This window comes from Streptomyces sp. NPDC000878 (genome assembly GCF_053599695.1).
In genome coordinates this window covers 1-56,731 of the sequence record NZ_JBSFMT010000014.1, presented here as the reverse complement: position 1 = coordinate 56,731, position 56,731 = coordinate 1, and the positions used below count along the sequence as shown (strand labels likewise).

The following is a 56,731-nucleotide window of genomic DNA, read 5'->3' as shown; positions in this document are numbered from 1 at the left end:
GATCCGTACGCTGCCACCGGAGTTGGTGACGGCCCGGCTGCGGAAGAGGCCGTACGGGTCGGCGACGTCGACGCTCTCCCGGCCGTTCAGGCCGAGGACGCTGCTGTGGAAGAGGGCCGCCTCGTCGAAGTGGTGCCAGGGCTGGGTGAGGGCGAGGTGGTCGATGCGTGTGACGCCGTCGGCGGCATCGATCGCTGCGACGGTCTCGAAGTCGGTGCGCCAGTTGGGGAGTTCGGGGCGGTCCGTGGCGCAGAAGAAGAGTTCCGTGCCGTCGGGGGCGGCCACCGCGTCGAGCGGGGCGTCCTGCGGGGCGCGGCGACGGGGCAGGACCGGGGCGAGCAGGGCCTCGGCGCGGCGGGCGGCACCTGCCGGGTCCGGGGACTCCAGGCCGACGGCGGCGAGTCCGGTGCCGTCGCGTCGGGCGGACGGCCCGGTGTTGACGAGGATGCGGGCCTCGCCGCGCTCCCAGAGGTCGACGGGCTTGCTGCGGTGGCGTGCCGTACGGGTGAGGCCGAGCGCGCCGAGGACCGCCGAGACCGGTTCCGCGTCCGGGGTGACGAGTTCGGCGAAGGCGATGCCGGAGGGGACGACGGGCTCGGGCAGCGGGGCGAGGCCGATGCTCTCCTGGAGGACGAGGAGGGAGCGCCGGGCGTCCACGGCGGTCGGTCCGGCCTCGGCCTGCCGGAAGACGTCGTTGAAGACTTCGAGGGAGAGCGGACCGTCGTATCCGGCCTTGATGACGTGCTGGAGGAGGCCCGCGATGTCGAAGCCGCCCTGCCCCGGGAAGCAACGGTAGTGGCGGCTCCACTGCAGGACGTCCATGGCGAGCAGCGGGGCGTCGGCCAGCTGGAGGAAGAAGATCTTCTCGCCGGGGATGTCCTCGATGCCCTTGGGGTCCGACCCCCGGGAGAGGATGTGGAAGCTGTCGAGACAGGTACCGAGCGCGGGGTGGCCGGCCGTCTCGACGATGCTCCAGGCGTGGTCGTACGTACTGACGTGCCGTCCCCACGCGAGCGCCTCGTAGGCGACGCAGACGCCGAACTCCTGGGCCAGGTCGGCCAGTCGGCTCAGCTGGGCGGCGGCGAGGGCGTCGTCGTCGAGGGCGAGCGGGGAGACGCTGGAGCAGACAAGGACGGTGTCCGTACCGAGCCGCCGCATCAACTCGAACTTGTGCCGGGCACGGCGCAGATTACGGGCGAACTCGCCCTCGGGCACGGCCTCGATGTCCCGCATCGGCTGGTAGAGGTCGATGGTGAGCCCGAGATCGGCGCAACGGGCGCGGATCTCCTCGGGGGTGAGGGGACTGGCAAGCAGATCGTTCTCAAAGACCTCGACCCCGTCAAACCCGGCCCGGGAGGCGGCGGTGAGCTTCTCGGTCAGGGAACCACTGAGAGACACGGTGGCGATGGATGTACGCATGGGCCAACTCCTTGAAGATGCCTGTACTGCAGCGCCCCTCCAGGGGCGCGGGGAACTGCGCGACAAGCCACAACCAACCCGCAGCCGCCACACCACCTAGCCCACCGAGCTCTCCGCAGCCCCAGCCAACTCCGCAATATCCACCAACATCCGCCCACAATCAGGCTCACGCCCAGTAAAGAGACGGAACGCATCCGCAGCCTGAAACACAGCCATCCCACCCCCGTCGAGAGTGGCGCAGCCAAGTCCACGCGCCGTGCGCAACAGCTCGGTCTCCAACGGCCGATAGACCACCTCGGCAACCCAGAGGCCGGCATGCAGCAGCTCTGCGGGGAGCGGCAGGCCGGGGTGGGCGGCCATACCGGTGGGCGTCGCGTGCACCAAACCGTCGACACCGCCCTTGGCGATCAGCGCCGCCAGCCGGTCGGGCGTCGCGGCGGTCGCCCGGCCAGGGCCGAAGTGCCGGTTCAGTGAAGCCGCAAGATCAGCCGCCCGGTCGGGCAACGCGTCCACGACGGTCACCTCCCCCGCGCCGAGGGTGAGCGTGGCGTGCGCGACGGCCGCACCCGCTCCACCGGCGCCGAGCTGCACGACCCGTTCCAGCGGAGCGTCGGGCAGCCCGCGCGCGAAGGACGCGGCGAACCCGGTCACGTCCGTGTTGTGGCCGACCGCACGGCCGTCCTCGAAGACCACGGTGTTGACGGCACCGAGCGCCTCGGCCTGCGCGTCGAGGCCGTCCAGGTGCTCGATGACGAGTTGCTTGCACGGATGCGTGATGTTCAGCCCGTCGAACCCGAGGTCGCGGGCGGCCCGTACGAGATCACCGACCGCCTGCGCCGGAACGCCCAGCGTGTCGATGTCGATCAGCCGGTACAGATAGCGCAGCCCCTGCCGATCGGCCTCCCGCTCGTGCAGCGCGGGGCTCAGCGACGGGCCGATGCCGGAGCCGATGAGCCCGACGAGAAACGAGTCCTTGGCCACGACCGACCTCCACTAATGTACGAACTAGTACGTTAGCTATATCAGCATGACCCGGCCACGGGGAAGCCCCCGGGGAAGCCCCTCGGTGTGCTTCTAGAATTCACGGCACTGGCCCCTCACCCGAAGGAACCCGATGACCAGCGTCGAAGAACCGGCACGCAACGGCGGGCGCATCCGCGACGCCGCCCGCACCAAGGCCGAGATTCTCGACGTGGCCACCAAGGAGTTCGCCCGGGCCGGTCTGGCGGGGGCCCGGGTGGACGAGATCGCCGCCCTCACCCGCACCACCAAGCGGATGATCTACTACTACTTCGGCGGCAAGGAGCAGCTGTTCACGGCGGTCCTGGAACGCGCGTACACCGTGATCCGGCAGGCCGAGCAGGACCTCGACGTCGAGCATCTGGACCCGGTCGCGGCCATCCGGCGGCTGGCGGAGCTGACCTTCGACCACCATGAGGCGCACCCCGACTTCATCCGTCTGGTGAGCATCGAGAACATCCACGAGGCCGAGCACATCGCCGCCTCCGAGCAGCTCGGGCGGATCGGCTCGCCGGCGCTGGAGGTGATCCACCGGATCCTGGAGTCGGGCCGTAAGTCGGGCCTGTTCACGGCCGAGGTGGACGCCGTGGACCTGCACGCCATGATCAGCTCCTTCTGCTTCTTCCGGGTGGCCAACCGGCACACCTTCGGCGCGCTGTTCGGCCGCGATCTGACGGCCCCGGACCAGCGGGAGCACTACCGGGCGATGCTCGGCGACATGGTCATCGCCTATCTGACGGCGGACCGTACGACCTGAGGACCGGCGGAAAGATCCTTCGGCACGACCTCTTGACACCCGGGAAACGTGAGCGCAACATCCGTAGCCAACCGCTACTAACTATCCAGTGTGTTAATTATCCGGGCAGCGGCAGCTCCCGGCACGGCCGTCCCATCACCCCCGGGATCCGGCACTTCTCCCCTCCGCTCACTCCGCCTACGTCGGAGTTCCCTCGAAGGAGCACGCCGTGTCTGACTCCGTCGCACCCCGCGACCCTGCAGCACCCCTGGACGCCCCACCCGGGGGCCAGCCGAAGAAGGCCGCCACTGCCGCCTGGATCGGCAGCGCGCTGGAGTACTACGACTTCTTCATCTACGGCAGCGCGGCTGCCCTGATCTTCCCGAAGATCTTCTTCGACGACTCGGACCCGGCCACCGCTACGCTGCTCTCGCTCGGCACCTTCGGTGTCGCGTATGCCGCCCGGCCGGTCGGCGCGCTCTTCCTCGGCCACTTCGGCGACCGGCTCGGCCGCAAGAAGATCATGGTCTTCACGCTGATCCTGATGGGCGTCTCGACGTTCCTCATCGGCTGCCTCCCCACCCGCGACCAGGTCGGCACCCTCGCCCCGGTCCTCCTCGTGCTCTGCCGTGTCCTCCAGGGCATCTCGGCCGCCGGTGAGCAGGCGAGCGCGAACTCCATGACGCTCGAACACGCCCCACCGGACCGGCGCGGCTTCTTCACCAGCTTCACCCTGAGCGGCACCCAGGGCGGTCAGCTCCTCGCCACGCTGGTCTTCATCCCGATCGCCGCCATGCCCGAGGACCAGCTGCTGTCCTGGGGCTGGCGGGTGCCGTTCTGGCTGAGCATCGCGGTCGCCGTCGTCGGCTACGTCATCCGCCGCAAGCTGGAGGAGACGCCGGCCTTCGCCCAGCAGGCCGCCTCCGAGGGGGTCGTGAAGCTGCCGCTGCTGATCCTGCTGCGCGAGCACTGGGCGGACGTCCTGCGGGTGATCGCGGGTGCGCTGGTCGCCTCGGTCTCGACGATCTTCACGGTCTGGGCGCTGGCGTACGCGACCAGCGACGCGGTGGGCATGGACCGCTCGTCCATGCTGTGGGTGGCCGCGCTCGCCAACCTGGTCGCGCTGGCCGCGATCCCGCTCTGGGCCACGCTGTCCGACCGCATCGGCCGCCGCCCGGTGTTCCTGGCCGGCGCCGCGGGCAGCGGGGTCATGATGTTCGTCTACCTGTGGGCGATCTCCACGGGCTCCTACCCGCTGATCCTGGTGCTCGGCATCATCACCTTCGGTGTGGTCTACAGCGCCGCGAACGGCATCTGGCCCTCCTTCTACGGCGAGATGTTCTCGACCCGGGTGCGTCTGTCGGGCATGGCGATCGGCACGCAGATCGGCTTCGCCGTCGCCGGTTTCGCGGTCACCTTCGCCGCGGAGATCGCCGGTCCTGACGGGGACGACTGGTTCTCCGTCGCCCTGTTCACGGCTGCCCTGTGCATCCCGCCGGTGCTGGCCGCGATCACGGCACGCGAGACGCACCGGGTGCCGACGGAGCGGCTCGGTGAGCGTGGCGCCGAGAACGTCACGGAGCGCGCGACGGTCTCCGCCTGAGCACTTCGCCCTTGGGCGGTCGCCCCGCTCCCTCCAAGTCCCCGACAGCTCAAGACTGTCGGGGACTTGGGCATTTCCGGTCGGATTGCCCCACTTGATACCTGTCGCATGGTTGACAGCTGACATTTCACGCAAGAGCATCGGCCAAAACGAGCAGAAAAGAACAGTGCTCCCGCGCGTACCGGCCGATTTCAGGGGCGGCCGGTGCGCGCGGTTCCGCCGTTGACTATCGTTTCCCGATCACAGGCACGAGAGGCGGGCGGGCGAGGGCGTGGCGGGGGCCGGGTGGATACGGGTGCCGGTCGGCGACGACTCGGCACGCTGGGCCACGCGGAGCCGAAGCCACAAGGTACTGCTCGTCGTCCACAACGTGACCTCGGCGACCCGACTCCTCGACATACTGCCGCTCTTCGACGACGACTTCAGGGTGCAGTTGCTCGTGACCTGCACGGAGTCGTCGGTTTTCCGGTCGGGTGTCGAGGAGTTGCTGGCGGGGACGGGGGTGCCGGTGCTGCCGTGGGAGCAGGCTGTCGAGACGCCGGTCTCGTTGGCCGTATCGGCGAGCTTCGGCGGTCAACTCCCGGATATTATCGGACACTTGGCCATATTGTCCCATGGCGTCGGATATACCAAGAAGCTGCCGATGGCGGGCGGTGGAAATTCGGGAGGCGGCGGGCCGGTCTTCGGGATGTCGCCCGAGTGGCTGCTCGACGAGGACGGCGTTCCCGTCGCGGACGCGCTCGTCCTCTCACATCCGGAGCAGTACGAGCGACTGCGCAACGCCTGCCCCGAGGCCGCACCCACCGCTGTACTCGCCGGGGACCCTTGCTGGGACCGCGTCCTCGCGGCGCGCCCGTACCGCGATCGCTTCCGCCGGGCCCTCGGTGTCCGCGACGGCCAACGGCTCGTCCTCCTCAACTCCACCTGGAACCCCGAGTCGCTGTTCGGCGACGGCGGCGGCGATGACGTGCTTCCGTCACTCCTCCCCCGGCTGGCCTCGGAGTTCCCGGCCGACGAGTACCGGTTCGCGGCCGTTCTGCACCCCAACATCTGGCACGGGCACGGTCCCGGTCAGATCCGTGCCTGGCTCGACCGCGCACGGCGCGCCGGGCTCGCGCTGATCGATCCCCTGCACGGCTGGCGGCAAGCGCTGATCGCGGCCGACGTGGTGATCGGCGACCACGGTTCGGTCACCTACTACGCGGCGGCGCTCGGCACCCCCGTTCTGCTGGGCGCCGCTCCCCTCGCCGGCCTCGCGCCCGACGCCCCCGTCCACGACTTCGTGCGCGACGCCCCGCGTCTCGACCCGGCGCTCCCGTTGCGCCCCCAGGTGGAGGCGGTCGTCAGCCAACACCAACCCCGCCCCGAACCCGCAGAGTTCATCAGCTCCGTACCCGGCGAGTCGGCCACCCGGCTGCGCCGCCTCTTCTACGACGCCCTCGGCATCCCCGAACCGGACGAACCCGCCCTGCTCGAACCCCTCCCCCTGCCGCCGTACGAACCCCCGTCGCACACCGTGCCGTTGGTCGTACTCACCCGGCTGCTGGGCGTCGGCGAGGTCGAGGTCACCCGGTACGCCGGACCGCACCCGCCCGCCGACAGCGCCGGCGAGCTGCACACGGCCGTGCACGAGGACACCCGCGAGACTCACCAACTCGCCCTCGCCGACGTGGTGTTCCGGTACGGCGAACCGGACGACGTGCGCTTCGGCTCACCGGAGCAGTGGACGACGGAGGCACTGGCCCTGCATCCCCAGTGCACACTGGCCGCCTATGTCAGCGGCCCCGGTGACTGCACAGTCCGTACCCGCGTCGGCGAACTCCTGTCCCTGCACACCGAATCGGGGGCGGACGCCGACCCTGCCGCATACGCCTCCGCCCTGTACGCATGGCTGGCCGCGGGCAAGTCGCTGGACGAGCTGGTTGCCCAGGGCCTGACGGTACGGACGGGTGGGGTCGCCCATCGGACCAGGGTCACGCGGCGCTGACGCACCGCCCCAGCAGCACTCAGACTGGAGTGCTGGGCGTGGCCTCCACCCCAGGGACTACACACCGCCGCCCCCCTACCGCAGCCCCCGAACGACCTGTCCACGCCGAGCCGACGGTACGGACAGACACGAGCGCCCACCAGGCCAAGCTCACCCGCCGCTGACGCACCGCTCCCGCAACCTCCGCAGGTGGGTCAGGTGGTAGCCGGCGTTCTCCTCACCGAGCACCGCGATCGCCTCGTCGACCAGGGGCAGTGCGGCCGTGAACTCCGCGCCGTCGAGATGGGTTTCGGCGAGGTCGGTGAGGGTGCGGGCGGTGTTGTACGCCTCGCCGCTGTCCCGGAAGAAGCGCAGCGCCTGTTCCAGGCGCTCGTAGGCGTCGCCTCGGCGGCCGAGGCCCCGCAGTGCGCGACCCCGGTGGCGCTCCAACAGGGCACGGGCGCGCGGGAGATCGGCGGCGCCCTCGTCAGCGGGGCCGATGCCGTCGAGGACCCGGTACGCCTCGTCGAAGCAGTCGTACGCCTCGGTGAAGCGCCATTGGCGCAGTCTGAGCAGGCCGAGGAACTCCACGGCGGAGGCATGGCCGCGGGTGTGTCCGGCGGCCCGCTCGTCCCGGGCCGCCGCGAGGGCCTCCGGCTCCGCCTCGTCCCAGCGGCGCAACTCGGTGTAGGTGTGGGCGAGTTGGGCGTGGAGAGAACCTGCGGTGCTACTGGCGGCGAAGTGGGCGTCGGCGGTCCGTGCGCCTGCCTGGAGCGCGGGGAGGAGGATGTCGTGGTGACCGGCCTTCAGCTGGAGCGGCCACAGCGCCTGGCACAGCCGTACGACGGTGTCCCAGTCGCTGAACTCCTCGGCCGCGCGCACCGCTTGGACCAGGTTCTGCGCCTCGGCGGCGAGGGCGGCGACGGCTGTGCCCCGGTCGCCGTACGAGATCGGCGAGGTTCCGGCGGGGACGCGCCAGCTCTCCGGGAGGGCGGCCTGCGCGGCGCCCACCGCCAGGTGGAGATAGTGCTCGACGGTGCGGGTGACGGCCGCCGAGCACGCGGCGATGCCGTCGACGGCGGTGCGCTCGGCATGAGCGCGCACGGCCGGGCGGTAGCGGTAGCGGCCGACGTCCGTGGGGTCCAGGAGCAGCGCGGCGGCCAGTTCTTCGAGGAGGCGAGTCGCGTCCGCCTCGTCCAGGTCGGCGGCTCGCGCTGCGGCGGCGGCGTCCAGGGTGGGCCACGCGTACAGCCCGGCCAAGCGGTAGAGGCGGGCGGCGTCGGGGGTCAGCAGGCGGTAGGAGTCCTCGGCGGCGGCGCCCACCGCGTCCAGGGCGGGGTCGCTGGTGGTGCTCTCCGTGGACGTCGGCGCGGCGGGGGCGGCAGCGGTCAGGCGGGGTGCCGCTGCCCGTAGGGCGTACGGCGAGCCGGCGCAGCGGTCGAGTACGCCGGGCAGGGTGGCGCGGGCCGCGCCGATCGCGGGTTTGCCGACCAGCTCGGTGAGCAGCCGCTTGGCGTCCTTGCGGGCCAGGGGGCCGACCGGGACGCGCAGCGCGTCGAGACCGGCGAGCGGCTGCCGGGCGACGACCACGGTGACGACCCCCGGTGACGAGGTGAGCAACGCCCTTACCTGGCCCGCCGATTGGGCGTGGTCGAGCACGAGGAGGAGCCGCCGGTCGGCGAGGCAGCGCTGGAAGAGGTCGGCGCGGTCGGTGGCAGCGGGCGGTATCTCCTCGTCGGGCAGGCCGAGTTGACGCAGGAGGGTGCCGAGGGTGGCCTCCGGGCTGAGGGTGCGCAGATCGGCGTAGAGCTGTCCGTCGGGGAAGCGGGACTGTTGCCGCCAGCCCCAGTGGATGGCGAGGGTGCTGGTACCGATGCCTTCGGGGCCGTGCAGCAGGGCCAGCCGGGGGCGGCCGTCGAAGACGCGGGTGGCCTCCTTGTCCAGGGACTTCAGGGCTTCCTGACGATCCGTGAAGAAACGCGGGGAGGCCGGCAGTCCGGCCCGGCGCGCGAAGGTGCCGGTAGGGGCGCCCTGTGCGGGCACCCCCTGGGCGAACAGGGTCCAGGCGTAGGCGAGTTGGGGCTCGTTCCGTACTCGTTCGTGGACGAGGTGGGCGACCTCGGTCAGCTGTCCGGGGGTCGTGGGCGCGGCGACCTCGCGCCCCGCGATACGGCGGACCACGCCTCCGGCGGACTCCCAGGCCCACCGTCCGGCCTCGTTGGCCATGCCCGATCCGACGGCTCCGAGTACCGCACCGATGGCGCCCATCGACATCGGATCCATGATCCCGCACCCTCCCCGTCTCCCGTGCCCCGCACGGCCGTTGCGCCGTCTTGTGGATCAACCCTAGCGGCAGTGCGGGCACGCTGACGGAGAGTCACCCACTCTCGCTCGCTCAGCGGCGCGGCAGTCCGTACACCCGCTCCACCCTGATCCGCAGCACCAGCCGCCGGTCCCGGACCATCGCCGCGCGGTAGTCGTCCCAGTCGGGGTGCTCGCCGCGTACCGCCCGGTAGAGGCGGATCAGTTCCTCGACCGTCTCGTCGTGCGGGTCCTGCGCCACCGGTGTCAGGTCGGCCGTGCCCTCGACCACGGTGTACGCCCAGCGGTCGGCGCTGGTCACGTGGTAGGAGACGCGTGGGTCCCGGCGCATGTTGCGGGTCTTGGCGCGGGGGTCCGTGACGGAGACGCGGAGGGTGCGTTCGTCGGGGTCGTAGGCGTGGTTGACGTTCGAGAGCTGGGGGCGGCCGTCCGCCTTGAGAGTCGTCAGTACTCCGCCGTCGTACTCGGAGAGCAGCTTGAGGAGCGCGTCCTGTGTGTCGTCCTGAGTCATGCCTACATCAACTGTGCACCCGTGCGACTCCATTCCGCGCCAGACCACCACGCGTACGGTAGACACTGTCTACTGCACCCTGGTAGACAGTGTCTATGAGTGACTCCCTGCGTACCCGCCTGATCGATGTCGGCGTCGACCTGGTGACCTCGGAAGGCATCCACGCGCTCACCCTCCGGGAGATCGCCCGCCGTGCCGGCGTCTCCCACGGCGCCCCCCGCCGTTACTTCCCGACCCACCGGGAGCTGCTGTCGGCCATCGCCCGCCGTGGTTTCACCGAGCTGGCGGCCAGGGGAGCCCGGGCGATCGAGGAGAGCGGGCCCGGTGGTGGCGGTGCGGCGGGGGCCCGGGAGCAGATCGCCGTGCTGGGGCGCGTGTATCTCGACTTCGCGCTCGCCAACCGGGGCATGCACGAGCTGATGTTCCGTCACGATCTGCTGGAGAGCAACACGTTGGGGCTGCGCGAGGCCAGTCTGCCCGTCTTCGCGCTGCTGGTGGATCTCGTCGGGCAGGTCCGGCCGGACGCCGACGCCCGGGTCGTCGCCGGGGCGTTGCTGGCGAACCTGTACGGCATCGCCCAGCTGTGGGCCTGGGGCAGCCTCCAACTCACCACCGGGGCCGACGACTTCACGCCCCTGCTGCGTGCGGCTCTCGACGCGCACCTCGGGCCGGAGGAGCGGTGAGCGCGCATCGGCGGGTCACCGTCGCGAGCAGTGTGATCGGGGCGGTGGTCGTCGCTCTCGACGGCACCGTGCTGACCATCGCGCAGCCCACCCTGCAACAGGATCTGCACGCCTCCTTCGCCGAGGTCCAGTGGACGAGCACCGGGTATCTCATCGCGGTGGCGAGTCTGCTCGTGTTCGCCGGGCGGCTCGGGGACCGGTACGGGCATCAACGGCTGTTCGCGATAGGGGTGTTGGGATTCGGGGCGGCGTCGGCGGGTATCGGGGTCGCGTCCGGGGTGGGCTGGGTGATCGGACTGCGGGTCGTCCAGGGGGTGTTCGGCGCGCTGCTGCAACCCGCCACGCTCGGCATGCTGCGCGCCGCGTTCCCGCCCGACCGGCTGGGGATGCCGATCGCGTGGCGGACCAGTGCGATCGGGGTGGCCGCCGCGGCCGGTCCGCTGGTGGGCGGGGTGCTGGTGACCCACCTGGGCTGGCGGTCGGTGTTCTTCCTCAATGTCGTACCGGCGCTGGTGCTGGGCGTCCTGGCTTTGGCCGTACGTCCTCCGGGCCCGCCTCGCTCTCCCGGGGCCGGGCGCGCGCGGCTCGACCTCCCCGGCGCCGCCCTGCTCGCGCTGGCCCTCGCCTGCCTCGTGCACACGCTCGTCGGTGTGCCGGAGCACGGCTGGAGTGCGTCAACCGTCCTCGGGCTGCTCACGGCGGCCTGCGCGGGCCTGCTCCTCGTACGCCATGAGCGGCGCGCCGCCGACCCCCTGTTGCCGCCCGACGTGCTCGGATCGGCGGTCGTGGGCGCCGCGCTGGGGATTCTCGTGGCCGCGTCGGCTGCGATGTTCGGCACACTCTTCGTGGCCAGTTATGTGCTCCAGGGTGAGCTGGGCATGGACCCGCTGCGGACCGGTCTGGCCGCACTGCCGGGTGGCGTGGCGATGGTTCTGGGGGCGCCGGTGGCCGCCGTACTCCTGCGTCGGTACGGGGCCCGGCGTACGACCGTGGTCGCACTGACTCTGCTCGCGCTCGGGGTGCTCGTGCTGTTCCGATCGTCCGGGGCGGGGGCGGTCGGCGGTGGATTCCTGCTGCTCGGAGCGGGTTTCGGCACCGTGATGGTGACCGCGACGGCCGTCGTCGTACGGCATGCGGCGGCCGAGTCTGCGGGGGTGGCGGGCGGGTTGCAGCAGACCGCGATGAACGTCGGACCGGTGCTCGGGGTGGCCATGGCGGCCACGCTCGCCGCCGTCACCGACGGGCTGCGGACGGCGTTGCCCGTGCTCGCGGGTACAGCGGTCGTAGGGCTTCTGGGTGCCCTGAAACTGCCGGATCTTGGTGATCGTAGGGCGACGGGCACCCGCTCTCTGCGTCACCATGGGGGTTCTGAGGCCTGAGGTGGTCCTGTCGGGGTATGACAGGACGGCACTTCAAGCGACCGGAGGGGAACGATGGCACAGCTGCGACAAGAGGTCGATCCGAGCGAGGTCGGACTGGATGTGAAGGCGCTCGACCGCCTCGACCAGCACTTCGCCCACTATGTCGACGAAGGGCGGCTGCCCGGCTTCCTCGTGTCCGTGGCCCGCGCCGGTCGCGTCGCGCACCTCACCACGCACGGCCGGCGCGACGTCGCGGCCGGACTTCCGGTCGAGGCCGACACGATGTGGCGGATCTACTCCATGAGCAAGCCGGTCACCTCGGTGGCCGCGCTGATCCTGGTGGAGGAGGGCCGGCTCGCGCTCACGGACCCCGTGTCCCGCTTCCTGCCGGAGTTCGCCGACCCGCAGGTGTACGTGACCGGTTCCGGGGACGACCTCACGACCCGGCCCGCCCAAACCCTCCTGATCCAGCACCTGTTGACCCACACGGCGGGCCTGACCTTCGCGTTCTACCACTCGCACCCCGTCGACGCCCTCTACCGCGAGGCCAACCTGGAGTCGTCGGTGGTGCCGGGCTCGACCCTGGCCGAGACGTGTTCGGTGTACGCGGGCCTGCCACTCCAGTTCGAGCCGGGCACCCAGTGGAACTACTCGGTCGCCACGAACGTCCTCGGCCGGGTCATCGAGGTGGCGTCCGGCCAGCCGCTCGACGAGTTCGTCGCCGACCGTGTCTTCCGCCCGCTCGGTATGACGGACGCCGGTTTCTGTGTGAGCGGCGAACAGGCGGACCGGCTGGCCGAGTTGTACGGGGAGACCGAGGACGGCGGTATCGAGCCGACCCTCGGTCTGCCCCTGAAGGGCCGGCCCCGGTTCCTGTCCGGCAGCGGCGGCATGGTCGTCACCGCCCACGACTACCACCGGTTCATGGAGATGCTGCGCCGGGGCGGCGAACTCGACGGCGTCCGCCTCCTGTTGCCCGAGACGGTGGCCCTGATGACCTCCAACCACCTTGCGGGCGGCGCCGATCTGCGCACCTTCGGCGCCCGTCCGCACGACGAACCCGGCAACGCGGGCGTCGGTTTCGGTCTCGGGGTCTCGGTGGTGATCGACCCGGACCGCACCCTGGCCCCGAGCGGCCTCGGCACGTATGGCTGGAGCGGGGTGGCGACGACGACGTTCTGGGTCGACCCGAGCCGTGATCTGACCGTGCAGTTCATGACCCAGGTGCGACACAGGACGAGCCAGCCGTACTGGCAGGATCTCCGACGGCTGGTGCACGAGGCCGTCGTCGCCGAGTAGTTCCCAGGAGGCAGGAGCAGGAGGCAAGAGGCAGTACGCAGTTGGCGGGGAGCGCGCCGCCGTCAGCCGACGGTGAGCCTGAACTCCAGTCCCTCCCCGCCGAGTTCGCTCAGCCATTCCTCCGAACGCCCTGCCGTCTCGGCGGCGCGGCTCAGGCCCGGCGGCAGCGAACCGTCGAGGATGTGCCCGACGCCCAGGGCCAGTGTGCGGGAGACACAGCGGGCCATCGCGCTCTCGGCCGCGTCGCCCTCCAGGTCGAGGAGATAACGGCCGGACCAGGCCCGCTTCCCGGAGCCGGTGTCATCGTCCGCGTCCACCTCGAGGGAGACGGCCAGGACCACGCGGTCGCGGTCGGCGTCGGTCGTCGGGTAGCGCGCCGCCAACTCCCTTGCCAGCGCACCGATCCGCTCGTCGTCACCGCCCTTCAGCTCCTCGAAGACGGAGTCCCAGGCGCTCAGCCAGCCGTCCAGGCGCAGGGTGCCGCGGACGAAGGTCTCCGCCTTCCACGCCGTCGGCAGTTCGTACTGGCCGACGAACGGCAGGCTGTCCCGGTTCGGGTACACCTCGAAGGTCTCCCCGTCGATCGCGTGCGGACGCGTGACCTCCCAGGGCCGGTCGGCGACCGTCTCGGCGCCGTCCTCGATGTAACGGGCGGGCGAGCGAAGGGCGTTGAGGACTCCGGCGGGCGCCCAGCTGAACCGGTACCTGAAGTCGTTGGGCACCGCGGGGATGCCTCCGCAGTACGACGTGAGGCGGTACGAGGCCGGCGTGCCGGCGCCGATCGCGTGCTCGGCGCGGGTGACCAGGCTGTGGGCGAAGAGGTGGTCGATGCCCGGGTCGAGCCCGCACTCGGTGAGGACGACCAGACCGGCCGCCTCGGCTGCGGGAACCTGCTCAAGGACCGCCTCCGACACATAACTTGAGCACGCGAAGTGCGCCCCGCTCTGTACGCAGGTGGCCAGCAGCGGGGCGTGCTCGGGCGCCGGGAGCATGGAGACGACCACGTCTCCCGGGGCGAGTTCGGCCGCGAGCGCGGGGAGGGTGTAGGCGCGGGGTTCGGCGCGCCCGGTGAGGCCCAGGTGGGCGAGGGCCTCGGCGGCGCGGCCCTCGGTGCGGTGCCACACGCGTACCCGCCCAGCCGTCTCGCACAGCGCGGCCAGGCCGCCACCCGTGGACAGGCCCGCGCCGATCCAGTGGACGGTTCCGCTCCCGGGGACCGGCTGCTCACTCATGGCCCAACTCCTCCTTGACGATGCCGAGTTCACGGCACACCTGATGGAACCGGTCCAGACAGCGCCCCCACGCCCCGGCGACCCCGAAGTCGAGCAGCTGGGGCAGCAGCGCTGCTGAGAAGTCCGCGCTCGCCTCGCGGGGCAGCAGGGACGGCAGGTTGTCGATGGCGATCAGATCGAGCGGGGGCTCCTCGCGCAGCCTGCGGACCGGGTCGTCCCAGGTGGTGGCCGTGTCGTAGACCGGGAGGAGGTTCATGGGCGAGCCGACGTCGACGGTGACGTCCGAGAGGGTGCGCAGGCGGCGGCCGGGTGTGTCCAGGTCCTCGTCCGTCAGGAAGGGCGGGACCGGGCGGGTGGTGAGCACGGTGTTGACCAGCAACTCGTGGGCCAGCAGGGCCGGTCGGTCCAGGTCGCGGGTCTCGGCCAGGTCCCAGCAGGTGGGGTCGACCCCGGCCTCGTCGAGCGCGACCCGCGCACCCCGGCCGCTGCGGCCCAGGGCGCCGATCACCAGCGCGCTCATCCGGATCCCGGGTGCCCGGAGTTCGGCCTCCAGCGCCTCCTTGGTGGTCGGCTCCAACGGAGTTGTCAGCTTTCCCCGGTGCTGGAGCACGGCGAGAGCGGCGCCGAGATATCCGGCCCAGTAGCCGAAGGCGGCCAGCCGCCTCCCCTGGTCGTCCGCCAGGTACTCCAGGTCCAGCAGCGCCCCGCCCCCGGCGACAAAGCGGTTCAGCAGCTCTTCAGCGCCCTGCTGGCCCTTGTAGGCGTGCCCGAAGAAGATGTGCCGGTGGCGCAACTCGCCCGGCTCGTCGGGGAGTTCCTTGAGGCCGACGATGACCGCGTCCTCGGGTGCGGAGACCCAGGACCCGGCGTCGGCGACACCGCAGCCGACCGCCTCGTACTCCTCGATCGGGAAGATCCGCTGCGGGGACTCCTCCACGGTCAGGCGCACTCCCTCCTCGACGAGCCGCCGGGCGTCGGACGGGACGACGGCTGTACGGCGTTCGGTCGTGCGGGTCTCGTGGCGCAGCCACAAGTGGAGCTGGGTCATACGAGGTTGACCTCCGGGCGCAGGGCATCGGCCGCGAAACGGCCGGCGTTCAAGGGGCTGATGTCGACGAAGGGTACGCGGCCGAGGTAGAGGTCGCGGATCACCTCGCCGACCGCCGGTCCCTGGAGGAAACCGTGGCCGGAGAAGCCGGTCGCGTAGAGGAAGCGGGAGACCGAACTGGCCTCGCCGATCAGGGCGTTGTGGTCCGGGGTGATCTCGTACAGGCCCGCCCAGCCGCCGGTGCGGCGCAGGTCGAGCAGGGTGGGCGCCCGGTGTTCCATCGCCTCGTACAGGCGCGGGATCCAGCGGTCGTGGGTCTCGGTGGCGAAGCCGGTGGTCTCGTCGGGGTCGGACATGCCGAGGAGCAGGCCGGGTCCCTCGGTGTGGAAGTAGAGGCTGCTGCTGAAGTCGATCGTCATGGGAAGCGTCGGTGGCAGTCCGGGGACCGGTTCGGTGACCGCGATCTGGCGGCGGAGCGGGTCCACGGGCAGGTCCACGCCCGCCATCGCGCCGACCGCCCGTGACCAGGCACCGGCCGCGCAGATCACGGTGTCGGTGGCGATCCGTCCTTTGTCCGTGACGACGGCCGTGATGGTGTCGCCCTCACCGTCGCCGTCGCGTTCGATGCCGGTGACCTCGGTGTGCCGCAGGACGGTCGCGCCGTGGCGACGGGCCGCGGCGGCGTAGCCGTGGACCACCGCTTCCGGGGTGCAGTGGCCGTCGTCGGGCGAGTAGGCCGCCGCCAGCAGGCCGTCGGTGGTGATCAGCGGGGACAGGCGGCGGGCCTCGGTCGGGGTGAGCATCCGGCTGGGCACGCCCAGGTTGTTCTGGAGCGCGACCCCCGCCTCGAAGGACGCGACGTCCTCGGGCGTGGAGAGGAGGAAGAGATAGCCGACCCGGTGCAGTCCGATGTCGTGCCCGATCTCCTCCCCGAACCGCCCGAACGCCTCCAGGCTCCGCGCGCCGAGCTGGATGTTCAGCTCGTCGGAGAACTGCGCCCGGACCCCGCCGGCGGCCCGCGAGGTCGACCCGGACGCCAGTTCGTCCCGCTCGACGAGCACCACGTCCCGCACACCCGCACTGGCCAGCTGGTAGGCGATGCTCGTGCCCATCACCCCACCGCCGATCACGACGACGTCCGCCCGCGTGATGGTCATCGGCCCTCTCCCCATGCCGCGTGGACAACGGCCCAGGCCGCTGCCAAGTCCTGTACACCGAGCCCGATGCCGTCCGCGCCGGTACGGGCGGTCCACGCGCCCGCGCCCATCCCTCCACCGCCGGTTTCGACGACGTCCGCCCGCCGCAGGGCGCTCATCGGCCCGCTCCCCGCGCCGCGTGGACGACAGCCCAGGCCGCCGCCGCGTCCTGCACTCCGAGTCCGACGCTGTTGTAGAAGACGATGTCGTCGGGGCCGGTGCGGGCGGTTCGCGTGCGCGTGAGGACGTCGCCGAGGCCGATCAGGTCCTCGTGGGCCAGCAGACGGTCCCGTAGGGCGTCGACCACCGGGCCGGCGTGCTCCGCCGCGGTCTCCGGGTCGTCGACGACGACGGCCGCTGCCCGCCGTAGGACCTCGGCATCGACCTCGCTGCGGGTCGGCTCGAACGAGCCCACGCTGACCACCGTGCAGCCGGGTGCGAGCCAGGCGCCGCGCACGACGGGGGTGGTGCTGAGCGTGCAGGCCGCGACCAGGGACGCCCCGGTCACCGCCTCCCGGGGTGTGCCGGTGGCCTCGGCGGCGATGCCGAGTTCGGCCGCGAGCTGTTCCGCCGCTCGCGCGCGGCGCTCCGGGGACGGGCTCCACACCCGTACGGACTTCAGGTCCCGTACCCGGGCGAGCGCCCGTGCGTGCGCGAGAGCCTGGGTGCCCGAGCCGATGAGGGCCAGCTCGGCGCTGTCGGCGGTGGACAGCGCGTCAAAGGCCACCGCGCTGGCGGCGGCCGTACGCAGGGTCGTGACCGCCGTGCCGTCCATGACCGCGGCGAGTTCGCCCGTCACCGGGTCGAGGGCGGTGATGACGGCGTGCACGGTCGGCAGGCCGGCCGCCGCGTTGCCCGGGTTGACACTGCCGAACTTCGCCACCGCGCCGGTGTCCTTGGACAGCCGGGAGACGTACGCGAAGACCACACTGTCGTCGAAGCGGCTGGGATGCATGATCTTCCCGGGCAGATCAGGCTTGCCGGCACCGCCCGCACCCAGCGCGCCGAACGCCGCGCGCTGCGAGGCGATCGCCGTGTCGGGGTCGAGGAGGGCCGTCACCTGGTCCCGGGAGAGGAAGAGGACGTCGTCGGTCATTCCCTCTTCCTTTCCGGAATCGGGGCTTCTGGCACCCCCAGCGCGCGTCCGAGTGACGCACGCCCCCAGATCGGGACTCCCGGCCCGGTCTCCCGGTCAGGTCAGGACCAGTGGGCCACCGCGTCCAGGTGCGGCAGGACGTGGTCGAGACGCTCGCGCTTGGTCCGCAGGTAGGTGATGTTGTTCTCGCACGGCGGGATCAGCAGTGGCACGTCCTCGGCGATCTTGATGCCGTGGCGGAGCAACGCCTCGCGCTTGCGCGGGTTGTTGGACATCAGCCGGACCGAGCGGACGCCGAGGTCGTGGAGGATCTCCGCGGCGACGCCGTAGTCGCGGGAGTCCACCGGCAGGCCCTGCGCGAGGTTCGCCTCGACGGTGTCCAGGCCCTCCGACTGGAGCTGCATCGCGCGCAGCTTGGCGAGCAGACCGATGCCCCGGCCCTCATGCCCTCTGAGGTAGACGAGAATGCCGCGTCCCTCGGCGACTATCGCGCGCAGCGCGGAGTCGAGCTGGTCGCCGCATTCGCAGTGCTGGGAGCCGAACGCGTCACCGGTCAGGCACTCGGAATGCAGCCGGGTGAGTACGTCGTCCTCGGTGATCTCGCCGTAGACCAGCGCCACTTGCTCGTCACCGCGATCGTGGTCCATGTAACCGACCGCCTGGAAATCGCCGTACACGGTGGGCAACGGCGCATTAACGACGCGTTCGACTCCCGACGGCTGGGAGGCTTTGCCGAGTACGCCAATTTTTTCTGTCATGATCTGGTTCCTAAGCAGAGACGAAAGGCCGTGAGAACATGGATGATTCGGGAATACGGTTGCCGGTGGACACTACGGAAGACGTACGGACGCGAGCCGCCGGCGTCTCAACGCAGGTCGCCGTTCTTCCGGTCGGGAGCTTCGAACAGCACGGTCCCTTCCTTCCGTTGACGACGGACACCCTGGTCGCCTGTGCCATAGCCCGGGAGATCGCAGCCGCGTACCCGGTGCACCTCCTTCCGCCGGTGACGATCGCGTGCTCCCACGAGCACGCCGCCTGGCCGGGAACCGTCAGCATCTCCTCCGTGACCCTTCACGCGGTAGTACGGGACATCGCCGATTCGCTGCGCCGCTCGGGCGTCGACGCGCTGGTCGTCGTCAACGGACACGGCGGAAACTACGTACTGGGCAACGTCGTTCAGGAATCCTCCGCGCGCGGTGAGCGGATGGCGCTGTTCCCGGCCGCAGAGGACTGGGAGACGGCGCGCGAGCGGGCCGGAGTGGTGACCTCGCTGCTCACCGACATGCACGCGGGGGAAATCGAGACCTCCATCCTTCTGCACGCTCATCCCGAATTGCTCCGTCCCGGTTATGAGACCTCTGATTTCGTCGCCGACGACCGTCGGCATCTCCTCACCCTCGGCATGGCCGGTTACACCGATTCCGGTGTCATCGGCCGGCCTTCACTGGGTTCCGCCGAAAAGGGGAAGGCGTTGCTGGCGAGCTTCGCCGACTCCTTCGGGGCGTATTTCTCGATGCTCACCGAGTCCGGGGACGACGATTCGGTGAGCACCGAGGGTTCCGTGGAGTCCGTTGACTCCGTGGGCGACCAGAAGTAGCGGACGACCAGGACGACCGCGCCGGGCAGGGCGGCGACGAAGCTCAGTACGCCGTACACGACGGCGACGCTCAGCCCCATGCTCGCGCCCAGTCCCGCCGCGCCGAACGCCCAGGCGGTGACGCCCTCGCGGGGGCCCCAGCCGCCGACGTTCAGCGGCAGCCCCATCGCCAGCAGCGCCAGTACGGCCAGCGGCAGCAACTCGGCGACGGTGGCCGAGGATCCGGCGACCCGGGCGGCGACCACGAACATCCCGAGGTGGCCGGAGAGGACGATCACGGAGGAGAGTGCCACGCCCGGCAGGTTCTCGCGGGAGAGCAGTGCGCCACGGGCCTCGGTGAGCACGGCGCGCAGTGCCCGGGCCCGGCGGGCCGTGACGCTCGGGGCCCGGTTCATCCGCACCGCTGCGACGACCGCGATTGCGCCGACCGCCGCGAAGGCCGCCAGCAGGGCGACGCGACGGGCCTCGGCCATCACGGGCGACGGCTGGGTCAGCAGCACGCCCGCGCCGACGGCGATCAGCGCGATCTGTCCGGCGGCGCGTTCGAGGACGACCGCGCGGACTCCGCGCCCGACATCACCGGCGCTCTGTCCGTGCCGTACCGCGCGGTGCACGTCGCCGAGGACGCCGCCGGGGAGGGCCGCGTTCAGGAACAGCGAGCGGTAGTAGTCGGCGATGGCGGGAACGAGGGGCAGCCTGATCCGCAGGCTGCGGGCGACCAGGGCCCAGCGCCAGGCGCTGAACACGGTGGTGAGCAGTCCGATGCCGAGGGCGACGAACAGGATCGGTACGTCGATGCGGCGCAGGCCGTCCAGGAAGACGCCGGTGCCGAGGCGCCAGAGGAGCACGCCGAGGATCGTTACTCCGGCGAGGGTTCCCAGGTGGGGCTTCAGGGCTCGGGCGGCTCGGCGGAGTCGGCCAGGGGGTGTTGCCTGGGGGGTGACCCTGTCCCCGACGAAGCCGATGACTCCTGCCCGTCCGGCCGAGGAGCGCGCCGCGGGATGGGAGGTTCGTCGGCTGCGGGTCGGTGGGGGCTGGTCGCGCAGTTCCCCGCGCCCCTTTCGGGGCGCTGGCGCGCGCCCGCCAATGACGACCTCGGGCGCGTCCACCGTCTGGATGCTCATGACGTCGTCCCGCCCTTCGGCCTCGCCAAGGCCAGCAGGTCGCTGTGGTGGACCTCCACCCGCAACTCACCGGCGGCGCACGCCTCCAGGCGGTCGGCCAGGTACTTGTCGGCCTTCGGCTTCAGGGCCGGGCGTTCCTCCACCGCCGCCGCGACCCAGCCGCGCAGCCACTCCGCGGTGAGCGGAGCCTCGACGGGGCCGAGGCGCCAGGCGCTCGGGTGGACGTGGACCGTGGCGCCCCGCTGGTCGAAGGCCTCGCAGGCCGCCGTGACCGCGTCGGGGCCGAGCAGTCCCGCCCGTCGCTGGTGGGTGTTGAACGCGTCGGCGATGTCCCCGTCCAGCGGGTCGGGGGCGCCGAACTCGACGCGGCCGGCCACGGACAGGGTCAGCAGGGCCGGGCAGCCGACGCCCGCGCAGGCCGTGGCGAGGGCGTCGACCTCCTCACGGGTGAGGACGTCCAGCAGGGCGGACGCGGTGACCAGCGAGGCGCCGACCAGGGCGTCGGAGGTCAGCCGGGCGACATCGCCCCGCCGGGTCTCGACCGTCACGCGGCTGCCGTCGGCGGCGGCGCGCGGGGAGGCCACGGCGGCGAAGTGGAGGAGGTAGGGGTCGCGGTCGTGCAGGACCCAGTGCTGGGCGCCGTCGAGCCGGGGCGCGAGCCAGCGGCCCATGGAGCCGGTGCCGCAGCCCAGGTCGTGGACGACGAGCCCGCCCGCCTTTCCGGGCAGGTTGGCCAGCCGGATCCGGAGCGGATCGAGCAGTTCGACGGCGCGCGCGGCGGCGTCGGCGCCCTCGCGCAGCTCCAGCCAGTCGGGCGCGTACCGGGGCGGGTCGTCGGGCCCGGCCTCGCGCAGCCGGATCGTGCCCCGCTCCCCCGGGCCCACCGGTCCGGCCCCGGCCTTGACGTCCCTGTGCGTGGGCTGGGCCGGAATCCCGGCGGCGGGCTTGGCGTTCGTGTCCACCGGAGTCACCGGTCCCCGTCGCTGGATCTCGGACGCCGCCGAAGTCGTGATCGTCGTCGCCTTCTTCATGCCGCGCTCCTTGCTTCTGGGGGAGTCCGCTCCGGCGTCCTCATGAGACCCCGCAGCGCGGCCACCCGGCGTCCCCGAGCGGCGACCAGCTCCACGTCGGCGTCCACGGACGCCACCGAACCCGCCCGCCCCGCCTCCGACCCGCCCGAAACCGCCACCGTCATCGCCCTCTTCATGCCGCGCTCCTCACTCGCCCGGGAGCCCACACCGACGCCCCCACGAGACCCCGCAGCGCGGCCACCCGGCGTGCCCGGACGGCGACCAGTTCGACGTCGGCGGCCACGGACGCCACCGAACCCCGCGAGGTTTCCGAGGGAATCCGCCCCCGCACTCCGACGGCACTGCGCAGGGCAGCAACCCGGCGTGCCCGGGCGGCGACCGACTCGGTGTCGTCGCCCCTGAGCGCCTCCGACCCGGCCGAGGCCGTCGTCGTCGCGTTCCTCACGTCGGCCTCCTCACCCGGAGCGAAAACGGCCCGTCGTAGCAGTGCCACTTCCCGGCGGCCCTGAACGGCCGCCGCTTCGGCATCGGTGGCCACGAGCACCACCAGGCCCCGCTGCCCGGCCGCCGGCATCGTCATCGTCCTCTTCATGCCGCCCTCCGGGGTTCCCAGGGGATCCGGCCCAGTACTCCGGCCAGGCTTCGGGCGGTCGCCGCCCAGCCGTCCAGGGCTGCCCGGCGGCCCCTCGCCGCTGCCTTCAGACGGCGGCGGACGTCCGCCTCGCCGAACCAGCCGCGCAGTTCCGCCGCGAGCGCCGCCGGGTTCTCCGGCGGTACGAGGATGCCGGGGACGCCTCCGTCAGGGGCGCGGCCGACCGCCTCGGGCAGGCCGCCGACGTCCGTCGCGAGGACCGGGATGCCGCGTGCGAGGGCCTCCGTGACCGCCATGCCGTACGTCTCCGCGTAGGAGGTCAGGACCATCAGGTCCGCTGCGGCGTAGGAGGCGTCGAGCTGGGCGCCCGCCTGGGGGCCGGCCAGGTGCAGACGGTCCTCCAGGCCGTGCCTCGCGATCAGGGCGCGCAGGTCGGCGACGTACTCGGGGTCCTGTTCGAGGCCGCCGACACAGACGCAGCTCCACGGCAGGTCGGTCACCGCGGCCAGCGCCTCGACCAGCCGGTGCTGGCCCTTGCGCGGGGTCACGGCGGCCACGCACAGGAGGCGGGAGACGCCGTCCGTACCGGAGGCGAGGGGGGCGATGTCCGCGCCGGGGGCCGCCATGTGCACGCGGTCCGGGGCGAGTCCGTGGTGGGAGACGAGGCGGCGGACCGCCCAGTCGCTGGTCGCGATCACCGACGGCACCGCCCGCAGGGTGGCCCGCTCCAGCGCGTCCAGCTCGGCCGCGACGGCCGGGTCGAGGCCCGTCTCGTCACCCAGCGGAAGGTGCACCAGCACGGCGAGGCGCAGGCGTTCGGCCTCCGGGACGATGATCTCGGGGACCCCGCAGGCCACCAGCCCGTCGAGCAGGACGACCGTGCCGTCCGGCAGCTCGCGCAGCGTCCGCGCCAGTTCCGCGCGGGCCTCCGCGCCGGGCCGGGGCCACTCACCGGCGACGGCGTGCTTGTGCACCTGCCAGCCGAAGCCGGGCAGATCGAGGCTGATCCGCCGGTCGTAGGCGTTGCCCCCGCTCGGTGTGGCCGGGTCGTCGACGCCACCCGGCATCACGAAGTGCACGGAGCGCAGGGACATGGGGATGATCGCCGCGTTCTTGAGGGCCGTGTTCTGCACCGGCACGTAGTTGAGCGTCGTCTGCACGTGAGCCTGTACCTGTACCTGTACCTGAGCCGGGGCGGCCGAAGGGGCCGCCGGGGAAAGGGAAACCGCGCGGTCGAGGGTCGTGTCGGTCACAGGGCACGCTCGTAGCTCGCCCAGGCGACGTGGGATTCGTGCAGCGTGACGGTCAGGCCTGCCAGCCCTCGCGCACCCTCGCCCAGCGCACCCTTCTCGATGCGCGCGGCGAGCCGGTCGGCGATCACCTTGGCCAGGAACTCCGTGGAGGTGTTGACGCCGGCGAAGTCGGGCTCGTTGTCGAGATTGCGGTAGTTCAACTCGCTCACCACGGCACCGAGTTCCTGGGTGGCCAGACCGATGTCGACGACGATGTTGTCGTCGTCCAGCTGTTCGCGGCGGAACGTGGCGTCCACGAGGAACGTCGCTCCGTGCAGGCGCTGCGCGGGCCCGAAGACCTCTCCGCTGAAGCTGTGGGCGATCATGATGTGATCGCGAACGGTGATGCTGAACAACGGACGACCCTCCAGGTGCGGCGCGTCTTGCCCCGAGCTGATCGCTGCCGGGGCATGCCGTGTAGTACGGCTGCTCAGGGCAGCTTGTTCAACGGCTTGTTCATGTGGCCCTGCCTCTTTTTCCTTCTTCTTTTACTGAGGTCAGGTTTCACTCGGCTCGGGCCTTACTCAGGTCAGGCGATTCTCTCAGCCGGCGTCCGGGTAGCGGACGCGGTGGCAGAGCGCCGGGATCTCGCCGGAGGCCAGCTTCGGCAGCACGTCCGGGAGTTCCTCGAAGTCGCTCTCCCCGGTGATCAGGGCGTCGAGCGCCGGCTCGGCCAGCAGGTCGAGGGCGAGGGCGAGCCGGTCGGCGTACGTACGGCCGGGGCGCGCGGACGGGGAAACCGTCCCCACCTGGCTGCTGCGGACGGTGAGCCGCCGGGAGTGGAACGCCTCGCCCAGCGGCAGGCTGACGCGCCGGTCGCCGTACCAGCTCAGCTCGATCACCGTGCCCTCGGCGGTGAGGAGTTCGAGCGAGCGGGCGAGTCCCGCCTCCGTGGCGCTCGCGTGGACGACCAGGTCGCACTCCCCCAACGCGTCCTGCGGCAGCGCGAAGTCGACCCCGAGCGCCTCCGCGGTCTTCGCCCGCCCGGGATCGGCGTCCACCAACTGCACGCGCACGCCGGGGAAGCGCGCGATCAGGGCAGCCACGGAGCAACCGATCATCCCGCCGCCGACCACGGCGATCCGGTCACCGGCGAGCGGCGCCGCGTCCCAAAGGGCGTTCACGGCGGTCTCGACGGTCCCGGCGAGCACCGCCCGTTCGGCGGGCACCGAGTCCGGCACCGGGGTCACCGCGCCCACCGGGACGACGTACCGCGTCTGATGCGGGTAGAGGCAGAAGACCGTACGGCCGACGAGCGCGTCCGGGCCCTCCTCCACGACACCGACGTTGAGGTAGCCGTATTTCACAGGCCCGGGGAAGTCGCCCTCCTGGAACGGCGCCCGCATGGCCGCGTACTGGCTGACCGGGACCCCGCCCCGGAAGACGAGCGTCTCCGTGCCACGGCTCACGCCCGACCACAGGGTGCGGACGAGCACCTCGCCCTCACCGGGCGCCGGCAGTTCGACGTCACGGATCTCTCCGTGGTCCAGCGAACGGAGCCAGAACGCACGTGCGGCGCGCTTCATCGGAGTCCTCCTGAACGCTTGGGAAGTTGTTCACGTACCGAGATGTGCACAGTCCGCGCACAGTACGCGGCATGATCCACTCTGTACATACGGCGGAGGACGAGCGGTGGCCCTGAACTACACGTACGACGTAAGGCCGGCACAGCAGGAGACCGCTCTGGGAGCGGGCATTCAGATCCTGTTGCTGGTTTTGCTGGGCTCCGCGATCGGTCTGGGTCCGGCGGGCTGGCTGACCGGACTGACGTTCGCGTTCGCCACCTGGGCCGTCCTGTCCCGTGCGCTGCACCGGTCCGGGTCGAAGTCCTTCGGTCCGGCCAACCGTGTGACCCTCGGCCGGGCGACCCTGGTCGGCGGGGTGACGGCCCTGGTCGCGGACTCCTTCGAAAGCTCGCCGCCGGTCACGCTGTTCGTCGGTCTGACGGCCGTGGCCCTGATCCTCGACGGCGTGGACGGAAAGGTCGCCCGCCGCACCGGCACCTGCTCGACACTGGGCGCGCGCTTCGACATGGAGGTCGACGCGTTCCTGATCCTCGTCCTCAGCGTGTACGTGTCGATGTCGATGGGCCCGTGGGTGCTGCTCATCGGCGGTATGCGCTACGCCTTCGTCGCCGCCGCCCGCGTCCTGCCCTGGCTCAACGCCCCGCTCCCCCCGAGCACCGCCCGCAAGACGGTGGCCGCCCTCCAGGGCATCCTGCTGCTGGTCGGCGCCTCCGGCTACCTGCCCCTCGCGGCCACGCAGGCGGTCGTCGCACTGGCCCTGGGCACCCTGGTCTGGTCGTTCGGCCGGGACATCCTGTGGCTGTACCGCACGTCCCACCCGCGTACGACGCCGATCGCGTCGTACGCGGACGTGGAACAGCAACTGCGCGCACTGGTGCCGGCCGAGTCCGTGTCCCGGTGATGGCCCGCGCCCCAAAGGGGCGCGGGGAACTGCGCGACCAGCCCCCACCGCCCCGCGGCCGAAGAACCGCCCAACCCTTAACTCGACGAACGTGACCCTCGGGCCCTGACCAGCACGAACGCCGCCGCACCCAGCCCCAGCACTCCCACGACCAACCCGGCGATCCCCAACCCACGAGCCGTCGAGTCACTGGCCGAGGCCGAAACAGCCTGACCGGCGCCGCTCTTCGCCGAAGTCGGCGCCGGCGCCGCCACAAGCTTCAGCGTGGGCGCCGGATTCTCCGGCTCCTCCTGTCCGGCCTGAGGCGTCTCGATCCAGCGGACGACATTCCCGTCGGAGTACGTCTGGAGGGTCTTGAAGGCCAGCTGACCCGTGTCGTCGGGCAGTTGACCGAACGCGACGTCGAAGTCCTCGTACTCCCCCGACCGGATCCGGCCGCCGGACCAGGTGATCTCGGAGACCGCGTCGGTGATCGTCCCGTCGTCCGTCTTGATCGGCGTCTTGAGCTTGGTGGTCGTGACCTTCGCGGTCCAGCCCTCCTCCGGAGTGACCAGCACGCCGAGGACGGGGTGGTCGGTGGGCAGGAAGACCTGGACCTTCGTGGTGCTCGCGGTGTCCTCCTCGTTGGGGACCCGGAAGGTCAGGACGCCGTCCGTGGCGCCCTTGGCGTAGCTCTCGGGGTGCACGGTGACGTGCGCGAAGGCGGAACCGGCCGCCGCGAGGACACCGGCGGCGGTGAGCCCGGTGACGACGCCGGCGCGGCGCAGAGTGCTGCGTGTGGGAAACATGGGGCGGAACTCCGTACTGGTGACTGGTGACTGGTGTCGAGGGCCTTCAGGGCGTGTACGGAATCCCTGTCGGCGGTCCTCGACCGCTCACCGCGTATCGGAGGAGAAGCCGGCGCGGCCGGACGACCGACGACGACATGCGCCCCGGGGCCGGGCGGGACGGCACGGCGGGCGCGTCCCGCCACCAGGCGGCGAGGCCCGGCACGAAGGCGACCGCCCAGCGCAGCAGCGACCACAGCGCGGCCTCGCCCCGCCGCAGGCACCAGGAGGCGGCCAGGGCGGCGAGGACGTGGGCGCTCATGACGTGGGAGTGCGCGTGGGCCATCGACATCCCGGGGTGGTGCATGGGCGCCATGGTCCGGCCGCGCACCGCCCCGAACGCGAGGTGCAGCCCCGCCTGGGCGGCCAGCGTCACGGCGCCGATCCCCGGCAGCGACCGCTCCCGGCCGCCGAGCAGCCACCCGGCGGCGAACACGGCCGCGAACCCGGCGCCGTCGGCCGCGAGGGCCGGTGGTTCGCCGGTCGCGAGGCCGTGCGCGGCGGCGGCCAGCAGAACGCACACCGCGGCCAGCACCGCGGCGCGCAGACTCCGTACCGCCGGGGACGCGTCGCTCATCGTGCCGGGATCCTCCCACAAGCGGATCCCAGCAGACCTGGGGGCTCCGCCCCCCAGACCCCCGTATCGCGCTGAACGCGCTCGTCCTCGAACGCCGGACGGGCTGAAGAGCCCGAGCACGGCGGGTCACTCCGCCGCGGCGGTCTCCTCGTCCTCCAGTTCCTTCGCCAGGCGGCGCAGATGGGGCCCGTACTCCGGGTCGTTGAGCGCTGCCGCGAACTGGGCGGTGAGGTAGGCGAGCGGGTTGCCGGTGTCGTACCAGCGGCCGTGGATCACCTGGCCGTAGACGGCGCGGTTCGCGGCGTAGGCGTTGATGGCATCCGTGAGGTACACCTCGCCGGTGCGGTGCTCGTACCAGCGCTTGGTCTGTACGCGCAGTTCGTCGATGATGCCGGGCGTGATGACGTAGCCGCCGATGGCCGCGTACGACGAGGGCGCGTCCTGCGGGCGGGGCTTCTCGACCAGGCCGGTGATGCGCAGCAGACCGTCGTCGAGGTCCTCCTTGACGACGGGGACGCCGTAGCGCTGCGAGTCGCCCGGGTCCATCGGCATCAGCGCGAGGACCGGGGAGTTGGTCGCCTCGTACGCCTGGATGAGCTGCTGGGCGCGCGGGACCTCGGCGACGAACACGTCGTCGGGCCACAGCACCAGCATCGGCTCGTCGCCGAAGTTGCGGGCCGCGTTGAGGACGGGGGTGCCGTTGCCGTACGGGCCGTGCTGGTCGAGGTAGGTGATGTGGCCTTGCCGGGACAGCTCGCCGACCTCCTCGACGGCGTCGGCGTAGGCGGCCTTGCCGTCGGCGCGGAGCTGGTCGACGAGGCCGGGGTTGGGCCGGAAGTGGTCCTGGATCAGGCCCTTGCCGCCGGACACGACAATGGTGATGTCGGTGATGCCGGAGGCCACGAGCTCCCGGACCGTGTGCTCGATGACGGGCTTGTCACCGACGGGCAGCATCTCCTTCGGTGTCGCCTTGGTGAGCGGCAGCAGCCGGGACCCCAGTCCGGCTGCGGGAATGACTGCCCTGCGAATCGTGGCCATGGGCCCCCCTGTACGAAAACGCGTACGTTTCATCGGTCGGTAGTACTTAGTCGTGCTCGGTCGTGCTCGGTTGTCGGTCGTCGTGCTCAGCAGTGCCCGGCGCCGCTCACCCGCGCGTGTCGGCGCGGGTGGTGTGACGCTACCAATCGGCATGCCCCACCGCCGCACCCCCCAGACCCCGCAGGTGCTCCCCCGGCCACCGGTTCAGGCCCTGCGCGGTAGTACGGCGATCGCCGCGAGGGGTACGGCGGCCAGCACCAGCCAGGGCACGGCGGCGGGCAGTCCGGTGTCGAGGAGGGTGCCGGTCAGTGAGCTGCCGACCAGCACGATCAGGCCGGAAACCGACGACAGGGCGCCGGTGTAGAGGCCGAGCCGGCCCTCGTCGGCGAGGTCGGGCACCCAGGCGCGGGCGACCGGCGCGACCAGCATCTGGCCGAACGTGAGCAGGACGACGAAGCCGGCGGCGGGCAGCAGCCCCACGGTTCCGGTCCAGGCCGCGGGCCTGGCCAGGGCCACGACGGCGAATCCGGCGGAGATCAGCAGCATCCCGACGATCATCGATCGGCGCAGGGCGAGGCGGTCGCCGACCCAGCGGGTGACCGGCAGTTGGGCGGTCACGACGAGCAGCGAGGAGAGGGCGAACAGCCAGGCCAGGGCGGTCTGCGAGCCGGTCGCGCGCTCGACCTCGTCGGGGAGCGCGAGGTACAGCTGGTTGTAGGCGAGGAGGTAGGCGCCGTACGCGGAGCAGAGTGCGAGAAACCGACGGTTGCGCAGCAGTGTGCGCACGCCCCCTTTCGCGCGGATGCGCTCCCGGCCGGGTATGCGCTGCGGGAGCAGCAAGGCGTGCCCGGCGAGGACGAGGACGAAGATTCCGGCGCCCACGAGGCAGACGACCCGGAAGTCGACGGACAGCAGCAGTCCGCCGAGGAGCGGCCCGACGAAGGCGCCCGCCTGTCCGGCGACGGTGAACAGGGCGAGGACGCGGGTGCGTGAGCCGTTGCCCTGCTCCTCCCAGACCACGGCCTGCCGGGCGACCTCGGACTCGACGGCGGGCGAGAAGAGCGCGGCGGCGAAGCCGATGAGGAGGACGGCGCCGATGACGGTCGCGGTCGAGTCGGCATAGCCGAGCCAGGCGAAGCCGGCGATGCGCAGGGCGCAGCCCGCGAGCACCACCGGCCGGATGCCGTACCGGTCGGCGAGCGCGCCACCGACCACGAACAGCCCCTGCTGACTGAAGGTACGCAGCCCGAGCACGAACCCGACGAGCCAGCCGGCCATGCCGATCGTCTGCCCGAGGTGCTCGGAGAGGAAGGGCAGAACGGCGAAGAACCCGACGTTGAAGGCGAGTTGAGTGAGGATCAGCAGCCGCAGCAGCGGCGACAGTCGCATCCGGGCGGTCACCCCGTCCCGAAGGCCGGCGGTTACGGGGGTGGTCACTGAAAGGCCAACTCTCGTGATTCCGGGCGGGGTTGGTTCACACGCACCGCCTTCCGAGGCCTCCGCACCCTGAGTCCCGCAGCCGTCACGGCCAACGCGCCCAGCAGGGCGAGTACGGCGGCCGGGGCGAGGACCGCCCAAGGGGCGCGTTCCGCGTACGGCTGGTTCTCCGCGAGGAGCAATCCCCATTCCGGGGACGGTGGTTGGGCGCCGAGGCCGAGGAAGCCGAGGGCGGCCAGGGCGAGCGCTACGGCGGGCAGGCGCAGCAGGGCGTGTCGGGTGACCGGAGGGAGCGCGGCGGGCAGGAGTTCATGGCGCAGGACGTACCAGCGGTCGGCGCCCAGGCCGCGGGTGGCCGTGACATGCAGGGTGGCGCGTTCCTGGCGCAGCAGGGCGGCGGTGTGTGCGGCCAGCGGTGCCCAGGCGACGGCGGTCACGGCGAGCGCGGGGGTGGCCCCGCCGCTGCCCACGACCGCCGTGACGAGCAGCGCGGCGAGTACGGGCGGTATCGCGTTGACGGTGTCGACGAGCGGTCCGGACAGTCGCGGCACCAGCCCCAGCACCAGCCCGATCAGCAGGGCGGCGGCGCTGATCGCGGAGGCGAGCAGGAGCGTGTCAAGGGCGCCGTGTCCGACGCGGGCGAGGACGTCACGGCCGAGGGCGTCCGTGCCGAACGGGTGGGCCCAGGAGGGAGGTTGGAGCCGGGCCCGGGTGTCCAGCGCGAGGGGGTCGCGCGGCAGCCCGAGGGCGACTACGCCGAGCAGCACACCGGCGTACAGGAGGGGTGGGGTGCGGCGGGCGGGCGGCAGTGGCCGGTGCAGGGAGGAGAGGCCGCCGTCGCGCAGGGCGGGGCCGATCAGCAGCCGGGCCGCCAATCGCGTTCCGCCCGCCGCGAGCGCCGCCAGCAGGACCAGGGCGAGGGTGCTGGCCTGGAGGACGGGCAGGTCCTGGGCGATGGCGGCCTGGAGGGCGGTGCGGCCGAGGCCGGGGATGTCGAAGATCTGCTCGACGGCGACCGAGCCCCCGGTCAGCCCGACGACGAACAGCCCGGCGTTGGGCAGCAGTCCGGGCAGACAGCGGCGTACCGCCTGGCTCGCGATCCGCCGGGCCGGGATGCCGCGTGCGGCGGCGGCCAGTGCCCAGGGCTCGGCGAAGGCGCCGGGCAGCAGATCGTCGAGGAGCCGTCCGAGCAGCGCGCCGGCGGGCAGGCCGAGGGCGAACCCGGGCAGGATCGTCCACTGAAAGCCGTACCAGCCGAGCGCGGGCAGCCAGCCGAGCTGGACGCCGACGACGGTGGCCAGCACGGACGCGGTGAGGAACTCGGGGAGCGCGGCGACCATCGCCGAACCGCTGCCGCCGGTGCCCCGCCGCCCGGCGCTCCACAGCGTCGGGGCGCACACCAGCGCGGCGACGAGGACGGCGGTGGTCAGCGCCACGGCCATCAGCAGCAGCGAGGCGCCGAGGGCCTCAAGGACCCCGGGCATGACCTCCGTCCCGGAGATCCAGGACCGCCCGGCATCGCCGCGCGGCAGCCCGCCGAGCCAGTCCCCGAGCAGCCGCAACGGCCCGGCGTCCAGGCCGAGTTGCTCCCGGATGTCGGCCAGCACGGCCGGGGTGGCCTCGCGCTCCGCCGAGCGGGCCTTGAGCACGGTGAACGCCGGGTCGGTGCGGGTCAGCCAGGGCAGCAGACCGATCCCGCACACGAGCAGCGCGGCGAGCAGGGCACGCCACAGGAGCGTGCCCACACGACCCCGCACGGGTCAGCGCCGGGTTCCGGTGCCGACCAGCGCGCGCTCGTACGGATCGAGGAGCACGCCCTGTACGCCGGCGTCGACGCCGGTGATGATCCGCTGGTGGACCAGCGGGACGACGGCGTCGGCGCCGAGGACCAGGGCCTCCGCCGCCATCGCCGCGTCCTGCCGCTTCGCGGTGTCCTCGATGCCCTCGGCCTCGGCGACGGCCTGGTCGACCTTCTTGTCGCAGAGCAGGGAGAGGTTGTAGCCGCCGTCGCAGGTGTAGTCGCTGGCGAGGACGGAGACGGGGTCGCCGGAGTCGAGCATGGTGTTGCGGGCGGCGACGACGGCGTCGAACTTGCCTGCCAGCGCGTCGCTTTCGAGGCGCGAGTACTCCCGTACCTCCAGCGTCACCTTGAACCCGGCCTTCTCCAGCTGCTGCTTCAACACCTGGGCGGCTTCCGGGAGTTCGGGCCGGTTGTCGTACGTGGCGAGGGTGACGGCCGTGCCGTCGGGCGCCGCCGCCTTCGCGCGTCCGGTGGGCTGGACGCGCTTGCCCTCGGCCCAGGTGAGCGCCGGGCCGTAGATGCCCTGGCCGGCGTCGGCGTGGCCTTCGTAGACGCCGTCGGCGATCGCAGAGGTGTCCACGGCGGCGCGGGCCGCGGCGCGCAGCTTGGCGTCCTCGAAGGCGCCGGACTTGGTGTTGAGGTGGAGGTAGGTGGTGCGGGCCGTGGCGGTCTCGCGGCGGGTCGCCTTGTCGAGGGAGGCGGCCTGGGCGACGGGGATCGCCTCGGCGATGTCGACCTGGCCGGTGCGCAGGGCGTTGGCGCGGGCGGTGCCGTCGGCGATGAACCGGGCGTCGATCCCGGCGGCCTGGGCGCGTCCGCCCCAGTAGTCGTCGAAGCGGTCGAGGGTGGCGGCGGTGGAACCGGTGGTCTTCGTCAGCTCGAAGGGGCCGGTGGCGGTGCCGACCGGGTCGACGGCGCCCTTCTTCGCGAACGCCTTGGGGGCGAGCACGGCGAGGCCGGGGCTGGAGAGGCGCAGCGGGAGCACGGGGTCGGGCTCGGCGGTGGTGACGCTTATTCGTCCGTCGGCCGCGGCCTTCGCGGTGAGGGTGACGCCGGTGAGGGCGGCGGGCTCGGGCTCGGCCTGGGTCGCGCGGGTGAGGGCGGCGGCGACGGTGGCCGCGGTGACGGCCGTGCCGTCCTGGAAAGTGGCCTCGCGCAGGGTGAACTGCCAGGTGCGGTCGTCCTGGCGGGTCCAGGACTCGGCGAGCGCGGGGGCGGCGGAGCCGTTGGCGTCCAGGGAGGTCAGGCCCTCCGTGACACCGAGGCGGCTGAGGAGGGTGGCGTCGGCGCCGTACGGGGAGAGGTTCTCGGCGGGCGGGAAGGCGAGCGCGACCTTCAGCCGGGAGCCGGACCCGGCGTCCGACGACGCGTCGCCGTCGTCGCCGCCGGAGGCGAAGCAGCCGGTGAGCAGCGGGGCGAGCAGGACTCCGACGAGCAGTCGGCGGCGGCGGGGGGTGCGCATGATCCTCGGGTTCTGTGAAGAGGGCGGGCGGGCAAACAGGGCGTGCGAAGAGGGCGGAGTGGCACGTACGGGAACCGCACGAATACCGGGGACACTATCTGATTATCATTTCCAATAGCCAGCCCGGGGCAGGTCAGCGGCGGTCACCACTCCGGCCGTGACGGTCACCGTGCGAGCGGAACCTCGAAATGGACGACGCCCTGCCCGCCGCCCGCGTCCTCGCGCTCGTCGTGCACGACCTTGCCGAGCGACCGCCAGAAGCCCTCGGCGCCGGCGACCGAGGGATCCGTGTGCAGATACACGGCGCGATAGCCGCCGTCGGCCGCCGCGAAGGCCAGCAGTTCGGCCACGAGCCGCCGGGCCAGTCCGCACCTGCGGTGCTCGGGACGGACGTACACCCGGCGCAGTTGCGCGGTGGCGCCCGACGGATAGCGCTCGGCGACATGGCGCGGGTTCGGCGGATGGAGGGGGCCGCGCGAGTCGAGGGCGGCGGTGGCCACGATGCTCGCGTCGCGCCCGTCGACCGCGACCAGGAGGGTGTGACGGGCGGGCACGAGGTAGGAGGACTCGGGGTCGACTATGTCGCCGTGCCAGCGGGGCACGTAGCCCGTCCCGAAGTCGCGGTAGACGGTGTCGAGCATGACGGCCCGCGCGCCGTCGAGGTCGTCGAGGGTCGCCACCCTGATCCGATAGTCACTGATGCCATATTCACGCACTTGCACATCATATGCATTTAGGACCCTCGAACAAACGGCCGCCAACTCGACACCGCCGCACCCCAGTTAAGGGTGAGGCGATTTGACAGCACCCCGGACGCCGCATAAATACTTGCCACATGACATTCATTTTCAAAACGGCTGGCAAAGAGGCCGCCGCCGGCCGAGGAGCTGCCCGGTAATGCGCGTCGCGTTCGTCGGCAAGGGCGGCAGCGGCAAGACCACGCTGTCCGCCCTGTTCTCCCGCCATCTCGCACGCTCCGGCGCGCCCCTGGTCGCCATCGACGGCGACATCAACCAGCATCTGGCCGAGGCGCTCGACCCGGTCGGCGGCGAGGCGTTCGCCGCACCGCCGCTCAGCGCACACCTCGGTGACATCAAGGACTTCCTGCGCGGCACCAACCCGCGTATCGAGTCGCGCGAGGCCATGGTCAAGACGACCCCGGCCGGCCGGGGCTCCCGGCTGCTGCGCCCGCTCGGCGACGACGAGATCCACCAGCGGCACGTCGAGCGTGTGGGCGGCGTACCGCTGATGGCGACAGGCGCCTTCGAGGAGAGCGACCTGGGCGTCGCCTGCTACCACTCCAAGCTGGGCGCGGTGGAGCTGTATCTCAACCATCTCGTCGACGGGCCCGGCGAGTACGTCGTCGTCGACATGACCGCCGGTGCGGACGCCTTCGCCTCCGGGCTGTTCACCCGGTTCGACATGACTTTCCTGGTCGCCGAGCCGACCCGCAAGGGCGTCTCCGTCTACCGCCAATACCGCGACCACGCCCGCGAGTTCGGGATTCCGCTCGCGGTGATCGGCAACAAGGTCACCGGCGAGGACGACCTGCTCTTCCTCAAGGAGGAGACCGGCGACGACCTCCTCACCCACTTCGTCCAGTCCTCCTGGGTGCGCGCCGCCGAACAGGGCCGCGACCAGGGCGAGTTGGAGCCGCACAACCTGCACGCGCTGAACCAGCTCAAGGACGCGCTCGACGCCCGCCCCAAGGACTGGGCCACCTTCCAGCGGCACGCCGTCGAGTTCCATCTGCGCAACGCCCAGGCGTGGGCGGACAAGGCGACGGGCCTGGATCTGGCCGGTCAGGTGGACCCGGAGTTCGTGCACGGGCCCGCAGCTCTCGCCTGACCGCACTTTCACCGCACCACCCGTGAGACCGCAAGAAGCCGCAAGAAACCGAAGAACAAGAAACCGAAAGAACAGGACACCCCTTCATGTCGCTCGACGTCTCCCCCCAGCTCCTCGCCGAAGCCGAGCAGGGTGACATCCGTGAGGACGACTTCGTCGAAACCGTCCGCACCTCGCTCCCCTACGCCTACGACCTCATCGCGGACCTCGCGTCCGAACTCCAGGGCGGCACCGCCGAGTTCGCCGACAACCAGACCCCGCCGCCCTCCGAGCAGGAGCGCGGTCAGCTGCTGCGGGCGCTGGCCAGCGACGCGATCCGGGGCAGCCTGGAGCGGCACTTCGGTGTCGCGCTCGCCTTCCAGAACTGCCACCGGGTCGCGGCCTTCCACCCCGGCGCGCAGACCGGCGAGACCTACGCCCGCTTCACCTCGCTGCGCTCGCAGGTCCTCAACCAGTCACCGGAGTTCCGCGACTGCTGACGGGACGATCCGGCGCCTGTCGGCAAACCGCAGCGGCGGCACCCCTGATCGGACTCGACCCCCCGGCCCAGCTCTGGGGCGTTCAGCGGCCGATGTCGTCCAGCTCGGTCAAGTCCTCAGGAGAGAGGGAGAGTCCCGCGCCGGCGACGTTCTCGCGCAGGTGTGCCGTCGATGACGTGCCGGGGATGAGCAGGATGTTCGGTGATCGCTGCAGCAGCCAGGCCAGTGCGACGGCCATCGGCGTCGCCTCCGATCGGGCGGCGACCGCCGAGAGCGCCGAGGACTGAAGCGGGGTGAAGCCTCCGAGGGGGAAGAAGGGCACGTACGCGACGCCGTCGAGGGCAAGCCGGTCGATGAGCTTGTCGTCGTGGCGGTGGGCGAGGTTGTACATGTTCTGCACGCACACGATCGGCGCGATGCCCTGCGCCTCGGTGACCTGCTCCTCGGTGGCGTTGCTGACCCCGAGGTGGCGGATCAGGCCCTGCTGCCGGAGTTCGACGAGCGTGTCGAACGCCTCGGCGAGCGAGCCGGGCTGGGGACCTTCGGCGTCGCCGAGTCGGAGGTTGACCAGGTCGAGTACGTCGAGCCGGAGGGACTTGAGGTTGTCGTGGACCTGGCGGCGCAGATCTTCGGGTCGCCGGGCCGTGGGCCAGCCACCCTGTTCGTCGCGGGTCGCGCCCACCTTGGTCACGATGTGCAGCGACTCGGGATAAGGGTGCAGTGCCTCGCGGATCAACTCGTTGGTGACGCGCGGCCCGTAGGCGTCGCTGGTGTCGATGTGAGTGATACCGACGTCGACCGCTTCACGCAGAACGGCCAGGGCACCCTCGCGGTCGGCGGGCGGCCCCATGACCCATGGGCCGGCCAGTTGCATGGCGCCGTAGCCGAACCGGGTGACGGTCAGGTCGCCCAGAGTCCAGGTGCCGCCGGGAAGAGAGAGGGAGGGTGTGCTCATCTTGTTGCCTTTCGTCGTGCACTTGGGGGGGTACCTGCCGCCTCCCTGCATCAGCATTGGAGAGAAACTTCCTGTCGGGAAGTAGGCACTTTGGAGTGCGTAACCCACCCATAGGGGAGAGGCGCGATCAGTGACGACGACGAAGGCGGCCCAGAAGAGGGCTCAGGCCAAGGTGGAGTACAACGCGTTCCTGGCAGGGTGCCCCAGTCGGCAGTTGCTTGACCGAATCTCGGACAAGTGGGTCGTCCTGATCCTGTGTGCGCTGGGCGGCGACAACAGCCCTCGCCGGCCCGGTGCGGCACACGCAGCCGCTCCGAAGGCGATGCGTTACTCCGAGATCTCTCGCCTGCTGGCCGGGGTCAGCCAGAAGATGCTGACCCAGACACTACGGTCGCTGGAGCACGATGGCCTGCTCACCCGTACCGTGACGCCAACCGTCCCCGTCACCGTCTCCTACGAGCTGACCGACCTCGGCCTCTCGCTCCACCACATGACGCGCGGACTCAGGAACTGGGCGCAGACACACATGGCCGAGGTCCTCGCGAACCGCGAGGACGACGACTCTCGCACCTCTTGAGCTCGCATCGACTCGTCGACTCGGGGAACACGGTCGTCGTCATCGAACACAACCTCGATGTGATCAAGACGGCGGACCGGGTGATCGACATGGGCCGGAGGCAGGGACCGGCGGCGGCCGGGTGATTGCCCAGGGCACTCCGGAACACGTGGCGGCCGAGGCTCGTTCTCATACAGGGACGTTCCTGCGTGCACTCCTGGAGAGGAAGTGAGCACGATGGCGACCGACACCGAGGTGACCGAAGTGTTCGACCCGGCCACCGAGGACGAGAGCGATGCTCCCCTCCCCCGGCTCAGCACCGGCGGCGGCTCGGTCGACCAGGTCCGGGACTATCTCCGGGTGATCGCCCGGGTCCGGCTCCTCAGCGCCGAACAGGAGGTCGACCTCGCGAAACGCATCGAGGCCGGCCTGTACGCCGAGCACAAACTGCTGGAGGACCCGCCGGAAGACCCGGTACTCCAGCGGGAGCTGGAGATCCTCACCACGGACGGGGAGCGCGCCAAGTCCCACCTCATCGAGGCGAACCTCCGGCTGGTCGTGTCCGTCGCCAAGCGCTACACGGGCCGGGGGCTGCTGTTCCTGGACCTGATCCAGGAGGGCAACACGGGCCTGATCCGGGCCGTCGAGAAGTTCGACTACGCGAAGGGCTTCAAGTTCTCGACGTACGCGACCTGGTGGATCCGGCAGGCGATCTCCCGCGCGCTGGCCGACCAGGGCCGGACCATCCGGATCCCCGTGCATCTGGTCGAGGTCATCAACCGGGTGGCCCGCACCCGCCGCGAGCTGATCCAGGACCTCGGCAAGGAACCCACACCGCAGGAGCTGGCGGAGAAGGCGGGCGTCGATGTGGAGCGGCTCCCCGAACTGGCCGCCTACACCAGGGAGCCCGTCTCGCTGCACACCGCTCTCAGCGAGGACGGCGACGGCGAGTTCGGCGACCTGATCGAGGACCGGGACAGCGTCACCCCCATGGACATGGTCACCTTCGTGCTGCTGCAGGAGACCATCCAGTCCATCCTCGCGGACATGACCCCCCGGGAGGCCGGGATCATCTCCCTGCGCTACGGCCTGTCCGGCGGCCGGACGAGAACCCTGGAGGAGATCGGCCAGGTGTACGGCGTGACGCGCGAGCGCATCCGTCAGATCGAGTCCAAGACGATGTCCAAGCTGCGCCACCCGTCCCGCTCCCAGGTGCTGCGGGACTACCTCGACGCCATGTGACCGGGCCGTCCCCTCCTTCTTGCAGCCGTCGTCAGGCGGTGCCGAGTGCCGTACGCAGGGTGCTGATCGCCTGCCCGATGGCGGCCTCGGCGGCATGCGTGCCGCGCAGGGCGTTGAGCATCACGAAGTCGTGGATGATGCCCTGGTAGCGGACGGCGGTGACGGGTACGCCGGCCTCGCGCAGCTTGTTCGCGTACGCCTCGCCCTCGTCGCGCAGGACGTCGGCCTCGGCGGTGATGACCAACGCCGGGGGCAGACCGGTGAGTTGGGCGGTGGTGGCGCGCAGCGGGGACGCGGTGACCTGGGCGCGCTCGGACTCGTCGGTCGTGTACTGGTCCCAGAACCACCGCATGGCGTCGCGGCGCAGGAAGTAGCCCTCGGCGAACTGCCGGTAGGAGCCGGTGTCGAAGGCGGCGTCGGTCACCGGGTAGAAGAGGACCTGCTGAACCAGGGGCACATCGCCGCGCTCCTTGGCCATCAGGGTCAGCGCGGCGGCCATGTTGCCGCCGACGGAGTCACCGGCCACCGCGATCCGGGTGGCGTCCAGGTGGTGGTCGGCGCCGTCGGAGACGATCCAGCGGGCGACGGCGTAGTTCTGCTCGATCGCGACCGGGTAGCGGGCCTCGGGCGAGAGGTCGTACTCCGGGAAGACGACCGCCGCCCGGGCGCCGACGGCCAGTTCACGCACCAGCCGGTCATGGGTGTGGGCGTTGCCGAAGACCCAGCCGGCGCCGTGGATGTAGACGATCACCGGCAGTACGCCCTGGACCCCGGCCGGGCGGACGATCCGCGCCCGGACCTCTCCGGTGGGGCCGCCGGGGACGGTGACCCACTCCTCGTCGACGGCTGGCTTGGTGATCTCGCCGGACTGCACCTCGTCGACGGTCTTGCGGCCCTCGACCGGGCCGAGGTCGAAGAGGTACGGCGGGTTCGCGGTCGCCTCGGCGAAGCCTGCGGCGGCGGGTTCGAGAACGGGGCGGGTGTCGGTCATGGCGATCTCCTCGGATCGGGTGCCGGGGCAGGCTCCACCTGCGGTTCTCGCCGGGAGCGGCGGCACAACAGAAGAGTAGCCCTCGATTAAGTCGTGCACAACTTGTTCGCACTCGATTAATTGATGCACCATGCAGTCGAGGGGACGTGAACGATAGGGTGGAAATCGCCGTCAGCAGCACAGAGACCGGGGGTCGTACCGTGAGCGCAGCCGGAAGCAGATCGCCGCAGGAGCAGCCTTCCCTGCTCCTCGACGACCAGCTCTGCTTCGCCCTCTACGCGGCCTCCCGGGCAGTCACCGCCCGCTACCGGCCGCTGCTGGACGAGTTGGGCCTGACCTATCCGCAGTACCTGGTGATGCTGGTGCTGTGGGAGCAGGACTCGATCTCGGTACGGGAGCTCGGGCACGCCCTCCAGCTGGAGTCCAGCACCCTCTCCCCGCTGCTGAAGCGGCTCGAGGGCAACGGCCTGCTGCGGCGGGAGCGGCGGGCGGAGGACGAGCGCTCGGTCGCCCTCCGCCTCACCGAGGCCGGGGCCGCGATGCGCGACCGGGCGGACACGGTGCCTCTCGCCATCGGCGACGCGATGGGACTGACGGCCGAACAGGACGCGCTGGCCAAGCAGTTGCTTCGCCTGCTCACGGCCAACGTGAGCGGCGACTGACGCCGGCTCTCCGTCTCGGTCTCAGGGGATCCGCGGGACAAGTAGTTCGTTCACCGCGGGCCGGTGGGGGCTGAGCGCGCAGTTCCCCGCGCCCCTTCAGGGCGCGGTTCGGCGGCGGGCCGGGCGGCTCGGGTGGTCGGTACGAGGAGGGCGGCCAGGGCTGCGGCCAGGCAGAGTAGGGACAGTAGGGCGAAGCCGTGGGCGTAGCCGGATTCGTACGGGAGGCCCGAGGGCTGGAGGCTGCCCGTGACCAGGACGCCGGTCAGGGCGGCGCCTATGGAGCCGCCGATGGTGCGGACGTTGGCGTTCATGCCGGTCGCCGCGCCGGTCTGCTCGGGAGGGACGCTGCCGACGATCAGGTTGGCCATCGAGGCGAAGGCCAGTCCGATACCGAGGCCGAACACACCTGCCACGAAGGCGACTTGCCACTGTTCGTCGTGCCAGAGGGTGAGGAATCCGCAGGCGACGGCGCCGAGCGCGGCACCGGCGGTGAGCAGTTTCCTGGCGCCGAACACCGGCGTCAGCCGGCCGCCCAGCACGCCCGAGAGGAACATCGCGATCAGCATCGGCAGCATGAGCAGTCCGGCGGAGGTGACGCTCGCGCCGAATCCGTACCCGGCGGATGCGGGCGTCTGGACGAAGCCGGGGAGGAAGGACCAGATCGAGTACATGCCCGCGCCGAAGAGCAGCGCGGCGGTGTTCGTGGTCCACACGGCGGGCAGGCGCATGACCTTCAGATCGATGAGTGGGTTGCGGGAGCGCGCCTCGGTCAGCAGCCAGAGGGTGAAGAGGAGTACGGCGGCTGCGAACAGGCCGATCGTCCGGCCCGAGCCCCAGCCCCACCGGGTCGCCTGGCTGAGCGGCAGCAGCAGGGCGACCAGCCAGGCCGACAGCAGTACGGCACCGAGCCAACTGACGCGCCCCACAGCCCTGTTGGGCGACTCGGGGACATAGCGCAGGGCGATGAGCGTGGTGACGGCGACGACGCCGACGGGCAGCCAGAACAGCCAGCGGTAGTCGAGCGCGGTCACGATCGGCCCGGCGGCGACCATGCCGACGCCTCCGCCGGCCGCGATGACAGCGGACAGGTTGCTGATGCTGCCGCTCACCTCACCCGGCGGGAACTCGTCCCGGATGATGCCGAACGACAGCGGGAACAGCGCGCCGCCGGCGCCCTGGACGACCCGGGCGAAGATCAGTACGCCGATGTTCGGCGCGAGCGCGGCGAGCAGACAGCTGAGTGTCACGACCACGAGTACGGCGACGAGGGTGCGTTTCTTGCCGATCAGGTCGCCGACACGGCCGAGGATCGGGGTGAAGACCGAGGCGGACAGCAGGAAGGCCGTCATCACCCAGGTCGCGGTGGACTGCGAGGTGTCCAGGGCGTGCTGGACGGTCGGCAGGGCCGGCGCGATCAGCGACTGGAGCATGGAGAACACGCCGGCACCGGTCGCGAGGACCGCGAAGGTGAGGCGGGTGGAGCGCGTGGACACCGGGGAGTCGGTGGAACCGGTGGAGCCGGTGGAGCTAGTGGACTTGCGGGGCATGGAAGGGCATCTCCGAACAGGGGTGGCGGAGTAGAGGTGATGGGGGGCCGCGTTCGCGCGCGGCGGCGATGCGCACGGCCGTACGCGTCGCATGGGGAACGCACCCCGACTGCTAAAGTGGAGGTACGCCTCCACTCTAGCGGAGGCCGACCTCCGCTTCAATACCGGAGGCCCGCATCCGTTTCGCTCGCGCCCGACCGGCGCCCGGCAAGGGAGGCATCCGTGACGGCACAGCCGTACCCCGTCAGCGGTTTCGTCGCGGCGCAGCGCCCGCACCGCAAGGACGCGGCGCGCAACTACGACGCCCTGCTGGCCGCCGCGCGCGAGGCGTTCGCGGAGCACGGCAGCGAGGCGTCCCTGGAGGACATCGCCCGGCGCGCGGGCGTCGGCATCGGCACGCTGTACCGGAACTTCCCCACCCGCCGCCATCTCTTCGAGAGTGTGTACGCCGACGAGGTGGACGCCCTGTGCCGGTTCGCGCTGGAGGTCGCCGACCGGCCGCCGTGGGAGGCGCTCACCGCGTGGCTGCGCCGCTTCGTGGGGTACACCGTGACGAAACGGGCCGTCCGCGAGGCCCTCAACCACGAGTCGGAGATCTTCCTGGCCTGCCGGGAGTCGATGTACCAGGCGGGCGGCCCGCTGTTCGAACGGGCACAGAAGGCCGGGGAGGCGCGCACGGACATGAACTTCGACGACCTCCTGCGCATGCTCGCCGGCATCACCTCGACGAACTTCCTCGACGACACCCAGCGCGACCGCGTCCTGGCGGTGGCCCTCGACGGGGTCCGCGTGCACATGGCTCCGTAGTCGTACGTCCGGCGTACGAGCGTGGTCGTACGTCCGTCGGCACCGGCACCGGCACCGGCTCGGCGAGTCGCTCGCGCGGCCGTGCCGCCGTACGCATGATCCTGGCCGGGCGGGCGGCGACCACCCCGGGTCCCGGGCCGCCCCAGAGCCACCGGAGAACCATGCCAGCCGACGACAGTACGTCCTCTGAAGTCCCCTCCCCCGCCGTCCGCGTCCAGGCGCGTGCCACCGCGCTGCTGGGCCGGCCCAAGCTGTGGCTGCTGCCCACCGTCCTGACCGGGCTGCTCGCGCTGCTGCTGTCGCTGCTCTACATGGGCGGCATCGTGAGCCCCAACCGCGATCTGCACGAGCTGCCCATCGGCCTCGTCAACGCGGACCGGGGCGAACCGCTGCCCGGGCAGCAGGAGAACCTGGGTACGCAGATCACCAGGGCGATCACCACCGACACCTCCGGCGGCGACAAGGCCGAGTGGCGTCAACTGAGCCTCGCCAAGGCCCAGGACCAGCTGGACTCCGGCAAGCTCTACGGAGCGCTGGTCGTGCCCGAGGGCTTCACCGCCTCCGTCGCCGCGCTCACCGGCACGAGCGCCACCGCCCGTCCGACGCTGACCGTGCTCACCAACCCCGGCAAGGGCAGCCTCGGTTCCTCCCTCGCCGGCCAGATCACCACGGCCGCCGCCCACCAGGTCTCGCAGAACATCGGCAAGCAGTTGACGGCGAGCGCGACAGGCGCCGGCGCGACGGCGAAGCTGCTGCTGGCCGACCCGGTCGCCGTCACCACCCAGGTCGGGCATCCCATCGGCACCAACAGCGGCCTCGGGCTCAGCGCCTTCTACTACACGCTGCTGCTCGTGCTGGCCGGGTTCATGGGCGGCAACGTCATCAGCAACGCGGTCGACACCTCCCTCGGCTACGCCGACAACGAGATCGGCCCCTGGCACACGCGCCGCCCCACCGTGCCCGTCGACCGTACCCAGACCCTGCTGCTGAAGATGGGCATGACCGCCGGGATCACCCTCCTCAGCGTCTCCCTGATCATGGTCGCCACCGTCGGCATCCTCGACATGGACGCCGGCCATCTGCCCCTGCTGTGGCTGTACTCGTACTGCGCCACCCTCGCGGTCGGTCTCGGCGTCCAGGCCATCAACGCGGCCTTCGGCGGGATCGGGCAGCTCGTGTCGATGTTCGTGTTCATCGTCCTGGGCCTGCCCTCGTCCGGGGCCACGGTCCCCCTCCAGGCGGTCCCGGACTTCTACCGTTTCCTGTCCGCGTTCGAGCCCATGCGGCAACTCGGTGACGGGGTGCGCGCGATCCTCTACTTCGACGCCCGCGGGGACGCCGGACTCACCCGCGCCTGGATCATGATCGCGATCGGCACCGCGCTCGCGCTGCTCTTCGGCTTCGCGATGACCCGCTACTACGACCGCAAGGGCCTCGAACGCCTCACTCCGCAGCCGTCCTAGGCCCAAGCGGACGCCAAACGTTGCCTGTTCACCCTTCCGGGCGGCGGCCTCGGACTGACAGACTCACCAGGGTGCCCGACTTCGACATGCTTGTCATAGGATCCGGCCCGGGCGGCCAGAAGGCTGCCATCGCGGCGGCCAAGCTCGGCCGCCGGGTCGCCGTCATCGACCGCCCCGACATGGTCGGTGGGGTCTCCATCCACACCGGCACCATCCCCTCCAAGACCCTGCGCGAGGCGGTTCTCTACCTCACCGGCCTCACCCAGCGCGATCTGTACGGCCAGAGCTACCGCCTCAAGGAGGACATCACCGTCACCGACCTGACCGCGCGCACCGAGCACGTGGTCGACCGCGAGGTCGATGTCATCCGCAGCCAGCTGTCCCGCAACCATGTCTCCCTGTTCGCCGGCACCGGCCGCTTCGTCGACGACCACACCGTCGCACTGCGTGAAGTGACCAGCAACGAGCGGCTGTTGAGCGCCGAGCACATCGTCATCGCCACCGGCACCCGGCCGGCCCGGCCGGACAGCGTCGAGTTCGACGAACGCACCATCCTGGACTCGGACAACGTGCTGAACCTGGAACGGGTGCCGCGTTCCATGGTCATCGTCGGTGCCGGGGTGATCGGCATGGAGTACGCCTCCATGTTCGCCGCGCTCGGCAGCAAGATCACGGTGGTCGAGAAGCGGGCCGGGATGCTCGACATGTGCGACATCGAGGTGATCGAGTCGCTCAAGTACCACCTGCGGGACCTGGCCGTCACCTTCCGGTTCGGGGAGACGGTCGCGGCGGTGGAACGCCACCCCCGGGGCACCCTCACGATCCTGGAGAGCGGCAAGAAGATCCCCGCCGACGCCGTGATGTACTCGGCGGGCCGCCAGGGCCTCACCGACGAACTCGCCCTCGACAAGGCCGGGTTGTCCGCCGACCGGCGCGGCCGGATCACCGTCGACGAGCACTACCGCACCGAGGTGCCGCACATCTACGCCGTCGGCGACGTCATCGGCTTCCCGGCCCTCGCCGCGACCTCGATGGAACAGGGCCGGGCGGCGGCCTACCACGCGTGCGGCGAGCCGGTCGACCAGATGCACAACCTCCAGCCCATCGGCATCTACACCATCCCCGAGATCAGCTTCATCGGCCGTACCGAGGACCAACTCACCGAGGACAGCATCCCGTTCGAGGTGGGCATCTCCCGCTACCGCGAACTGGCCCGGGGCCAGATCATCGGCGACTCCCACGGCATGCTCAAGATCCTGGTCTGCCCGGAGACCCGCAAGCTCCTCGGCGTCCACTGCTTCGGCACGGGAGCGACGGAACTGATCCACATCGGCCAGTCCGTGATGGGCTGCGAGGGCACCGTCGACTATCTGGTCAACGCGGTCTTCAACTACCCGACGCTCGCGGAGTCCTACAAGGTCGCGGCGCTGGACGCGACGAACAAGCTGCGCCAGATCGACCGGCTGCGGGACTGAGTCCCCGCCGCCCGTCCTGGTCAGTCCCTCACGACGCCGGTGGCGGCGGATCGTGGCAGCGGGCGGACCCCTCGATTCCCGTCAGGGCAATAGGGGGGTCCGCGCCACGATTAAGGGTTGGAATGCGGAGATCCCGATCGTAGCGTCGCGACGAGTGCCCGCAGCTGCCCGCCAAGCCCGCCACTTGGTTTCCGAGGAGAAGTCATGACCACGAGCCAAGAACTCAAAAGCCCGACAGGGTGCCCGGTTTCCGGACTGGCTGCCTCGTTCGACCCGTTCGGCACCGAATACCAGTCCCACCCGGGCCTGTCCATGGCCGACGCGCGCGAAGAGGAGTCGGTCTTCTACAGTCCGGCGCTGGACTACTGGGTCGTCACCCGGTACGAGGACATCAAGGAGATCTTCAAGGACACCGACACCTTCTCCGCCTCCATCACGCTGGACCAGATCACACCGTCCACCGAGGAGACGGTCGCGATCCTGGTGCAGCACGGGTTCAACCCCGGACTCGCCCTGGTCAACGAGGACGGCGCGTCCCACCGGGAGCGCCGGAAGGCGCACCAGGACCCGTTCAAGGGCAAGGAGGTGGAAGCCCTCACCCCGCGCATTCGCGAACTCGTCACCGGCCATATCGACCGGTTCGTCAAAAAGGGCCGCGGCGACCTGATGGTCGATCTCTTCCAGGAGGCGCCCATCACCATCGCCCTGATATTCATGGGAATTCCGGACGAGGACATCGCGGCCTGCCGGCAATTCACCCTGGACCAGACGGTGTTCATGTACGGCCGCCCGTCTCCCGAGGAACAGAAACAGGTGGCCACCAATCTGGGGCGGTACTGGGAGTTCACCGGCGATCTGGTGGAGAAGATCAAGCAGATGCCCGACGCGCCGGGCTGGTTGCCGCATGTGATCCGCGAAGGCCAGAGCAAGCCGGGGCTGTTCGGCGACAACGAGTTGCAGACCACCGCCCTGGCCGGCCTGGTCGCCGCGCACGAGACCACCACCAACGCCAGCGGCAACGCCATGCGCGCGCTGCTGGAGAACCCCGAGACCTGGGCCCGCGTCTGCGACGACGCGAGCCTCGTCCCCAAGGCGGTCGAGGAGTCCCTGCGGTACGACGGCTCGGTGGCCGCGTGGCGGCGGCTGGCCGTCAAGGAGACCACGGTCGGCGGCGTGACCATACCGGCAGGCGGCCGGGTGATGATGATCACCTCTTCCGCCAACCACGACGAGGCCGTCTTCGAGAACCCGGAGACGTTCGACATCGACCGGCCCCACCCGAACCGTCATATGACCTTCGGGTTCGGCGCGCACGCCTGCATGGGCGCCACGCTCGCCCGTCAGGAGATGCGGATCTTCATCGAGGAGCTGGCCCGCCGGCTCCCGCACATGCGCCTGGTCGAGGACCAGGAGATCACGTATCTGCCCAACACCTCCTTCCGCGGGCCCCAGAACCTGCTGGTGGAGTGGGATCCACAGCTCAACCCGGTGCTCACCGACCGACCCTGACGGACCCCGGCGTCCCGCGCCCGTCCGCGGGAACCGTTCGCACCCATCGCTGAGCCCCGGTCGCGCGCCTGGCCATCGTGGCCGATCAACCGTCCAGCGGGCGTCCTCCGAGCGGCCGGGCCGGCTCTTCGAGCGGTCCGGCCGCCCCGCCCCCGCCCCCACGCCGGACGGCTGACGGCTCGCCCGCCATGTGCCGCTGCCGGGGCTTTCTGCCGCCCGAACGCAGTTCCAGACGTCCGAGTGTCGCTCCAGCAAGGAGAAAGCACCGACATGAGCAGCCCACGGGAGAGTTCTCTGCCCTCACTCACAGGGATGAGAATCATCGCCGCGGTCCTGGTGGCCGCCTTCCACATCGGCAGCCTCGCACCGTTCGCCGACCTCGACATCGCCAAGACCTACCACTCCCTGTTCGACCAGGGCGGCTGGGCCGGTGTCACCTTCTTCTTCGTGCTCAGCGGCTTCGTACTGACCTGGGCCGTCCGGCCGGCCGACACGGTCACCGGTTTCTGGCGGCGGCGGGTCTTCAAGCTGTTCCCGAACCACGTGGTGACCCTGGTCGCCGGGATCTTCCTGCTCCTCTACCTCGGGACCTTCCCGGGCGCCGGTGTCGCGACCGCCAACCTGCTGCTGGTGCACGCCTGGGACTGGCGGTTCGAGAGCTGGTGGGGCGTCAACCCCGTCTCCTGGTCGCTGTGCTGCGAGGTGTTCTTCTACGCCTGCTTCCCGTTGATCATCCGGCTGGTGAACCGGGTGCGGCCGGGCCGGCTGTGGTGGTGGGTCGTGGGGATCGCCGCGGCGATCGTGGCGATCCCCTCACTCGCCGACCTGGTGATACCGGACGAGGCGGTCAGCCCCGCGACGCCGATCGGTGTCACCAAGCTGTGGTTCATCAACGGCTTCCCGCCGGTCCGTACCCTCGACTTCGTGCTCGGCATCTTCCTGGCCCGGATGGTCCGGGAGGGCCGTATTCTCCGGATCCCGCTGCTGCCGGCCGCGGGGCTGGCCGTCGGGGCGTACTACCTGTCCACCCAGGTCCCGTACGCGTACAGCCTGGCCGCCTGCACCGCGCTGCCGTTCGGGCTGCTGATCGTGTCGGCGACGCAGGCCGACCGGGAGGGCCTGTGGTCGCCCTTCCGCAGCAGGGCGATGGTGTGGCTGGGGCAGATCTCCTTCGCCTTCTACCTCTGGCACTTCCTGGTGCTGATGTGGCTCGGCGACCTCTTCAAGGAGCGTCAGCCGCTGTCCACGGCCGGCAACCTCGGGTTCATCGCCCTCGCGCTGACCGTGACGGTCCTGCTGTCGTGGGCGACGTTCCGCTTCGTGGAGACGCCCATGATGCGGAACTTCGCCTCGCCGGGCCGGCGTCCCCGGCTCGACTCCCCGCCCCAGGACCGTACGGCCCGGCCCGCGGCGGTGGCCGAGCGGGTCGAAGGACAGCAGGGCTCCGCGGGCTGAACCGGCACTCCGCCCCGGTACCGCGCTCCGGCGGTGCCGGGGCGGAGTCCTGTGCCAGAACATGATCGGCGGGTGCACAGGACCAGTAGGACCTGGACAACACACTGTAAAATAATTTGTCATGGGACAGCCGAAGATGAGTCGTCGCGAACGACTCCGGGCCGAGACGGCCGCGGAGATCAAAGCCATCGCGCTCAAGCACATGGCGGCCGGAGGCGCGGCTGCCCTGTCCCTTCGCGCCATCGCCCGGGACATGGGCATGACCGCGGGCGCGATCTACAGCTACTACGAGACGCGTGACGCCCTCATCAACGCGCTGATCACCGACGTGTACACCTCGCTCGCCGACACCCTCGAAGCCGCGCACGAACAGGTGGACGAACACGACACCGCGCAGCGGATCCTGGCGCACGGCAACGCCTACCGGCAGTGGGCGATCAGCCATCCCGAGGAGTTCCAACTCGTGTACGGCGATCCCGTTCCGGGCTATCAGATGCCGGAGGGCGGTCCCGCCACCGAGGCCGAGCTGCGGGTGTGCACGCTGCTGGGCCAGCTGGTCGCGGCGGCCTGGCCCCACGCGGCGGCGGCCCAGGCCGGTGAGGAGCACTCGTGGGAGGACTTCCAGCCGGACCTCACGGACGCGCTGCACACCAAGGAGCCTGATCTGCCGCCCGCCGCGCTCGCGCTGACCCTGCGGATCTGGGGCCGGATGCACGGGCTGGTCGCCCTTGAGGTCTACGGACATCTGCGGACGCAGATCGTGAATCCCGCCAAGCTCTACCAGCAGGAACTCCTCGACCTCACCAGCTCGTTGGGCCTCCCGGTGCCCGCTGCGACCACCGTCGGCTGACGGCTGACGGGAAAACAGAAGAAGCCAGAAAGACAGACCAGAAAAACAGAGGAGACCCGGCCGGGGGCAACAGTCCCGGCCGGGTCCTCTGCAACTCGTGGCCGGCGACGGGGGATTGCACCGGCCACGAGGGTCAGGGGGAGACTTCGCAGAGCGTCAGGCGGTAGCGGCGCCCGTCGTCTGGTCGGCCTCCGTCACGCCGGACTCCGCGACCACCGCTGTGGGCGGCTCGGGGTCCTTCAGGAAGACGAAGGTGATCACGGCGCCGACGGCGACCACGATGCCGGCGATCACACCCGCGAGCTGCAGCCCGTCCACGATGTCGGTCACGGCCGGAGCCGCGTCGTAGTCGATGCCGTGGTTGGCCACGGCCACCAGGGCCGCCAGACCCACCGCACCACCGATCTGCGCGAGCGTCGACGCCATCGAGGACGCCACACCCTGCTCCATCGGCGAGATGCCCATGCCCGCCGCCGCGAACGTCACGGTGAATCCGACGCCGCCGCCGAAGCCCCAGAGGAGGATGCCCGGCATCAGCGCCCAGAACGAGCCGCCGACCGACATACCGAGCGCCGTGGCCGCGACACCGGCGCCGTTCACCAGCAGCGTGCCGGTGAACACCTTGCGCAGACCGAACTTGTTGAGCAGGGGCCCCGTCAGCTGACCGGCCGCCATGGAGAACGCGCACAGCGGAAGGAAGGCCAGGCCCGCCTTGATGGGGCTGTAGCCGAGCACCGGCTGGAGGTACGTCGTGAAGAGGTAGTACCCGGTGGACAGCGTCGCCATGAACAGGAACGCCACCGCCATCGTCACCGCCAGCGTCCGCGTACGCACCAGCCGCAGCGGCATCAGCGGGGACCGCGTCCGCGCTTCCACCAGGAAGAACACCACCAGGAGCACCGCGCCGATCGCCTCGGTGCCCGCCGACTGGAAGGAGGTCCAGCCGGAGTCGGGACCGGATGCAAGCCCGAAGACGATCAGCGTCGCCCCCGCGGTCGCCAGCAGGGCGCCCGGTACGTCGAAGTCGCGGATGCCCTTCTGCGCCGGAGCGTCGGCCGGCAGCAGCTTGATACCCGCCATGAAGGCCAGCGCCGTCAGCGGCACATTGACGAACAGGACCGATTCCCAGCCCCACCAGTCGGTGAACAGCCCGCCGAGCAACGCCCCCGCCGCGAGCCCGCCGCCGCCGATCGCGCCCCACACGGACAGGGCCTGGTTGCGCTTCGGGCCTTCGGGGAAGCCGATGAAGATCAGCGTCAGAGTGGCTGGGAAGAGCAGTGCTCCGCCCGCGCCCTGTACCGCACGCGCCGCGATGAGCGTCCCCGGACTGTTCGCGAATCCGGCCACCAGCGACGACAGTCCGTAGATCACGATCGCCGCGAACCACACCCGCCGGGCTCCCAGCCGGTCGACCATCCGGCCGCCCAGCAGCAGCAACCCTCCGTAGCCCACCGCGTACGCGGACACGACCCACTGCAGCGACTGGGCCGAGAATCCCAGGTCCGTGCCGATCTCCGGCAGTGCCACATAGACGATGTTGTAGTCCACCGCGATGATCAGCTGCGAGAACCCCAGCAACACCAGCCGCCACCCGAGCCGCACCGGCGCCCTGCTTAACGTATCTGTCATGGCCCTGATCAATCTCCTAGAGAGGCGATGCGGAAGTCACGACCCACGGGCAACTCGCCCGGCGCGCCCGTCGGCGCCTACACGGCGCACTACTTCCTACACGGTGTTCAAATTACGAATGCAGTATAGGAATCGCGCGCCGTGAAGTGTCAAGTAGGCATAAGAAGCTGGGCGCTCGCCCCGCCCCGGCCACCGATACCCGGTCGGCCGTTCACCCCTTTCCCGCGCTGGGGTCGTCCGGCCCGCTCACCACCCCTAGCGCGTCGACGGCACTGCGTGTACCAGGGCGCTTACCGGTTCGGCCGCCGGTGCGGCATAGGGGTCGACACCGGGCGCGGTCGCTCCGGGCGCCCGGGGCGCGGAGGGTCGGATAGGGGGCGCGGCACAAGCCTGGGGTTGGCCGGGACGGGGCGGGCGACTTAGCGTCCCGGAGGGCGTCCCGGCGCTGTGCCGGTGGTGCCGCGCCGACACGGCGCCCCAGTCGGCACCACCGGCGGCGCCGCCGGCCCCTCTCCTCCAAACCCCGTGCGCAGCGTGGCGCGCGGCAACCTTTCGGCCAAAGGGATGTCATGGATTCATTGGCAAGTGCGGTACTCGCCGGGGCCGGTCCGGACGAGCTGGCCCGCGAGGAGGTGCCCACCGACTACCTCGCCGCCCATCTGCGGGCCGAGGACATGGCCGGGGTTCTCGCGACACCGGATCCTGATGTCCGCGACTCCCTCCGGGTGGGCCGGGTACCGATGCCCGCGCTCGCGCCCGACGAGGTCCTGGTCGCGGTCATGGCGAGTTCGATCAACTACAACACCGTGTGGTCGGCGACCTTCGCCCCGGTGCCCACCTTCAGGTTCCTCCAGCGCTTCGGCGCGCTGGGCGGCTGGGCGGCACGGCACGACCTGCCGTACCACGTCGTCGGCTCGGACGCGGCCGGTGTCATCGTCCGGGTCGGTGAGGGCGTACGGCGCTGGCGGGCCGGTGACCATGTGGTGGCGAGCTGTGTCCAGGTGGACGACCAGGAGCCGGCCAGTCACGCGGACGCCATGCTCGGCGGCGACCAGCGCATCTGGGGTTACGAGACCAACTTCGGCGGGCTGGCGCACTACACCGTGCTGCGAGCGAGCCAGCTGCTGCCCAAGCCAGCCCATCTGACCTGGGAGGAGGCGGCCGGCAACATGCTCACGGCGGCCACCTCGTACCGGATGCTGATCAGTGAGCGCGGTGCCCGGGTCAAGCTCGGGGACGTCGTGCTGATCTGGGGCGCGACCGGTGGACTCGGGGCGTTCGCCGTGCAGTTGGTGAAGCAGGCCGGCGGTATCCCGGTGGGCGTGGTCAGTTCCGGGGCCAAGGCCGGGCTGCTGCGCGGTCTCGGCTGCGACGTGGTGATCAACCGCGAGGAGATCGGCATCGGCGGCGAGATCCCGCGTACCCCGGAACGCACCGTCGAGCTGGGCGACCGGCTGGGCCGGGCGGTCCGTGCCGCGGTGGGCGAGGACCCGCACATCGTCTTCGACTTCGTCGGCGAGGCGACCTTCGGTCTCTCGGTCCATGTCGTGCGGCGCGGCGGGACGGTGGTCACCTGCGGGTCGAGCACCGGCTACCAGCACCACTACGACAACCGCTCCCTGTGGACGAACCTCAAGCGCATCGTGGGCAGCCACGCCGCCAATCTGCAGGAGCAGTGGGAATGCAACCGGCTGTTCCAGCTCGGGCTGCTGAACCCCGTCGTCTCCACGGTCCATCCGCTGGAGGACGTGGCCGAGGCGGCCCGGCTCGTCCAGACCAACCAGCACATCGGCAAGGTCGGCGTCCTGTGTCTGGCACCCCGGACGGGACTCGGCGTCACCGACACCCAGCTCCGGGCCCGTATCGGCGAGGACCGCATCAATCCCCTGCGGACCGGCGAGACAGTCACCCCCACACCTGTACTGGCGGGCTGATCCCGCGACCACGGAAGGTGGACTCGACAGTGGCGACACACACTGCCGGAATAGTTGCGACCGGCTCTTACGTCCCGAAGGAAGAAGTCAGCAACGAAGAGGTGGCGGCCCGTTGCGGCGTCACCGCGGACTGGATCGAGCGCAAGACCGAGATCAGGAGCCGGCGGTACGCACCGCCGCACGAGGCCACCTCCGACCTCGCCGCCCGGGCCGGTGCGGCGGCGCTCCGGGCCGCGGACCTGCCCGCCACCGAGATCGACTACCTGATCGTCTCCACCTCCACCGGCGACTCCCCGCAGCCGCCGACCTCCGCCCTGGTGCAGCACGCCCTCGGCGCCTACCGCGCGGCCTGCTTCGACGTCAACGCCGTGTGCAGCGGCTTCGTCTACGGCCTGGAACTCGCCCGGGCACTGATCGCCTTACGCCCCGACGCCCACGTCCTGGTCGTCGCCGCGGACCTCTACTCCCGGATCCTGGACTTCTCCGACCGCCGCACCGCCCCGCTGTTCGCCGACGGTGCCGGGGCGGCCGTGGTCGGCGCGGTCGAGGAGCCGTACGGCATTCTCGGCACCGATCTGTCCACCAGCGGCGACGCCCATCACCTCATCCGGGTCGAGGCCGGCGGCAGCCGTCGGCCCGCCTCCCCGGAGACCCTCGCGGAGGGCGACCACTACTTCCGGATGGAAGGCCGCGCCGTCCGCGAGTTCGTCAACCAGCAGGTGCCGCCCGTGCTCCACCGGCTCGCCGAACGCACCGGCCACCACATCACGGACGTCGACCACTTCGTACCCCACCAGGCCAACGGAGTCATGATGCGCGAACTCGTCGAAGCCGCCGGGCTGTCCCGGGCCACCACTCACCGCACGGTCGAGCGATACGGGAATCTGGGCTCCGCCTCCGTCGCGGTCACCCTGGACGAGGCCAACAAGGCCGGTCTGCTGCACCGCGGCGACCTGGTGCTGCTGGCCGGCTTCGGCGGTGGCATGTCGGTCGGCTCCTCGCTGCTGAGCTGGCGGGGGGACGCGATATGACACCCGCCCTGACACCCGAAGCGGCCGTTCCCGTGCCGGACCCGGCGCCGGAGATCCGGCGGGTCGGTGTGGTCGGCTGTGGCCTGATGGGGGCCGGCGTCGCCGAGATCGCCGCCAAGGCCGGGCTCGACGTACGGATCGTCGTCTCCTCCGAGGACTCGCGCGCCCGCGGTCTGCGCCGGATCACCGGTTCCCTGGACCGCGCCGTCGCCAAGTCCAGGATCAGCGCGGCCGAACGGGATGTCGCGCTCGGCCGGATCTCCTTCACCACCGCCCTGGAGGACCTGGCCGACCGGCAGTTCGTGGTCGAGGCGGTCGCCGAGCACGAGCCGACCAAGCTCCAGATCTTCTCCCTGCTCGACAAGATCGTGGAGGACCCGGAGGCCGTGCTCGCCTCCAACACCTCCTCGCTGCCGATCGTCCGGCTCGCCGGGGCCACGCAGAACCCCGGCCGGGTCGTCGGCGTGCACTTCTTCAATCCCGTCCCGGTCCTGCCGCTGGTCGAGCTGGTCGGCTCCGTCCTCACCGACGAGCGCACGGTCGACCGCGCCGAGCACCTGGTCACCGAGGTACTCGGCAAGACCGCGATCCGCTCCCCCGACCGGGCCGGCTTCCTGGTCAACGCCCTCCTCTTCCCGTACCTGCTGTCCGCCGTCCGCATGGTGGACACCGGGGTGGCCACCGCCGAGGTCATCGACCGCGGTATGGAGGCGGGCTGTTCCCATCCGCTGGGCCCCCTGCGGCTGCTGGACCTGATCGGCCTGGACACCACCGTGGCGATCGCCGACGCGCTCTACGCGGAGTTCAAGGAACCGCTGTACGCGCCGCCGCCCCTGCTGCTGCGCATGGTCGAGGGCGGGCTGCTCGGCAAGAAGACCGGCCGGGGCTTCTACTCCTACGGCTGAGGGTCCTGCGGCTGAGGCTTCCTCGACCGAGGATCCCCCGCCTGAGGCTTCCTCGGCTGAGGGTCCCGGCTGAGCAGCCCTCGTCCGAGGCTCCCGCGTCCGAGGACGACTTTCTCCGGCCCGGACCCGGGCCAGGCCGTCACGGCCGGGTCCGGGTCCGGGCGTGCGGGCCTGCCGTCGGAGGCCGGGCCCGTCCTCTCGGCGAGCGGACACACCCGTACCACTCACACCTGGAACGACTTCTGAACCGCTCGGCGCGAGCCGCGCACCATGGGGAGGGCAGATCAATGGCGTCAACGGCCAAGGACCCTAAGGACACGTCATCCGCCGATGCGGTGGTCGCGGCGCTGCGGGACTCGTTGAAGGAGACGGCCCGACTGCGCCAGCGGAACCGGGAGTTGACGGCCCGGGAGCGGGAGCCGGTGGCGATCGTCGGCATGGCGTGCCGGTATCCGGGCGGGGTCGTCTCCCCCGAGGGACTGTGGGACCTCGTGGCGGACGGCGGCGACGCGATCACGGAGTTCCCGGAGGACCGTGGGTGGGACGTGGAGGGTCTGTACAACCCTGACCGGGAGGTGCCGGGGACGTCGTATACGCGTCGGGGCGGTTTTCTGCACGAGGCGGGGGGTTTTGACGCGGAGTTCTTCGGGATTTCGCCGCGTGAGGCGTTGGCGATGGATCCGCAGCAGCGGTTGTTGCTGGAGATCTCCTGGGAGGCCCTCGAACGCGCCGGCATCGACCCGACGTCCGTACGGGGGTCGCGTACCGGTGTGTACGCCGGGGTGATGTACCACGACTACGGCCCCCACCTGCACCGGCCCGTGCCGGGAGTGGATGGTCACCGGCTCACCGGCACCCTCGGCAGTGTGCTGTCGGGGCGGGTGTCGTATGCGTTTGGTTTTGAGGGTCCTGCGGTGACGGTGGATACGGCGTGTTCGTCGTCGTTGGTGGCGTTGCATCTGGCGGTGTCGGCGTTGCGTCGGGGTGAGTGTGATGTGGCGTTGGCGGGTGGGGTGACGGTGATGTCGACGCCGGGGACGTTCGTGGAGTTCTCGCGTCAGGGTGGGTTGTCGGCGGACGGGCGGTGCCGGTCGTTCGGTGCGGAGGCTGACGGGACGGGGTGGGCCGAGGGTGCCGGGGTGCTGTTGGTGGAGCGGTTGTCCGATGCGCGCAGGCTGGGGCATCGGGTGCTGGCGGTGGTGCGGGGGTCGGCGGTCAATCAGGACGGTGCGTCCAACGGGCTGACCGCGCCCAACGGTCCCTCCCAGCAGCGCGTCATCCGCGCCGCACTCGCCGACGCGGACCTGAAGGAGGTGGATGTGGATGCGGTCGAGGCGCATGGCACCGGGACCCGGCTCGGCGATCCCATCGAAGCGGACGCCTTGTTGGCGACGTACGGCCAGGGGCGGGCGGCGGACCAGCCGTTGTGGCTGGGGTCGTTGAAGTCGAACCTGGGTCACGCGCAGGCAGCCGCCGGTGTGGGCGGGGTCATCAAGATGGTGATGGCCATGCGTCATGGGGTCCTGCCGCAGACGCTGCACGCGGAGACGCCTTCGCCGTTCGTCGACTGGGACACGGGCGCGGTGGAGTTGCTGACCGAGTCACGGGAGTGGCCGGAGACTGGCAGGCCGCGTCGGGCCGGGGTGTCCTCCTTCGGCATCAGCGGCACCAACGCCCACGTCCTGCTGGAACAGGCCCCCGAGCCGGAGCCCCGGCCCGAGCCGGAAGAGGCCGCGCCGCAGGACGCGCCGGCCGTGCTTCCCGTACCGCTGTCCGCCGCCAGTGAGGCCGCGTTGCGGGCGCAGGCGGTGCGGCTGGGGGAGTTCCTGGCCGCCGACCCGTCGCTGGAGCCAGCGGAGGTGGCCCGTTCGCTGGTGACGACGCGGGCGGTGATGGAGCACCGCGCGGTGGTCCTGGCCGCCAACCGGGAGGAACTGCTGACCGGTCTCGCGACCCTCGCGGCCGGGGAGGAGAGCCCCCGGGTGGTCACCGGACAGGCTCAACCGGGTGGCGGGCTGGCGGTGGTGTTCACCGGGCAGGGCAGCCAGCGCCCCGGCATGGGCCGCGACCTCCACCACGCCTTCCCCGTGTTCCGGGAGGCACTCGACGAGACCTGCGCCCTCCTCGACGCGGAACTGGCCGCAGAGCTGGCCGGGACGGGGGCCGACTCGCTGCGGGACGTCATGTTCGCCGAGCCCGGCACTCCGCAGGCCGAGGCACTGCACCGGACGGTGTTCACGCAGCCCGCCCTGTTCGCCTTCGAGACCGCCCTCTACCGTCTGCTGTCCTCCTGGGGCATCCACGCCGACCACCTGGCCGGACACTCCGTCGGTGAGGTCGTCGCCGCCCACATCGCCGGCATCCTCACCCTCCCCGACGCCTGCACCCTCATCGCCGCACGCGGCCGGCTGATGAACTCCCTGCCCACCGGGGGTGCGATGGTCTCCGTCCAGGCACCCGAAGAGCGGGTCACCGAGGCCATCAAGGCCGCCTCCGCCAACGGTGTTGGAGTGGAGATCGCCGCCGTCAACGGGCCCGCCTCCGTCGTGATTTCCGGCCAGGAGACCGCTGTCCTGGCCGTCGCCGGTCAGCTGGAGGAGCAGGGCGTCAAGACCCGCCGCCTGCGGGTCAGCCACGCCTTCCACTCGCCCCTCATGGACCCGATCCTGGAAGACTTCCGGACCGTCCTGAACGGA

At 71.0% G+C, this 56,731-nt stretch carries 48 protein-coding genes and 4 pseudogenes (1 of these 52 cut by a window edge); 24 read left to right on the top strand and 28 right to left on the bottom strand.

Features of this window, described 5'->3' with window-relative positions; all coding sequences use genetic code 11:
* Both ACWDR4_RS15415 and ACWDR4_RS15410 read right to left on the bottom strand, forming a co-directional pair.
* Positions 1 to 1,419, bottom strand: the 5' portion of a protein-coding gene (locus ACWDR4_RS15415; protein WP_450408699.1) for a bifunctional sugar phosphate isomerase/epimerase/4-hydroxyphenylpyruvate dioxygenase family protein. It extends 372 nt beyond the left edge of the window; only the first 1,419 of its 1,791 coding nucleotides appear in the window; it begins with the start codon at positions 1,417 to 1,419; the stop codon falls past the left edge of the window.
* 96 nt (positions 1,420 to 1,515) lie between these two features.
* The gene (locus ACWDR4_RS15410) at positions 1,516 to 2,400 is read right to left on the bottom strand and encodes a shikimate dehydrogenase (RefSeq protein ID WP_450408698.1); all 885 of its coding nucleotides are present in this window, start codon (positions 2,398 to 2,400) and stop codon (positions 1,516 to 1,518) included.
* Positions 2,401 to 2,533: 133 nt separating this feature from the next.
* Between ACWDR4_RS15410 and ACWDR4_RS15405 the strand changes: the two genes are divergently transcribed.
* From ACWDR4_RS15405 to ACWDR4_RS15395, 3 genes are all read left to right on the top strand, one after another.
* On the top strand, positions 2,534 to 3,196 hold the full coding sequence (locus ACWDR4_RS15405; RefSeq protein ID WP_450408697.1) for a TetR/AcrR family transcriptional regulator: 663 nt from the start codon (positions 2,534 to 2,536) through the stop codon (positions 3,194 to 3,196).
* A 208-nt stretch (positions 3,197 to 3,404) separates the two neighbouring features.
* Complete coding sequence (locus tag ACWDR4_RS15400; RefSeq protein WP_450408695.1) at positions 3,405 to 4,778, top strand: MFS transporter; 1,374 nt, start codon at positions 3,405 to 3,407, stop codon at positions 4,776 to 4,778.
* A 295-nt stretch (positions 4,779 to 5,073) separates the two neighbouring features.
* Positions 5,074 to 6,765 carry a hypothetical protein gene (locus tag ACWDR4_RS15395; RefSeq protein WP_450408693.1) on the top strand — a complete coding sequence of 564 codons (1,692 nt, stop codon included), beginning with the start codon at positions 5,074 to 5,076 and terminating at the stop codon, positions 6,763 to 6,765.
* Between the two features lie 150 nt (positions 6,766 to 6,915).
* Here ACWDR4_RS15395 and ACWDR4_RS15390 read toward each other — a convergent pair whose 3' ends face one another.
* Both ACWDR4_RS15390 and ACWDR4_RS15385 read right to left on the bottom strand, forming a co-directional pair.
* A complete protein-coding gene (locus ACWDR4_RS15390; RefSeq protein WP_450408691.1) occupies positions 6,916 to 9,027 on the bottom strand; it encodes a tetratricopeptide repeat protein in 2,112 nt (703 codons plus the stop codon).
* Positions 9,028 to 9,139: 112 nt separating this feature from the next.
* Positions 9,140 to 9,577 (bottom strand): PPOX class F420-dependent oxidoreductase, encoded by a 438-nt coding sequence (locus ACWDR4_RS15385; protein WP_450408690.1) that lies wholly within the window; start codon positions 9,575 to 9,577, stop codon positions 9,140 to 9,142.
* A 95-nt stretch (positions 9,578 to 9,672) separates the two neighbouring features.
* Between ACWDR4_RS15385 and ACWDR4_RS15380 the strand changes: the two genes are divergently transcribed.
* The 3 genes from ACWDR4_RS15380 to ACWDR4_RS15370 are packed head-to-tail and all read left to right on the top strand — an operon-like array spanning position 9,673 to position 12,920.
* On the top strand, positions 9,673 to 10,260 hold the full coding sequence (locus ACWDR4_RS15380; RefSeq protein ID WP_450408687.1) for a TetR/AcrR family transcriptional regulator: 588 nt from the start codon (positions 9,673 to 9,675) through the stop codon (positions 10,258 to 10,260).
* Entirely contained in the window at positions 10,257 to 11,639 is a 1,383-nt protein-coding gene (locus ACWDR4_RS15375) for an MFS transporter (RefSeq protein WP_450408685.1), read from the top strand. Before ACWDR4_RS15380 ends, ACWDR4_RS15375 begins: the two co-directional genes overlap by 4 nt.
* 54 nt (positions 11,640 to 11,693) lie before the next feature.
* Positions 11,694 to 12,920 (top strand): serine hydrolase domain-containing protein, encoded by a 1,227-nt coding sequence (locus ACWDR4_RS15370; protein WP_450408682.1) that lies wholly within the window; start codon positions 11,694 to 11,696, stop codon positions 12,918 to 12,920.
* 62 nt (positions 12,921 to 12,982) lie between these two features.
* Here the strand turns inward: ACWDR4_RS15370 and ACWDR4_RS15365 are convergent, their stop codons facing one another.
* From ACWDR4_RS15365 to ribA, 6 genes are all read right to left on the bottom strand, one after another.
* Positions 12,983 to 14,152 (bottom strand): saccharopine dehydrogenase family protein, encoded by a 1,170-nt coding sequence (locus tag ACWDR4_RS15365; RefSeq protein ID WP_450408679.1) that lies wholly within the window; start codon positions 14,150 to 14,152, stop codon positions 12,983 to 12,985.
* Complete coding sequence (locus ACWDR4_RS15360) at positions 14,145 to 15,200, bottom strand: saccharopine dehydrogenase (protein WP_450408677.1); 1,056 nt, start codon at positions 15,198 to 15,200, stop codon at positions 14,145 to 14,147. Before ACWDR4_RS15360 ends, ACWDR4_RS15365 begins: the two co-directional genes overlap by 8 nt.
* Positions 15,197 to 16,357, bottom strand: coding sequence for an NAD(P)/FAD-dependent oxidoreductase (locus ACWDR4_RS15355; protein ID WP_450408674.1), 1,161 nt, complete (start codon positions 16,355 to 16,357; stop codon positions 15,197 to 15,199). Before ACWDR4_RS15355 ends, ACWDR4_RS15360 begins: the two co-directional genes overlap by 4 nt.
* Positions 16,354 to 16,515, bottom strand: coding sequence for a hypothetical protein (locus ACWDR4_RS15350; RefSeq protein WP_450408671.1), 162 nt, complete (start codon positions 16,513 to 16,515; stop codon positions 16,354 to 16,356). The genes ACWDR4_RS15355 and ACWDR4_RS15350 overlap by 4 nt, the downstream gene beginning before the upstream one ends.
* The gene (locus ACWDR4_RS15345; RefSeq protein WP_450408668.1) at positions 16,512 to 17,492 is read right to left on the bottom strand and encodes an ornithine cyclodeaminase family protein; all 981 of its coding nucleotides are present in this window, start codon (positions 17,490 to 17,492) and stop codon (positions 16,512 to 16,514) included. The genes ACWDR4_RS15350 and ACWDR4_RS15345 overlap by 4 nt, the downstream gene beginning before the upstream one ends.
* A 101-nt stretch (positions 17,493 to 17,593) precedes the next feature.
* Positions 17,594 to 18,250, bottom strand: coding sequence for a GTP cyclohydrolase II (ribA, locus tag ACWDR4_RS15340; RefSeq protein ID WP_235473729.1), 657 nt, complete (start codon positions 18,248 to 18,250; stop codon positions 17,594 to 17,596).
* Positions 18,251 to 18,288: 38 nt separating this feature from the next.
* On the opposite strand from ribA, the gene ACWDR4_RS15335 reads away from it, so the two are divergent.
* Complete coding sequence (locus ACWDR4_RS15335; protein ID WP_450408665.1) at positions 18,289 to 19,089, top strand: creatininase family protein; 801 nt, start codon at positions 18,289 to 18,291, stop codon at positions 19,087 to 19,089.
* 80 nt (positions 19,090 to 19,169) lie between these two features.
* On the opposite strand, the pseudogene ACWDR4_RS15330 reads toward ACWDR4_RS15335, so the two are convergent.
* The 7 genes and pseudogenes from ACWDR4_RS15330 to ACWDR4_RS15300 form a co-directional block, all read right to left on the bottom strand.
* Positions 19,170 to 20,213: pseudogene (locus ACWDR4_RS15330) on the bottom strand (lysylphosphatidylglycerol synthase transmembrane domain-containing protein); the annotation flags it as partial.
* A complete protein-coding gene (locus ACWDR4_RS15325) occupies positions 20,210 to 21,244 on the bottom strand; it encodes a trans-aconitate methyltransferase (protein WP_450408662.1) in 1,035 nt (344 codons plus the stop codon). The pseudogene ACWDR4_RS15330 and the gene ACWDR4_RS15325, both read right to left, overlap by 4 nt.
* Positions 21,241 to 21,420: a hypothetical protein gene (locus ACWDR4_RS15320; protein WP_450408659.1), complete on the bottom strand. Its 180-nt coding sequence runs from the start codon at positions 21,418 to 21,420 to the stop codon at positions 21,241 to 21,243. Before ACWDR4_RS15320 ends, ACWDR4_RS15325 begins: the two co-directional genes overlap by 4 nt.
* A complete protein-coding gene (locus ACWDR4_RS15315; RefSeq protein ID WP_450408656.1) occupies positions 21,417 to 21,836 on the bottom strand; it encodes a hypothetical protein in 420 nt (139 codons plus the stop codon). The genes ACWDR4_RS15320 and ACWDR4_RS15315 overlap by 4 nt, the downstream gene beginning before the upstream one ends.
* Positions 21,833 to 22,996, bottom strand: a complete 1,164-nt coding sequence (locus ACWDR4_RS15310; RefSeq protein WP_450408653.1) for a glycosyltransferase family 4 protein — start codon at positions 22,994 to 22,996, stop codon at positions 21,833 to 21,835. The genes ACWDR4_RS15315 and ACWDR4_RS15310 overlap by 4 nt, the downstream gene beginning before the upstream one ends.
* A gap of 89 nt (positions 22,997 to 23,085) precedes the next feature.
* Positions 23,086 to 23,484 carry a 6-pyruvoyl trahydropterin synthase family protein gene (locus ACWDR4_RS15305; protein WP_450408650.1) on the bottom strand — a complete coding sequence of 133 codons (399 nt, stop codon included), beginning with the start codon at positions 23,482 to 23,484 and terminating at the stop codon, positions 23,086 to 23,088.
* A gap of 186 nt (positions 23,485 to 23,670) precedes the next feature.
* Positions 23,671 to 24,654: a dehydrogenase gene (locus tag ACWDR4_RS15300; RefSeq protein WP_450408647.1), complete on the bottom strand. Its 984-nt coding sequence runs from the start codon at positions 24,652 to 24,654 to the stop codon at positions 23,671 to 23,673.
* Positions 24,655 to 24,760: 106 nt separating this feature from the next.
* Between ACWDR4_RS15300 and ACWDR4_RS15295 the strand changes: the two genes are divergently transcribed.
* Entirely contained in the window at positions 24,761 to 25,555 is a 795-nt protein-coding gene (locus tag ACWDR4_RS15295; RefSeq protein ID WP_450408644.1) for a CDP-alcohol phosphatidyltransferase family protein, read from the top strand.
* Between the two features lie 77 nt (positions 25,556 to 25,632).
* On the opposite strand, the gene ACWDR4_RS15290 is transcribed toward ACWDR4_RS15295, so the two are convergent.
* From ACWDR4_RS15290 to ACWDR4_RS15260, 7 genes are all read right to left on the bottom strand, one after another.
* A complete protein-coding gene (locus ACWDR4_RS15290) occupies positions 25,633 to 26,343 on the bottom strand; it encodes a YcnI family copper-binding membrane protein (RefSeq protein ID WP_450408641.1) in 711 nt (236 codons plus the stop codon).
* A gap of 46 nt (positions 26,344 to 26,389) precedes the next feature.
* Entirely contained in the window at positions 26,390 to 26,959 is a 570-nt protein-coding gene (locus tag ACWDR4_RS15285) for a hypothetical protein (RefSeq protein WP_450408638.1), read from the bottom strand.
* 126 nt (positions 26,960 to 27,085) lie between these two features.
* Positions 27,086 to 27,997: a UTP--glucose-1-phosphate uridylyltransferase gene (locus tag ACWDR4_RS15280; protein WP_450408635.1), complete on the bottom strand. Its 912-nt coding sequence runs from the start codon at positions 27,995 to 27,997 to the stop codon at positions 27,086 to 27,088.
* 204 nt (positions 27,998 to 28,201) lie between these two features.
* On the bottom strand, positions 28,202 to 29,386 hold the full coding sequence (locus ACWDR4_RS15275) for an MDR family MFS transporter (protein ID WP_450408863.1): 1,185 nt from the start codon (positions 29,384 to 29,386) through the stop codon (positions 28,202 to 28,204).
* Positions 29,387 to 29,430: 44 nt separating this feature from the next.
* Positions 29,431 to 31,191 carry an ABC transporter permease subunit gene (locus ACWDR4_RS15270; protein ID WP_450408632.1) on the bottom strand — a complete coding sequence of 587 codons (1,761 nt, stop codon included), beginning with the start codon at positions 31,189 to 31,191 and terminating at the stop codon, positions 29,431 to 29,433.
* Between the two features lie 3 nt (positions 31,192 to 31,194).
* On the bottom strand, positions 31,195 to 32,697 hold the full coding sequence (locus tag ACWDR4_RS15265; protein WP_450408629.1) for an ABC transporter substrate-binding protein: 1,503 nt from the start codon (positions 32,695 to 32,697) through the stop codon (positions 31,195 to 31,197).
* A 164-nt stretch (positions 32,698 to 32,861) separates the two neighbouring features.
* A complete protein-coding gene (locus tag ACWDR4_RS15260) occupies positions 32,862 to 33,338 on the bottom strand; it encodes a GNAT family N-acetyltransferase (protein WP_450408861.1) in 477 nt (158 codons plus the stop codon).
* A gap of 256 nt (positions 33,339 to 33,594) precedes the next feature.
* Here ACWDR4_RS15260 and ACWDR4_RS15255 point away from each other — a divergent pair, with 256 nt between their 5' ends.
* Positions 33,595 to 34,545: an ATP-binding protein gene (locus ACWDR4_RS15255; RefSeq protein ID WP_450408626.1), complete on the top strand. Its 951-nt coding sequence runs from the start codon at positions 33,595 to 33,597 to the stop codon at positions 34,543 to 34,545.
* A gap of 86 nt (positions 34,546 to 34,631) precedes the next feature.
* On the top strand, positions 34,632 to 35,024 hold the full coding sequence (locus tag ACWDR4_RS15250; protein ID WP_450408623.1) for an SCO5389 family protein: 393 nt from the start codon (positions 34,632 to 34,634) through the stop codon (positions 35,022 to 35,024).
* Between the two features lie 82 nt (positions 35,025 to 35,106).
* Here ACWDR4_RS15250 and ACWDR4_RS15245 read toward each other — a convergent pair whose 3' ends face one another.
* Positions 35,107 to 35,979 carry an aldo/keto reductase family oxidoreductase gene (locus tag ACWDR4_RS15245; protein WP_450408620.1) on the bottom strand — a complete coding sequence of 291 codons (873 nt, stop codon included), beginning with the start codon at positions 35,977 to 35,979 and terminating at the stop codon, positions 35,107 to 35,109.
* 130 nt (positions 35,980 to 36,109) lie between these two features.
* On the opposite strand from ACWDR4_RS15245, the gene ACWDR4_RS15240 reads away from it, so the two are divergent.
* The 3 genes and pseudogenes from ACWDR4_RS15240 to ACWDR4_RS15230 form a co-directional block, all read left to right on the top strand.
* Entirely contained in the window at positions 36,110 to 36,556 is a 447-nt protein-coding gene (locus ACWDR4_RS15240; protein ID WP_450408617.1) for a winged helix-turn-helix transcriptional regulator, read from the top strand.
* Between the two features lie 11 nt (positions 36,557 to 36,567).
* Positions 36,568 to 36,767, top strand: a pseudogene (locus ACWDR4_RS15235) (hypothetical protein); the annotation flags it as partial.
* Positions 36,749 to 37,777: pseudogene (locus ACWDR4_RS15230) on the top strand (RNA polymerase sigma factor); the annotation flags it as partial. The pseudogenes ACWDR4_RS15235 and ACWDR4_RS15230, both read left to right, overlap by 19 nt.
* A 31-nt stretch (positions 37,778 to 37,808) precedes the next feature.
* Here ACWDR4_RS15230 and ACWDR4_RS15225 read toward each other — a convergent pair.
* The gene (locus ACWDR4_RS15225) at positions 37,809 to 38,768 is read right to left on the bottom strand and encodes an alpha/beta hydrolase (protein WP_450408615.1); all 960 of its coding nucleotides are present in this window, start codon (positions 38,766 to 38,768) and stop codon (positions 37,809 to 37,811) included.
* 200 nt (positions 38,769 to 38,968) lie between these two features.
* Between ACWDR4_RS15225 and ACWDR4_RS15220 the strand changes: the two genes are divergently transcribed.
* Positions 38,969 to 39,430 carry a MarR family winged helix-turn-helix transcriptional regulator gene (locus tag ACWDR4_RS15220; RefSeq protein WP_450408612.1) on the top strand — a complete coding sequence of 154 codons (462 nt, stop codon included), beginning with the start codon at positions 38,969 to 38,971 and terminating at the stop codon, positions 39,428 to 39,430.
* Positions 39,431 to 39,480: 50 nt separating this feature from the next.
* Here ACWDR4_RS15220 and ACWDR4_RS15215 read toward each other — a convergent pair whose 3' ends face one another.
* The gene (locus tag ACWDR4_RS15215; protein WP_450408860.1) at positions 39,481 to 40,923 is read right to left on the bottom strand and encodes an MFS transporter; all 1,443 of its coding nucleotides are present in this window, start codon (positions 40,921 to 40,923) and stop codon (positions 39,481 to 39,483) included.
* 276 nt (positions 40,924 to 41,199) lie between these two features.
* Between ACWDR4_RS15215 and ACWDR4_RS15210 the strand changes: the two genes are divergently transcribed.
* The 6 genes from ACWDR4_RS15210 (at position 41,200) to ACWDR4_RS15185 (ending at position 48,536) form a co-directional block, all read left to right on the top strand.
* Positions 41,200 to 41,784, top strand: a complete 585-nt coding sequence (locus tag ACWDR4_RS15210) for a TetR/AcrR family transcriptional regulator (protein ID WP_450408610.1) — start codon at positions 41,200 to 41,202, stop codon at positions 41,782 to 41,784.
* A gap of 161 nt (positions 41,785 to 41,945) precedes the next feature.
* On the top strand, positions 41,946 to 43,247 hold the full coding sequence (locus ACWDR4_RS15205) for a DUF3533 domain-containing protein (RefSeq protein WP_450408608.1): 1,302 nt from the start codon (positions 41,946 to 41,948) through the stop codon (positions 43,245 to 43,247).
* A gap of 71 nt (positions 43,248 to 43,318) precedes the next feature.
* Positions 43,319 to 44,722: a Si-specific NAD(P)(+) transhydrogenase gene (gene sthA / locus ACWDR4_RS15200; RefSeq protein ID WP_450408605.1), complete on the top strand. Its 1,404-nt coding sequence runs from the start codon at positions 43,319 to 43,321 to the stop codon at positions 44,720 to 44,722.
* 204 nt (positions 44,723 to 44,926) lie between these two features.
* Positions 44,927 to 46,231 (top strand): cytochrome P450, encoded by a 1,305-nt coding sequence (locus tag ACWDR4_RS15195; RefSeq protein WP_450408602.1) that lies wholly within the window; start codon positions 44,927 to 44,929, stop codon positions 46,229 to 46,231.
* Between the two features lie 312 nt (positions 46,232 to 46,543).
* Complete coding sequence (locus tag ACWDR4_RS15190; protein WP_450408599.1) at positions 46,544 to 47,686, top strand: acyltransferase family protein; 1,143 nt, start codon at positions 46,544 to 46,546, stop codon at positions 47,684 to 47,686.
* A 121-nt stretch (positions 47,687 to 47,807) separates the two neighbouring features.
* Positions 47,808 to 48,536 carry a TetR/AcrR family transcriptional regulator gene (locus ACWDR4_RS15185; protein WP_450408596.1) on the top strand — a complete coding sequence of 243 codons (729 nt, stop codon included), beginning with the start codon at positions 47,808 to 47,810 and terminating at the stop codon, positions 48,534 to 48,536.
* Positions 48,537 to 48,692: 156 nt separating this feature from the next.
* Here ACWDR4_RS15185 and ACWDR4_RS15180 read toward each other — a convergent pair whose 3' ends face one another.
* The gene (locus tag ACWDR4_RS15180) at positions 48,693 to 50,165 is read right to left on the bottom strand and encodes an MFS transporter (protein WP_450408593.1); all 1,473 of its coding nucleotides are present in this window, start codon (positions 50,163 to 50,165) and stop codon (positions 48,693 to 48,695) included.
* 569 nt (positions 50,166 to 50,734) lie between these two features.
* Here ACWDR4_RS15180 and ccrA point away from each other — a divergent pair.
* From ccrA to ACWDR4_RS15160, 4 genes and pseudogenes are all read left to right on the top strand, one after another.
* Positions 50,735 to 52,099: a crotonyl-CoA carboxylase/reductase gene (gene ccrA, locus ACWDR4_RS15175; RefSeq protein WP_450408590.1), complete on the top strand. Its 1,365-nt coding sequence runs from the start codon at positions 50,735 to 50,737 to the stop codon at positions 52,097 to 52,099.
* A 29-nt stretch (positions 52,100 to 52,128) separates the two neighbouring features.
* Positions 52,129 to 53,130 carry a 3-oxoacyl-ACP synthase III family protein gene (locus tag ACWDR4_RS15170; RefSeq protein ID WP_450408587.1) on the top strand — a complete coding sequence of 334 codons (1,002 nt, stop codon included), beginning with the start codon at positions 52,129 to 52,131 and terminating at the stop codon, positions 53,128 to 53,130.
* Positions 53,127 to 54,035: a 3-hydroxybutyryl-CoA dehydrogenase gene (locus ACWDR4_RS15165; protein WP_450408585.1), complete on the top strand. Its 909-nt coding sequence runs from the start codon at positions 53,127 to 53,129 to the stop codon at positions 54,033 to 54,035. The genes ACWDR4_RS15170 and ACWDR4_RS15165 overlap by 4 nt, the downstream gene beginning before the upstream one ends.
* A 338-nt stretch (positions 54,036 to 54,373) precedes the next feature.
* A pseudogene (locus ACWDR4_RS15160) lies at positions 54,374 to 56,731 on the top strand (type I polyketide synthase); the annotation flags it as partial.

Coding starts and splice junctions, on each gene's coding strand:
- ACWDR4_RS15225 (WP_450408615.1), bottom strand. CDS start 38,768: ATGACCGACACCCGCCCCGTTCTCGAACCCGCCGCCGCAGGCTTCGCC.
- ACWDR4_RS15250 (WP_450408623.1), top strand. CDS start 34,632: ATGTCGCTCGACGTCTCCCCCCAGCTCCTCGCCGAAGCCGAGCAGGGT.
- ACWDR4_RS15405 (WP_450408697.1), top strand. CDS start 2,534: ATGACCAGCGTCGAAGAACCGGCACGCAACGGCGGGCGCATCCGCGAC.
- ACWDR4_RS15385 (WP_450408690.1), bottom strand. CDS start 9,577: ATGACTCAGGACGACACACAGGACGCGCTCCTCAAGCTGCTCTCCGAG.
- ACWDR4_RS15195 (WP_450408602.1), top strand. CDS start 44,927: ATGACCACGAGCCAAGAACTCAAAAGCCCGACAGGGTGCCCGGTTTCC.
- ACWDR4_RS15285 (WP_450408638.1), bottom strand. CDS start 26,959: ATGAGCGACGCGTCCCCGGCGGTACGGAGTCTGCGCGCCGCGGTGCTG.
- ACWDR4_RS15390 (WP_450408691.1), bottom strand. CDS start 9,027: ATGGATCCGATGTCGATGGGCGCCATCGGTGCGGTACTCGGAGCCGTC.
- ACWDR4_RS15180 (WP_450408593.1), bottom strand. CDS start 50,165: ATGACAGATACGTTAAGCAGGGCGCCGGTGCGGCTCGGGTGGCGGCTG.
- ACWDR4_RS15320 (WP_450408659.1), bottom strand. CDS start 21,420: ATGAAGAGGGCGATGACGGTGGCGGTTTCGGGCGGGTCGGAGGCGGGG.
- ACWDR4_RS15165 (WP_450408585.1), top strand. CDS start 53,127: ATGACACCCGCCCTGACACCCGAAGCGGCCGTTCCCGTGCCGGACCCG.
- ACWDR4_RS15190 (WP_450408599.1), top strand. CDS start 46,544: ATGAGAATCATCGCCGCGGTCCTGGTGGCCGCCTTCCACATCGGCAGC.
- ACWDR4_RS15335 (WP_450408665.1), top strand. CDS start 18,289: ATGGATGATTCGGGAATACGGTTGCCGGTGGACACTACGGAAGACGTA.
- ACWDR4_RS15345 (WP_450408668.1), bottom strand. CDS start 17,492: ATGACCGACGACGTCCTCTTCCTCTCCCGGGACCAGGTGACGGCCCTC.
- ACWDR4_RS15315 (WP_450408656.1), bottom strand. CDS start 21,836: ATGAAGAGGACGATGACGATGCCGGCGGCCGGGCAGCGGGGCCTGGTG.
- ACWDR4_RS15275 (WP_450408863.1), bottom strand. CDS start 29,386: ATGCGACTGTCGCCGCTGCTGCGGCTGCTGATCCTCACTCAACTCGCC.
- ACWDR4_RS15265 (WP_450408629.1), bottom strand. CDS start 32,697: ATGCGCACCCCCCGCCGCCGCCGACTGCTCGTCGGAGTCCTGCTCGCC.
- ACWDR4_RS15325 (WP_450408662.1), bottom strand. CDS start 21,244: ATGAAGAAGGCGACGACGATCACGACTTCGGCGGCGTCCGAGATCCAG.
- ACWDR4_RS15370 (WP_450408682.1), top strand. CDS start 11,694: ATGGCACAGCTGCGACAAGAGGTCGATCCGAGCGAGGTCGGACTGGAT.
- ACWDR4_RS15300 (WP_450408647.1), bottom strand. CDS start 24,654: ATGAAGCGCGCCGCACGTGCGTTCTGGCTCCGTTCGCTGGACCACGGA.
- ACWDR4_RS15185 (WP_450408596.1), top strand. CDS start 47,808: ATGGGACAGCCGAAGATGAGTCGTCGCGAACGACTCCGGGCCGAGACG.
- ACWDR4_RS15205 (WP_450408608.1), top strand. CDS start 41,946: ATGCCAGCCGACGACAGTACGTCCTCTGAAGTCCCCTCCCCCGCCGTC.
- ACWDR4_RS15255 (WP_450408626.1), top strand. CDS start 33,595: ATGCGCGTCGCGTTCGTCGGCAAGGGCGGCAGCGGCAAGACCACGCTG.
- ACWDR4_RS15380 (WP_450408687.1), top strand. CDS start 9,673: ATGAGTGACTCCCTGCGTACCCGCCTGATCGATGTCGGCGTCGACCTG.
- ACWDR4_RS15260 (WP_450408861.1), bottom strand. CDS start 33,338: ATGCTCGACACCGTCTACCGCGACTTCGGGACGGGCTACGTGCCCCGC.
- ACWDR4_RS15350 (WP_450408671.1), bottom strand. CDS start 16,515: ATGAGCGCCCTGCGGCGGGCGGACGTCGTCGAAACCGGCGGTGGAGGG.
- ACWDR4_RS15280 (WP_450408635.1), bottom strand. CDS start 27,997: ATGGCCACGATTCGCAGGGCAGTCATTCCCGCAGCCGGACTGGGGTCC.
- ACWDR4_RS15355 (WP_450408674.1), bottom strand. CDS start 16,357: ATGACCATCACGCGGGCGGACGTCGTCGTGATCGGCGGTGGGGTGATG.
- ACWDR4_RS15365 (WP_450408679.1), bottom strand. CDS start 14,152: ATGAGTGAGCAGCCGGTCCCCGGGAGCGGAACCGTCCACTGGATCGGC.
- ccrA (WP_450408590.1), top strand. CDS start 50,735: ATGGATTCATTGGCAAGTGCGGTACTCGCCGGGGCCGGTCCGGACGAG.
- ACWDR4_RS15290 (WP_450408641.1), bottom strand. CDS start 26,343: ATGTTTCCCACACGCAGCACTCTGCGCCGCGCCGGCGTCGTCACCGGG.
- ACWDR4_RS15245 (WP_450408620.1), bottom strand. CDS start 35,979: ATGAGCACACCCTCCCTCTCTCTTCCCGGCGGCACCTGGACTCTGGGC.
- ACWDR4_RS15360 (WP_450408677.1), bottom strand. CDS start 15,200: ATGACCCAGCTCCACTTGTGGCTGCGCCACGAGACCCGCACGACCGAA.
- ribA (WP_235473729.1), bottom strand. CDS start 18,250: ATGACAGAAAAAATTGGCGTACTCGGCAAAGCCTCCCAGCCGTCGGGA.